This is a genomic window from Streptococcus sp. CCH5-D3, from assembly GCF_001556435.1.
Classification (GTDB): domain Bacteria; phylum Bacillota; class Bacilli; order Lactobacillales; family Streptococcaceae; genus Streptococcus.
In genome coordinates, this window is record NZ_LSIW01000026.1 from 1 (window position 1) to 57,671 (window position 57,671).

Annotated in this window: 52 protein-coding genes, 2 pseudogenes and 1 riboswitch; of the genes and pseudogenes, 47 read left to right on the forward strand and 7 right to left on the reverse strand. The window is 41.5% G+C overall.

Translation table 11 applies throughout. The annotated features are described in order from the left end of the window. Positions 1 to 186 precede the first annotated feature (186 nt). The 7 genes and pseudogenes from AX662_RS00565 to AX662_RS00590 all read left to right on the forward strand — a co-directional run bounded on the left by AX662_RS00565 (position 187) and on the right by AX662_RS00590 (position 7,599). Positions 187 to 453 carry a DUF3173 family protein gene (locus tag AX662_RS00565; RefSeq protein WP_060971291.1) on the forward strand — a complete coding sequence of 89 codons (267 nt, stop codon included), beginning with the start codon at positions 187 to 189 and terminating at the stop codon, positions 451 to 453. Then, a pseudogene (locus AX662_RS00570) lies at positions 443 to 1,668 on the forward strand (tyrosine-type recombinase/integrase). The gene AX662_RS00565 and the pseudogene AX662_RS00570 overlap by 11 nt, the downstream one beginning before the upstream one ends. Positions 1,669 to 1,906: 238 nt before the next feature. Beyond that, entirely contained in the window at positions 1,907 to 2,029 is a 123-nt protein-coding gene (locus AX662_RS11025) for a hypothetical protein (RefSeq protein ID WP_002269975.1), read from the forward strand. A gap of 116 nt (positions 2,030 to 2,145) precedes the next feature. Further along, on the forward strand, positions 2,146 to 3,699 hold the full coding sequence (locus AX662_RS00575; RefSeq protein WP_013990980.1) for a BCCT family transporter: 1,554 nt from the start codon (positions 2,146 to 2,148) through the stop codon (positions 3,697 to 3,699). 9 nt (positions 3,700 to 3,708) lie between these two features. Further along, positions 3,709 to 3,876, forward strand: a pseudogene (locus AX662_RS00580) (LysR family transcriptional regulator); the annotation flags it as partial. 186 nt (positions 3,877 to 4,062) lie between these two features. Next, positions 4,063 to 5,799, forward strand: coding sequence for an ABC transporter ATP-binding protein (locus AX662_RS00585; RefSeq protein WP_060971293.1), 1,737 nt, complete (start codon positions 4,063 to 4,065; stop codon positions 5,797 to 5,799). Positions 5,800 to 5,811: 12 nt separating this feature from the next. Further along, complete coding sequence (locus tag AX662_RS00590) at positions 5,812 to 7,599, forward strand: ABC transporter ATP-binding protein (RefSeq protein WP_060971294.1); 1,788 nt, start codon at positions 5,812 to 5,814, stop codon at positions 7,597 to 7,599. Positions 7,600 to 7,695: 96 nt separating this feature from the next. Here the strand turns inward: AX662_RS00590 and queA are convergent, their stop codons facing one another. Further along, positions 7,696 to 8,739 carry a tRNA preQ1(34) S-adenosylmethionine ribosyltransferase-isomerase QueA gene (gene queA, locus AX662_RS00595; protein WP_060971295.1) on the reverse strand — a complete coding sequence of 348 codons (1,044 nt, stop codon included), beginning with the start codon at positions 8,737 to 8,739 and terminating at the stop codon, positions 7,696 to 7,698. A gap of 150 nt (positions 8,740 to 8,889) precedes the next feature. On the opposite strand from queA, the gene AX662_RS00600 reads away from it, so the two are divergent. The 30 genes from AX662_RS00600 (at position 8,890) to AX662_RS00745 (ending at position 43,031) form a co-directional block, all read left to right on the forward strand. Beyond that, a complete protein-coding gene (locus AX662_RS00600) occupies positions 8,890 to 9,591 on the forward strand; it encodes a glucosamine-6-phosphate deaminase (protein ID WP_060971296.1) in 702 nt (233 codons plus the stop codon). A 189-nt stretch (positions 9,592 to 9,780) separates the two neighbouring features. After that, positions 9,781 to 10,764 carry an oxygen-dependent tRNA uridine(34) hydroxylase TrhO gene (gene trhO, locus AX662_RS00605; RefSeq protein ID WP_037602037.1) on the forward strand — a complete coding sequence of 328 codons (984 nt, stop codon included), beginning with the start codon at positions 9,781 to 9,783 and terminating at the stop codon, positions 10,762 to 10,764. A 178-nt stretch (positions 10,765 to 10,942) separates the two neighbouring features. Next, positions 10,943 to 11,140, forward strand: coding sequence for a helix-turn-helix transcriptional regulator (locus AX662_RS00610; protein ID WP_014621323.1), 198 nt, complete (start codon positions 10,943 to 10,945; stop codon positions 11,138 to 11,140). Positions 11,141 to 11,153: 13 nt separating this feature from the next. Continuing rightward, positions 11,154 to 11,648, forward strand: coding sequence for a DUF6773 family protein (locus AX662_RS00615; RefSeq protein ID WP_060971297.1), 495 nt, complete (start codon positions 11,154 to 11,156; stop codon positions 11,646 to 11,648). 78 nt (positions 11,649 to 11,726) lie between these two features. Next, a complete protein-coding gene (locus AX662_RS00620) occupies positions 11,727 to 12,497 on the forward strand; it encodes a nucleoside phosphorylase (RefSeq protein WP_060971298.1) in 771 nt (256 codons plus the stop codon). A 90-nt stretch (positions 12,498 to 12,587) separates the two neighbouring features. Next, a complete protein-coding gene (locus AX662_RS00625; protein WP_060971299.1) occupies positions 12,588 to 13,271 on the forward strand; it encodes a VIT1/CCC1 transporter family protein in 684 nt (227 codons plus the stop codon). Positions 13,272 to 13,350: 79 nt separating this feature from the next. Next, positions 13,351 to 14,070: a 16S rRNA pseudouridine(516) synthase gene (locus AX662_RS00630; protein ID WP_037599696.1), complete on the forward strand. Its 720-nt coding sequence runs from the start codon at positions 13,351 to 13,353 to the stop codon at positions 14,068 to 14,070. A gap of 247 nt (positions 14,071 to 14,317) precedes the next feature. Continuing rightward, entirely contained in the window at positions 14,318 to 15,463 is a 1,146-nt protein-coding gene (locus tag AX662_RS00635) for an amidohydrolase (protein WP_060971300.1), read from the forward strand. Between the two features lie 463 nt (positions 15,464 to 15,926). Continuing rightward, the gene (gene ald, locus AX662_RS00640; RefSeq protein ID WP_060971301.1) at positions 15,927 to 17,039 is read left to right on the forward strand and encodes an alanine dehydrogenase; all 1,113 of its coding nucleotides are present in this window, start codon (positions 15,927 to 15,929) and stop codon (positions 17,037 to 17,039) included. 221 nt (positions 17,040 to 17,260) lie between these two features. Further along, positions 17,261 to 17,623, forward strand: coding sequence for a hypothetical protein (locus AX662_RS00645; protein ID WP_048676088.1), 363 nt, complete (start codon positions 17,261 to 17,263; stop codon positions 17,621 to 17,623). A 36-nt stretch (positions 17,624 to 17,659) separates the two neighbouring features. Then, positions 17,660 to 18,460 (forward strand): alpha/beta fold hydrolase, encoded by an 801-nt coding sequence (locus tag AX662_RS00650; RefSeq protein WP_048676085.1) that lies wholly within the window; start codon positions 17,660 to 17,662, stop codon positions 18,458 to 18,460. 141 nt (positions 18,461 to 18,601) lie between these two features. Further along, entirely contained in the window at positions 18,602 to 19,918 is a 1,317-nt protein-coding gene (locus AX662_RS00655) for an FAD-containing oxidoreductase (protein WP_060971302.1), read from the forward strand. Between the two features lie 241 nt (positions 19,919 to 20,159). Then, a complete protein-coding gene (mvk, locus tag AX662_RS00660) occupies positions 20,160 to 21,038 on the forward strand; it encodes a mevalonate kinase (RefSeq protein WP_060971303.1) in 879 nt (292 codons plus the stop codon). Beyond that, positions 21,020 to 21,964 (forward strand): diphosphomevalonate decarboxylase, encoded by a 945-nt coding sequence (gene mvaD / locus AX662_RS00665; RefSeq protein WP_060971304.1) that lies wholly within the window; start codon positions 21,020 to 21,022, stop codon positions 21,962 to 21,964. The genes mvk and mvaD overlap by 19 nt, the downstream gene beginning before the upstream one ends. Further along, the gene (locus tag AX662_RS00670) at positions 21,957 to 22,952 is read left to right on the forward strand and encodes a phosphomevalonate kinase (RefSeq protein WP_060971305.1); all 996 of its coding nucleotides are present in this window, start codon (positions 21,957 to 21,959) and stop codon (positions 22,950 to 22,952) included. Before mvaD ends, AX662_RS00670 begins: the two co-directional genes overlap by 8 nt. A gap of 48 nt (positions 22,953 to 23,000) precedes the next feature. After that, complete coding sequence (fni, locus tag AX662_RS00675; RefSeq protein WP_060971306.1) at positions 23,001 to 24,005, forward strand: type 2 isopentenyl-diphosphate Delta-isomerase; 1,005 nt, start codon at positions 23,001 to 23,003, stop codon at positions 24,003 to 24,005. A gap of 147 nt (positions 24,006 to 24,152) precedes the next feature. Beyond that, complete coding sequence (locus AX662_RS00680) at positions 24,153 to 24,992, forward strand: ABC transporter ATP-binding protein (protein WP_060971307.1); 840 nt, start codon at positions 24,153 to 24,155, stop codon at positions 24,990 to 24,992. Continuing rightward, positions 24,985 to 25,704 (forward strand): ABC transporter permease, encoded by a 720-nt coding sequence (locus AX662_RS00685; protein ID WP_060971308.1) that lies wholly within the window; start codon positions 24,985 to 24,987, stop codon positions 25,702 to 25,704. Before AX662_RS00680 ends, AX662_RS00685 begins: the two co-directional genes overlap by 8 nt. 188 nt (positions 25,705 to 25,892) lie before the next feature. Continuing rightward, positions 25,893 to 26,048: riboswitch (M-box (ykoK) riboswitch) on the forward strand. Between the two features lie 224 nt (positions 26,049 to 26,272). Then, positions 26,273 to 28,933: a magnesium-translocating P-type ATPase gene (mgtA, locus tag AX662_RS00690; RefSeq protein ID WP_060971309.1), complete on the forward strand. Its 2,661-nt coding sequence runs from the start codon at positions 26,273 to 26,275 to the stop codon at positions 28,931 to 28,933. 283 nt (positions 28,934 to 29,216) lie between these two features. Further along, complete coding sequence (gene glmU, locus AX662_RS00695) at positions 29,217 to 30,599, forward strand: bifunctional UDP-N-acetylglucosamine diphosphorylase/glucosamine-1-phosphate N-acetyltransferase GlmU (protein WP_060971310.1); 1,383 nt, start codon at positions 29,217 to 29,219, stop codon at positions 30,597 to 30,599. A gap of 75 nt (positions 30,600 to 30,674) precedes the next feature. Further along, complete coding sequence (locus AX662_RS00700; RefSeq protein WP_060971311.1) at positions 30,675 to 31,223, forward strand: NUDIX domain-containing protein; 549 nt, start codon at positions 30,675 to 30,677, stop codon at positions 31,221 to 31,223. A gap of 3 nt (positions 31,224 to 31,226) precedes the next feature. Continuing rightward, positions 31,227 to 31,487, forward strand: coding sequence for a cell wall synthase accessory phosphoprotein MacP (gene macP / locus AX662_RS00705; protein WP_037602071.1), 261 nt, complete (start codon positions 31,227 to 31,229; stop codon positions 31,485 to 31,487). Between the two features lie 66 nt (positions 31,488 to 31,553). Beyond that, complete coding sequence (locus AX662_RS00710; protein WP_002886153.1) at positions 31,554 to 32,246, forward strand: 5'-methylthioadenosine/adenosylhomocysteine nucleosidase; 693 nt, start codon at positions 31,554 to 31,556, stop codon at positions 32,244 to 32,246. A gap of 392 nt (positions 32,247 to 32,638) precedes the next feature. Further along, complete coding sequence (locus tag AX662_RS00715; RefSeq protein ID WP_060971312.1) at positions 32,639 to 35,659, forward strand: Spy0128 family protein; 3,021 nt, start codon at positions 32,639 to 32,641, stop codon at positions 35,657 to 35,659. A 130-nt stretch (positions 35,660 to 35,789) separates the two neighbouring features. Next, positions 35,790 to 36,788, forward strand: a complete 999-nt coding sequence (locus AX662_RS00720) for a glycosyltransferase family 4 protein (RefSeq protein ID WP_060971313.1) — start codon at positions 35,790 to 35,792, stop codon at positions 36,786 to 36,788. After that, complete coding sequence (locus AX662_RS00725; protein WP_060971314.1) at positions 36,789 to 38,111, forward strand: glycosyltransferase family 4 protein; 1,323 nt, start codon at positions 36,789 to 36,791, stop codon at positions 38,109 to 38,111. A 458-nt stretch (positions 38,112 to 38,569) separates the two neighbouring features. Next, positions 38,570 to 38,965, forward strand: coding sequence for a hypothetical protein (locus AX662_RS00730; protein WP_060971315.1), 396 nt, complete (start codon positions 38,570 to 38,572; stop codon positions 38,963 to 38,965). A gap of 44 nt (positions 38,966 to 39,009) precedes the next feature. Next, positions 39,010 to 40,956, forward strand: coding sequence for a threonine--tRNA ligase (thrS, locus tag AX662_RS00735; protein ID WP_060971316.1), 1,947 nt, complete (start codon positions 39,010 to 39,012; stop codon positions 40,954 to 40,956). A gap of 48 nt (positions 40,957 to 41,004) precedes the next feature. Next, positions 41,005 to 41,943: an alpha/beta fold hydrolase gene (locus tag AX662_RS00740; protein WP_060971317.1), complete on the forward strand. Its 939-nt coding sequence runs from the start codon at positions 41,005 to 41,007 to the stop codon at positions 41,941 to 41,943. A 29-nt stretch (positions 41,944 to 41,972) separates the two neighbouring features. Further along, positions 41,973 to 43,031: a DUF3114 domain-containing protein gene (locus AX662_RS00745; RefSeq protein WP_060971318.1), complete on the forward strand. Its 1,059-nt coding sequence runs from the start codon at positions 41,973 to 41,975 to the stop codon at positions 43,029 to 43,031. Between the two features lie 74 nt (positions 43,032 to 43,105). Here AX662_RS00745 and AX662_RS00750 read toward each other — a convergent pair whose 3' ends face one another. The 5 genes from AX662_RS00750 to AX662_RS00770 form a co-directional block, all read right to left on the reverse strand. Next, on the reverse strand, positions 43,106 to 43,297 hold the full coding sequence (locus tag AX662_RS00750; protein ID WP_002886147.1) for a PspC domain-containing protein: 192 nt from the start codon (positions 43,295 to 43,297) through the stop codon (positions 43,106 to 43,108). Positions 43,298 to 43,355: 58 nt separating this feature from the next. Continuing rightward, positions 43,356 to 44,033 (reverse strand): PAQR family membrane homeostasis protein TrhA, encoded by a 678-nt coding sequence (trhA, locus tag AX662_RS00755; RefSeq protein WP_060971319.1) that lies wholly within the window; start codon positions 44,031 to 44,033, stop codon positions 43,356 to 43,358. Next, positions 44,026 to 44,475: a DUF1836 domain-containing protein gene (locus AX662_RS00760; RefSeq protein ID WP_060971320.1), complete on the reverse strand. Its 450-nt coding sequence runs from the start codon at positions 44,473 to 44,475 to the stop codon at positions 44,026 to 44,028. Before AX662_RS00760 ends, trhA begins: the two co-directional genes overlap by 8 nt. A 169-nt stretch (positions 44,476 to 44,644) precedes the next feature. Next, a complete protein-coding gene (locus AX662_RS00765; RefSeq protein ID WP_060971321.1) occupies positions 44,645 to 45,916 on the reverse strand; it encodes a hydroxymethylglutaryl-CoA reductase, degradative in 1,272 nt (423 codons plus the stop codon). A 1-nt stretch (position 45,917) separates the two neighbouring features. Then, on the reverse strand, positions 45,918 to 47,084 hold the full coding sequence (locus tag AX662_RS00770; protein WP_060971322.1) for a hydroxymethylglutaryl-CoA synthase: 1,167 nt from the start codon (positions 47,082 to 47,084) through the stop codon (positions 45,918 to 45,920). 334 nt (positions 47,085 to 47,418) lie between these two features. Between AX662_RS00770 and AX662_RS00775 the strand changes: the two genes are divergently transcribed. The 9 genes from AX662_RS00775 to AX662_RS00810 all read left to right on the forward strand — a co-directional run bounded on the left by AX662_RS00775 (position 47,419) and on the right by AX662_RS00810 (position 54,206). Further along, the gene (locus AX662_RS00775; protein ID WP_060971323.1) at positions 47,419 to 48,279 is read left to right on the forward strand and encodes a thymidylate synthase; all 861 of its coding nucleotides are present in this window, start codon (positions 47,419 to 47,421) and stop codon (positions 48,277 to 48,279) included. Positions 48,280 to 48,387: 108 nt separating this feature from the next. Beyond that, the gene (locus AX662_RS00780) at positions 48,388 to 48,891 is read left to right on the forward strand and encodes a dihydrofolate reductase (protein ID WP_060971324.1); all 504 of its coding nucleotides are present in this window, start codon (positions 48,388 to 48,390) and stop codon (positions 48,889 to 48,891) included. A gap of 4 nt (positions 48,892 to 48,895) precedes the next feature. Next, entirely contained in the window at positions 48,896 to 49,066 is a 171-nt protein-coding gene (locus AX662_RS10530; RefSeq protein ID WP_002886174.1) for a hypothetical protein, read from the forward strand. 17 nt (positions 49,067 to 49,083) lie between these two features. After that, positions 49,084 to 50,310 (forward strand): ATP-dependent Clp protease ATP-binding subunit ClpX, encoded by a 1,227-nt coding sequence (gene clpX, locus AX662_RS00785; RefSeq protein WP_002890340.1) that lies wholly within the window; start codon positions 49,084 to 49,086, stop codon positions 50,308 to 50,310. Positions 50,311 to 50,319: 9 nt separating this feature from the next. Next, the gene (gene yihA, locus AX662_RS00790; RefSeq protein WP_002885996.1) at positions 50,320 to 50,919 is read left to right on the forward strand and encodes a ribosome biogenesis GTP-binding protein YihA/YsxC; all 600 of its coding nucleotides are present in this window, start codon (positions 50,320 to 50,322) and stop codon (positions 50,917 to 50,919) included. A 129-nt stretch (positions 50,920 to 51,048) separates the two neighbouring features. Beyond that, on the forward strand, positions 51,049 to 52,425 hold the full coding sequence (locus tag AX662_RS00795; RefSeq protein WP_060971325.1) for an amino acid permease: 1,377 nt from the start codon (positions 51,049 to 51,051) through the stop codon (positions 52,423 to 52,425). Positions 52,426 to 52,436: 11 nt separating this feature from the next. Further along, positions 52,437 to 53,387, forward strand: a complete 951-nt coding sequence (gene mmuM, locus AX662_RS00800) for a homocysteine S-methyltransferase (protein WP_060971326.1) — start codon at positions 52,437 to 52,439, stop codon at positions 53,385 to 53,387. A gap of 112 nt (positions 53,388 to 53,499) precedes the next feature. Then, complete coding sequence (locus tag AX662_RS00805; protein ID WP_002886199.1) at positions 53,500 to 53,754, forward strand: DUF1912 family protein; 255 nt, start codon at positions 53,500 to 53,502, stop codon at positions 53,752 to 53,754. 74 nt (positions 53,755 to 53,828) lie between these two features. Then, a complete protein-coding gene (locus tag AX662_RS00810; RefSeq protein ID WP_060971327.1) occupies positions 53,829 to 54,206 on the forward strand; it encodes a helix-hairpin-helix domain-containing protein in 378 nt (125 codons plus the stop codon). 116 nt (positions 54,207 to 54,322) lie between these two features. On the opposite strand, the gene plsY is transcribed toward AX662_RS00810, so the two are convergent. Beyond that, positions 54,323 to 54,964 carry a glycerol-3-phosphate 1-O-acyltransferase PlsY gene (gene plsY, locus AX662_RS00815; RefSeq protein ID WP_060971328.1) on the reverse strand — a complete coding sequence of 214 codons (642 nt, stop codon included), beginning with the start codon at positions 54,962 to 54,964 and terminating at the stop codon, positions 54,323 to 54,325. A 137-nt stretch (positions 54,965 to 55,101) separates the two neighbouring features. On the opposite strand from plsY, the gene parE reads away from it, so the two are divergent. Next, a complete protein-coding gene (parE, locus tag AX662_RS00820) occupies positions 55,102 to 57,051 on the forward strand; it encodes a DNA topoisomerase IV subunit B (protein ID WP_060971329.1) in 1,950 nt (649 codons plus the stop codon). Positions 57,052 to 57,671: the final 620 nt, after the last annotated feature.

Here is a 57,671-nt window from a genome sequence, read left to right on the forward strand (position 1 = left end):
TGAACTACAAATAAAACTATTTTTCTTCTATATAATAGGTGAGATAAATAATAAATTAAGTAAAAGAGTCAAGAGAATAATAGGTTTGCTGTTGCAATGAGAGTAAATTAAGTAAAAGAGAAATGAATTGATTTAGAAGATTTAAAATAGAAAAGTTTCTTTTAATAATAAAGTAGGGAGTAACAAATGGAAAAAACTGTTACATATAAAGAATTAATGGAGCTCGGGTTTCCGGAGAAGACAGCTCGTAATATTATTCGTGATGCAAAACTTATCGCGGTGGAGAAGTTTAAAAAAGATAGAATTAATGATTCAAATAGTGTACAATTAATAAGATCGCCCTTTGACAATAAAAGATTAGGTATAGCTCCAAGGGGTATAGTGGAGAAACTTCTTGGAGGGATTTCGCTTTCTGAAAACAAAAAAGAAAGTGAGAAAACAGATGGTATCTAAAACAAAAAAATATCCTTGCGTTTATGTTGATAAAAAAGATAGAATTTATATTAGCATTGAACTTGGAAAAGACCCAATTTCTGGAAAAAGGGTTCAGCACAAAGCGCGTAGAACTAAGGAAGGAAAACCTTTCGAAAGTCAAAAAGAAGCATATGATGAGGTTGTTCGTATTAAATACGAAAATGGAAGAAAGTTAACTCTTGAACATTACAATATATCATTTGCAGACTATATGAAAGATATTTATTTACCTGCCTATAAACAAAAAGTTGACTTTTCTACCTATAAGACGGCGATGGCTCATCATAACCTTTTTGTAGCTTCTTTTGGAAAAAAACAGCTAAAAGCTATTACCCCTCAAGAATGTGAGTTGTTTAGAATTCGTCTTATTAATGATTATTCTAAAAATTATGCAAAGAATTTGTGGTCACGTTTTAAAGCATGTCTTGGTTATGCAGAACGGTTGGGTTATATTTCCAAACATCCATGTTTAGGGTTAGATAATCCGAAAGGTAAACATCCAGTAACTGAGTTTTGGACATTTGAAGAGTTTAAAAAGGTGATGAGAGCTTTTGATCGTTCGGAGTATGAGGATAGACATCGTTACACAACAATTTGGCTGTATTATATGACGGGGGTGCGCGTGAGCGAAGGACTGGCACTGAAATGGAAAGATATTGATTTTGATAAAAAGCTTCTTAATGTCCATGCAACACTTGAAAAAGATGAAAATGGAAATTGGTATGCTAAGCAGCAGACAAAGACGGTTGCTGGATTGCGTAAAATTGATTTAGACGATGTAACTTTAGAAGTATTAACAGATTGGCGTGAAGTTCAAGTGCAAAATGGCGAAGATGATTATGTTTTATCTCGATTTGGTAAGCCCTTATGTAAATCAACTATTTGTCGTATTATTAAGCGACAGGCTGAGATTGTAGATGTTCCAAAGATTACTGGTAAGGGCTTGCGTCATAGTCATGCATCTTATCTTCTTAATGTTCTTAAGATGGATCCACTGTATGTTTCACATAGACTTGGTCATGCTGATAAATCAACGACTTTAAATGTTTACAGTCATTGGTATCATAATGATGTAATCGGGATTTCTGACAAAATCACTCAGAATATTTTACAATCAAAAATTTTTTAGTATCCTGCCAAAAAAACTGCCAAAATGTAAATCAACTAAATAAACTAGATAATATCAGTAGTTAGCATAAACCTGCTTCAGTTACTCTTAAATAATAAGGTAACGACTCAAGTCGCTTAATAAAGAAAACCAGGGCATAAGCTCTGGTTTTTTATTACGATAAGCGATTGATAGAAACTGATAAATTGATTTGGTTTCCTGCCAAAAATCCTGCCAAAAATTCTTTGGCAGTTTTTTGTTTTAATAAACTTTCGGGGGTAGACACTAGATTGTCTACCCTTTTTTTGCGTTTCGGAGGTAATTATGCAAAAGGAAGAACAGTCATCACGTCAAATCGTGAAGAGCCATATCATGACCATCATGGGAGTTGATAATCTAAAAGCAACTCAACTGGTAAATGAAATGGAACAAACAGGTTTAATCTGATTTGATGAATTCGGTTGTTATATGTATAAATTAAACAATTGTGTTACAATGAAACCATATAGAATTTTAAGTTTTCTCAAAAACTTTCTATAACTAAGAACACATAAGGAGGTAAAATGGTGAAGCATTCTAAAATAACAAAAGTTTTTCAGCTTTCGCTCGTCATCATATTTATTTTAGTCTTGTTAGGGCTCTTTGTTCCCCAGCAGTTTCAAAATATTAGTTCTTACTTAAAAAATCTCTTAACAACTAGTGTTGGCTGGTTTTACTTGTTATTGGTTACGGGGATTTTAATTTTTTGTGTCTTTTTAATTGTAAGTCCGATAGGGCAGATTCGCTTGGGTAATCCCACGAGTCGGCCAGAGCATTCGACGACGTCATGGATTGCCATGATGTTTTCTGCTGGAATGGGGATTGGTCTGGTCTTTTATGGGGCAGCAGAGCCTTTGAGTCACTTTGCTATCTCGACGCCCAATGCAGAAATAGGCAGTGCGGATGCTCTCGCAGATGCTTTTCGTTTTACTTTTTTTCACTGGGGATTTCATGCTTGGGCGGTCTATGCCCTGGTGGGATTGTCTTTGGCTTATTTTGGCTTTCGTAAACGGGAGAAATATCAGCTCTCAGTCGTCTTTAAGCCTCTTTTTGGAAAATATGCGGACGGACCAATAGCAACCATTATCGATACCATCACCATTATTGCGACAGTGATTGGGGTAGCGACAACGCTCGGCTTTGGTGCCTCACAAATCAATGGTGGTCTCTCCTATGTCTTTGGTATTCCTAATAATAGTCTTGTGCAAGTCATCATTATCATCATTGCGACAATTCTTTTTCTTATTTCTGCCTTATCAGGTTTAGGAAAGGGTGTTAAAATCCTATCTAATACAAACTTGATTTTAGCTATTGTCTTGCTTGCTGGAGTCATAGTTTTGGGGCCAACGGTTAAGATATTTGACACCATGACAGACTCTATCGGCCTTTATTTTCAAAACTTCTTCCGTATGAGTTTTCGGGCGGCGGCTTTTGATGAGACCAAGCGGGCTTGGATTAACCAATGGACCATTTTTTACTGGGCATGGTGGATTTCCTGGTCACCTTTTGTGGGCGTCTTTATTGCCCGTATCTCAAAAGGTCGGACTATTCGCGAATTTTTGACAGTAGTGCTTTTGGCACCAACAGTCCTTAGTTTTATCTGGTTTTCTGCTTTTGGTACCTTATCTACTTCACTACAAGATTCGGGGGTTAATTTGATACGTTTTGCCACAGAAGAAATTCTTTTTGCCTCTTTTAATGAATATCCTCTGGGAAGTGTCCTTTCACTCCTGGCAATTATTTTAGTTTTAACCTTCTTTGTGACCTCGGCGGATTCTGCCACCTATGTTTTGGCCATGTTGTCTGAAGATGGCAATCTAAATCCAAGTAATCGTAAAAAGGTGATTTGGGGTGTCATGCTGGCCTTGATTGCTATTGCACTCATGTTTTCTGGTGGATTGACAGCTTTACAAAACACGCTCATTATTGTCGCTTTTCCATTTTCCATAGTACTAGTGTTGATGATGTGGTCGCTTATGAAAGAGTTATATCACGAAAAAGAGCAAATGGGACTCGCCATTACACCAGACCGATATCCTGAGAAGAATCAACCGTTTAAATCTTATGAGGAAAATTAGGAGGATGGCATGGAGTTAAGAGTGCTTCGTTATTTTATTACTATTGCTGAGGAGGGGAGTATCTCCAAGGCAGCTGAGAAGCTGATGATTACTCAGCCGACACTCAGTCGTCAGTTAAAAGATTTGGAGCAGGAACTTGGTGAACCTCTTTTTATCCGTGAACATATCAAGTCGCTTAATAAAGAAAACCAGGGCATCAGCTCTGGTTTTTTCTATTGCTTTTAATATTTTCATTTGTTAGAATGTAGGTGATGTGCGTGCTTGTCACGCCCTTTTTTCTGTGTCTTTTACGGCTTTAGTGGTTGTAAATAACTATAAAAATCTTAAAGGCATGGTAAATGCTAAAAAGAAAAGGAGAAATTTATGGCTTATATTTGGTCTTATCTCAGACGTTATCCTAAGTGGCTAGCAATGAATTTTACGGCAGCCATTTTATTTGTTATTGCTAACTTGGGTTTGCCGACGGTTCTTGCCAGAATGATTGATGAGGGAATAAACCGTGGTGATGTTGATAAGCTTTACGCTTATGCTTGGGTCATGTTTGGTGTAGTTTTGACTGGGATTGTTGGTCGTATACTTCTGTCCTATGCGGTTGGAAAGTTGACCACTACTATGGTGCAAGTCATGCGTAATGACATTTATGCTAAGCTTCAGGAGTATTCCCACCACGAGTATGAGCAGATAGGGGTATCCTCTTTGGTGACTCGTATTACATCAGATGCTTTTGTGCTTATGCAGTTTGCGGATCAGGTTCTTAAGCTAGGGGTTATCACTCCTTTGATGATGGTTTCCAGTGTCTTTTTGATTTTGACGACAAGTCCATCTTTGGCTTGGATTGTGGCAATTTCCTTGCCTTTCCTAGCCGTAGTAGTCTGGTATGTGGCGGTAAAAACACGTCCGCTTTCTGAGAAGCAACAGGCAACACTCGACAAGATTAACCAGTACGCTCGTGAAAATCTGACTGGACTTCGTGTCATCCGAGCTTTCGCTAGAGAAGATTTTCAAGAGAAGAAGTTTGCTTCTGAAAATGCTGTCTATGCGGATAATTCAAACAAGCTCTTTAAATTAACTGGTTTGACTGAGCCACTTTTTGTGCAAATCATCATCGCCATGATTGTGGCAATTGTTTGGTTTGCCCTTGAGCCATTAGGTTCTGGGACTTTGGCAATCGGGGATTTGGTTGCCTTTATTGAGTACAGTTTCCATGCGCTATTGTCTTTCCTTTTCCTAGCCAACCTCTTTACCATGTATCCTCGTACGGCGGTGTCTAGTGAACGTCTGCAGGAAATTATGGACATGCCGATTTCTATCAATCCAAATGAAGATGGCGTGACAGAAACCGAGACTAAGGGATATTTGGAATTTGACAATGTGACCTTTGCCTATCCTGGTGAAACTGAAAGTCCTGTCCTACACAACATTTCTTTCAAGGCAAAACCTGGTGAAACCATTGCCGTTATTGGGTCTACGGGTTCAGGAAAATCATCACTTGTACAGTTGATTCCACGCTTTTATGATGTGACACTTGGACGCATTCTTGTTGATGGTGTGGATGTTCGTGACTATAATCTTAAGGCTCTTCGTCGTAAGATTGGCTTTATTCCACAAAAAGCCCTGCTCTTTACAGGAACCATCGGTGAAAATATCCGTTATGGTAAGGAAAATGCCAGTCATGAAGAATTGAATCAAGCTACGGATGTCGCTCAGGCGAAGGAATTCATCGACAGCAAGGAAGAACGCTACGATTCTCACTTGGCTGAGGGTGGTAGCAACCTTTCTGGGGGACAAAAGCAACGTTTGTCAATTGCACGTGCTGTGGTTAAACGTCCTGATCTTTACATCTTTGATGATTCCTTCTCTGCCTTGGACTACAAGACTGATGCGACCTTGCGCCGTCGTCTGAAAGAAGTGACCCAGGATGCGACAGTCTTGATTGTGGCTCAACGTGTAGGGACTATCATGGATGCAGACCAGATTATCGTTCTTGATAAGGGTGAAATCGTGGGTCGTGGCCGCCACGAAGAGCTTATGGAAACCAATGAGATTTACCGTGAAATTGCCAATTCTCAACTAAATCAAAAGAGTCTTACAGAAGACTAGAAGGAGGTCAAAATGAAGAAAAATAAAATGCAAACAAATCATTCCTCAAGTTTTGGCCGCCTTTGGTCCTACTTGCAGGCTTATCGTTTCCCGCTTTACCTAGCCATTTTCCTGAAAATTGTTAGTGTTATCATGAGTGTTCTTGAGCCAGTGGTCATTGGTTTAGCTATTACCGAGTTAACTAAAAATACGCTGGCCATCATCAAAGGTGTGGAAGGTGCTCGTATCAACGTCTCCTATGTTGGTTGGGTTCTAGTTGTTTATCTCTTGCGTGGTCTTATTTATGAGTTGGCCGCCTACTATTCCAACTATTTCATGACCAATGCTGTGCAAGCAACGGTTCAAGATATGCGTAATGAGATGACTGAGAAAATCAATCGTACCTCAGTGTCATACTTTGATAAGCACCAGTTTGGGGACCTCTTGGGCCGCTTTACTAGTGACGTCGAGACAGTATCTAATGCCTTGCAGCAGTCATTCTTGCAGGTTGTTAATGCCGTCTTTACTCTAGCCTTGGTTATTGGAACAGTGCTTTACCTTAATCTTCAATTAGGAACTATAGTTGTCATCACTATTCCGATTACTTTCTTTGGTGCCCGCTTTATCATGAGTAAGTCTCAGCCCTACTTTAAACAGCAGGCTGATGCCCTAGGTACTCTTAATGGTTTTGTTCAGGAAAATCTGACCGGCTTCAATGTGCTTAAGCTATTTGGCCGTGAGGATAGATCCTTGGACGACTTTAAAGAAATCACGGAAGACCTTCAGAAGGTAGGCTTTAAGGCTAATTTCATTTCAGGACTTATGATGCCGGTTCTTAACGGTTTATCTGACTTGACCTATCTAATTGTCGCTGTTCTAGGTGGTTTGCAAGTCTTGGCTGGTCGTCTGACGATTGGTAATATGCAGGCCTTTGTTCAGTACGTTTGGCAGATTAACCAACCTATTCAGAACTTGACTCAGTTGGCTGGGCAATTGCAGAGTGCTAAATCTTCCTTGGACCGTATTTTCCAACTGATGGATGAACCAGACGAGGCTAATGATGCTACTGAAGTGCTTGAAGGAGATTTGACCGGTCAAGTTAGCTTTAAGCATGTAGACTTCCAGTATGTGGCTGATAAACCTTTGATTCGTGACTTTAATCTTGAAGTCAATCCTGGCGAAATGGTCGCTATTGTCGGCCCAACTGGTGCCGGAAAATCAACGATTATCAATCTTCTCATGCGTTTCTATGATGTGACTGCAGGTTCTATCTCGGTTGATGGTCATGATATTCGTAACTTATCACGTCAGGATTATCGTAAACAGTTTGGTATGGTGCTTCAGGATGCTTGGCTCTTTGAAGGAACTATCAAGGAAAATCTTCGTTTTGGTAATCTTGAGGCAACTGATGAAGAAATTGTTGAAGCCGCTAAGGCTGCCAATGTGGACCACTTTATCCGTACGCTACCTGGCGGTTATAACATGGAAATGAACCAGGAATCAAGTAACATTTCACTGGGACAAAAGCAACTTTTGACCATTGCGCGTGCGCTTTTGGCTGATCCTAAAATCTTGATTTTGGACGAGGCAACCTCATCAGTTGATACTCGTCTGGAACTCTTGATTCAAAAGGCTATGAAGACTCTCATGCAGGGTCGAACAAGCTTTGTCATTGCCCACCGCTTATCAACGATTCAAGAAGCAGACAAGATTTTGGTCCTTAAAGATGGTCAAATCATCGAACAAGGGAACCATGAATCCCTCCTTGCAGATAAAGGCTTCTATTACGACTTGTATAATAGCCAGTTTGCAGAGAAATAAATAAAAAATCCATCAGTTCATAGCTGGTGGATTTTTTCTGAATTTGACGAGCAATAAAAGAGACTTCTCCTATAGGGAAAAGTCTCAAAATCAATATTATTTCTCAGCAGGTCGTGTGACGAACATGGCATCTCCGAAACTGAAGAAGCGGTAGCGTTCTTGGACGGCGTGTTTATAGGCATCAAGGACGAATTCACGGCCAGCAAAGGCTGAAACCAACATCACCAAGGTTGATTTTGGAAGGTGGAAGTTGGTTGAAAAGGCATCTACGACTGTGAATTGGTAGCCTGGTTTGATAAAGATATTGGTCCAGCCTGAGTCGGCTTGGAGTTGACCATCGTATTTATTGCCGATTGTTTCTAGTGTTCGAATAGAGGTTGTTCCCACTGCAATGATGCGTCCTCCAGCGGCTTTGACACTATTGAGTGTATCGGCAGCGTCTTGGCTGAGGGTGTAAAATTCTGAGTGCATCTCATGTTCGTCGACATTATCGACAGAAACAGGTCGGAAGGTTCCCAGTCCAACGTGAAGGGTGAGGTAGACCAATTTTACACCTTTAGCTTCAATCTTTTGAAGTAATTCAGGAGTGAAATGGAGGCCAGCTGTAGGAGCAGCGGCAGAGCCATTTTCCTTGGCATAGACCGTTTGGTAACGGTCACGGTCTTCTAATTTTTCATGGATATAAGGTGGCAGTGGCATCTCGCCCAAACTTTCCAAGACCTCAAGGAAGATACCGTCGTAGCTAAATTCTACGATTCGACCACCGTGATCTAGTTCCTCAGTGACAGTGGCAGTCAAGCGGCCATCGCCAAAACTGACTTTAGCACCTACTTTAAGGCGTTTGGCTGGTTTGGCCAATACTTCCCATTTATCCCCTTGGGTATTTTTCAAAAGTAGGAATTCCACATGGCCGTGGGTATCAGGCTTTTCACCATATAGGCGGGCTGGAAGCACACGTGTATTGTTCATGACCAAGGCATCGCCAGGGTTAAGCTGGTCGATGATGTGGTCAAAGTGGGTATCAGTCATTTCCTTGGTTACAGGATCAATGACCAAGAGTTTAGAGGCATCACGTTGTTCCAATGGGGTTTGAGCAATCAGTTCCTCTGGCAGTTCAAAATCAAAATCGTTTGTATTCATTTCTTTCCTCGTTTAAAAATGTTCAGCCTTTTTATTATAGCACGATATAGGGCGACCGTCATTAAAGGAGTTGAGTGAAAGCGCTTGACAAAAAGGTTAAAAAAAGAGATAATAAAGAAAATGGTATATACCAATATTGAGGTGAATAGAATGAAAAAGATTTTAGTTAAGAATCAAGTTGAGGGAGGCCAAGTTGCCTTTGATCTTCTTAAAGAGAGCCTTGCAGCAGGTGCTCAAACATTGGGCTTGGCGACAGGTAGTTCACCTATCGCTCTTTACCAAGAGATGGTTGAAAGCGACGTGGATTTTTCAGAACTTTACAGCGTCAATTTGGATGAATATGTTGGACTAGCACCAGACCATGAGCAGAGCTACCATGCCTTTATGAAGGCTCAACTCTTTGATGCTAAGCCATTTAAGGAGAGCTTCTTGCCTGACGGCATGGCTGAGGACTTGGAGCAGGCGGCTAAGGATTACGATGACGTCTTGGCACAACATGCCATTGACCTGCAAATCCTAGGAATCGGAAGTAATGGGCATATTGGTTTTAATGAGCCAGGTACGCCTTTTGATAGTCAAACTCATGTGGTCGACTTGACTGACAGCACCATTGAAGCCAATAGCCGTTTCTTTGCTAGTCGTGATCAGGTTCCTACTAAGGCTATTTCGATGGGAATTGCTTCTATTATGGCTGCTAAGAAGATTATCTTGTTTGCCTATGGTGACAAGAAGGCAGATGCCATTTTCAAGATGGTCAAGGGTCCTGTGACAGAGGAAGTACCAGCTAGTGTCCTACAAAATCATCCAGATGTGACTCTTATCCTAGATGAGGCAGCCGCTGCGAAATTGTAATGCTATCTTGTGGAAAATCAATCCACGAAACTCAGGTTGAGGCATTTAGCGCTCAGCCTTTTTCTTTTGTGAAAAGTCACTTCCAAGCAAATCAATTGCCTAGCCCTCTTTGATAGCGCTATAATAGTTAAGTTGACTTTGACTATCAAACAACAGATATAGATATTTCATAAAGAAAGAGGACATACAATGGCAAAACCTATTCGAGTATTGCTTTATTATAAATACCTTCCCATCGAAAATGCTGAGCAATTTGCGGCTGACCACTTGGCTTTCTGTAAGTCAATCGGTCTGAAAGGACGCATCTTGGTCGCCGACGAGGGAATTAATGGAACGGTTTCTGGTGACTATGAAACCACTCAAAAATACATGGACTATGTTCACAGCCTTCCAGGGATGGAGGACCTTTGGTTCAAGATTGATGAGGAAGAGGAGCAAGCTTTCAAGAAGATGTTTGTTCGCTACAAGAAGGAAATCGTTCACCTTGGTTTAGAGGATGATAACTTTGACAGCGACATCAATCCGCTTGAAACAACGGGTGCTTACTTGTCACCAAAAGAGTTTAAAGACGCCCTTCTAGATGAGGACACAGTTGTCCTTGACACACGTAATGACTATGAGTATGACCTTGGTCACTTCCGTGGAGCCATTCGTCCAGACATTCGCAACTTCCGTGAATTGCCACAATGGGTCCGTGACCATAAAGAAGAGTTCATGGACAAGCGCGTGGTTGTGTACTGTACTGGTGGTGTACGCTGTGAGAAATTTTCAGGTTGGATGGTCCGTGAAGGCTACAAAGATGTTGGTCAATTGCACGGTGGTATCGCGACTTACGGAAAAGATCCAGAGGTTCAAGGGGAGCTTTGGGATGGTAAGATGTATGTCTTTGACGAGCGTATTGCCGTTGACATCAACCATGTAGATCCTGTCGTTGTCGGTAAGGATTGGTTCGATGGGACGCCTTGCGAACGCTATGTCAACTGCGGTAACCCATTCTGTAACCGTCGTATGCTTGCTTCAGAGGAAAATGAAGACAAGTACCTTCGTGGCTGCTCACATGAATGCCGTGTTCACCCACGCAACCGTTATGTCTCTGAAAATGGTTTGAACCAAGAAGAAGTTGTCGAACGTCTTGCGGCAATTGGTGAAAGCTTGGATGTAACACCTGCTTAAGTTTAAATAGTGAAGAAGCTGAGAGAGTTCTCGGCTCTTTTTTTGCAATTTATTTCTAAAATAATGACATATATATATTGCAAATGAAAATATATAGTGTATAATTAAGATGAAAACAGATGGTGAACCTAGTCAATTTCGACGATAATATCAGATATGATGAAAAAGGAGGGGGCATGTGGCAAAGAATTTACGCTTAAAAGCAGCTCGAGCAGAGCATGATATGACCCAGGGTGACTTGGCAGAAGCGGTAGGTGCAACAAGACAAACCATAGGGTTGATTGAAGCTGGAAAGTACAATCCCAGTCTAGCCCTATGTATTGCCATTTGCAAAACACTGGACAGGACCTTGGATCAACTGTTTTGGGAGATTTAGGAAGGAAGTAAAGATGATGAAATTTAAGCTTGTTAATAATAAAGTTACAGATGAACGCGAAAAAGCTCTAAATAATAAAGTTGGTGCCGAATGTTTTTACATAATGATTGCAGGGACACTTGCATGCTTGGTCTATAGCTCCTTCTTTAACAAGGGGGTCATCACCTCTAATTACTTGACCTTTCCAATGTTGATAGCATGGATTTGGTCTATTTATAGATCTGAACGACTTAGTGTTAACACATTTGGGGGTTCCGGAATGACAGTCTTAGGTTGTTTACTGGTGACTGCGCTTATCACTCTTATGATAATGTCAGCTAACTATCGGTTTAACCACAATGTCTATCATAATAATCCCCTGGATCCTAGATATCTCATGGCTTGGCCACTTACTTATATTTTGTATATTCCCTTTGTCTTTTTTATGAATTGGTCTATCGTTGCATTGGGAAGATATGAGAGAAGACGTCTCGAAAAACAGCTGGACGATTTGGAGAATGAAGAATAAATAGTGATAGAATCAGACTGTTCTGTTTGGTCTGATTTTTTTATGTTATAATGGGTCCTAAAATTAAGGAGGTCACGTATGCTACTAACTGAATTTGATGCGAATAGACAAGCGATTATCAATCCCGAGGACTTGAATGAGCCTCTTGAGGGGTTTCCTAAAATAGCTGTGTCCTGTTTTTCTCGTTCGACCTTTCAACGAATGATTGAGATGTTTCCCCATGAACTTATCTATGAGACGTCCATGGCGAATGTGGCTATTCCGATTTATAAGCTTGTTATTGCAGAGCAGGAGTTGGCTCTTTTTAATGCACCTGTAGGCGCCTCTGCCTGTGTGGCTATTTTAGAGGATATTTTCGCCTTGGGAGCTGATAAACTTGTACTCTTTGGGACTTGTGGTGTTCTTGATGAAGATATTAAAGAGACTTCTATTATTATTCCTAGTCATGCCCTTAGAGATGAAGGGACGAGTTTTCACTATGTGGAAGCCAGCGATGAGATTGCGGTAAATGTGGGTGTTTTAGACCGTTTTCGTTCCTATCTCAATGAACGTCAGATTTCTCATAAGGAAGGCAAAGTTTGGACAACTGATGGCATTTACCGTGAGACGAATGGTAAACTCAAAGCTCGAAAGGCAGCAGGAGCCATTTGTGTGGATATGGAATGTTCAGCAGTTGCAGCTTTAGCAAAGTTTAGAGGTGTTGAGATCTGTCATTTCTTCTATGCTGCAGATCACCTTTCTGAAGGTAATTGGGATGCCCGTAACTTGATGAATCATGCAGATTTGGATGAAAAGGACAAGGTAGCTTTATTAGCATTGGAGTTTGCGTGTGACTGGAGTGAACCTTAAAAATTCTACTTTTTAGTTTTCTTATTTGTAATTATTCTAAATAACTGTTATAATACTATTTAGAATGATTCTAAATAAGGAGCAAATAAATTGGAAGATAAGAATTTTGCAGAGCGTTTAAATATTTTGAGAGCTGGTGTTTTAGGTGCCAATGATGGAATCATTTCCATTGCGGGAGTGGTTATCGGTGTGGCTAGTGCGACATCAAACATCTGGTTTATTTTGATTTCTGCCTTGTCAGCGATTTTTGCCGGTGCCTTTTCGATGGCCGGTGGCGAATATGTCAGTGTCTCAACGCAAAAAGATACCGAAGAAGCTGCCATCGCTAAGGAACAAGCTCTCCTGGATCGCTCACCTGAAGCAGCTAGAGAGAGTTTGTACCAAACCTTCCTCAGTCAGGGGGATTGCGAAACAGCAGCCGAAGTCAAGGTCAATCAAGCCTTCAGTAAAAATCCTATCAAGGTCTTGGTTGAAGAAAAATATGGAGTGGACTTGAATGAAATTACCAATCCATGGCATGCTGCCGTATCTAGTTTCTTGGCATTTTCAGTTGGTTCCTTGCCACCAGCACTAGCTATCATGCTGTTCCCAGAGCCTTACCGTATTCCTGTAACAGTGGTTGTGGTTGCCCTGACTTTGCTCTTGACTGGCTATATTAGTGCCAAGCTCGGAAAAGCACCTATTAAACAAGCTATGTTGCGTAATTTGACAGTGGGACTCTTGACCATGCTTGTGACCTTCTTGGTTGGGCATATCTTCCATGTGAATGTGTAATTGTTAGTAGTATAAGTCTACCTTTTAGGTAGGCTTTTTTAGTCTGCTAGACCAAGCTTATCCGTGGTACAATAGGGTTATGCGTTTAGATAAATTATTAGGACAGGCGGGCTATGGTTCTCGCAATCAAGTCAAGAAGCTTATTCGTAGCCGTCAGGTATATGTGGATGGCATCTTGGCTGAACAAGATAATCTTAATGTGGATGCTAGTCTTCAAACCATCACGGTTTCTGGTAAGGAACTGGAGCATGCGCCAGAAGTCTACTACCTTATGAATAAGCCAGCAGGTGTAGTGTCAGCTCGAAGGGACAAGGAACACCAAACAGTCATTGATTTGATTAAGCCTGAAGATCAGCGAGAGGGGCTTTATCCTGTTGGGCGATTGGATAGAGATACGGAAGGATTGGTGCTGATTACTAACAATGGTCCCTTGGGCTTTGCCCTGCTTCACCCACGTTATCATGTGGCTAAGACTTATTATGTCGAGGTCAATGATGTTCTGGGGCCTGATGCCCCTGCATTTTTTGAGTCTGGTGTTGTCTTTGAAGATGGGACTATTTGTCAATCAGCTCAGCTGGAAGTTTTAAGTTCTGCGAGTGACAAGAGCTGTGCTCGAATTACGATTTCGGAAGGCAAGTTTCATCAAGTGAAAAAGATGTTTTTGGCTTATGGCGTCAAGGTAACCTATCTTAAGCGTATTTCTTTTGGAGAGTTTAAGCTTGATGAAGGGATAGCTGTAGGTTCCTACCGAACGTTGACCGAAGCGGAAAAAGCAATCTTACGTACTTATCTTGGCTAGTCATTTCTTATTATTAAGGTATGATAGGAACTTTCAATCTCCTGATAGGTCTATCCTATCACTAGGCTTAATACTGTAAGGTCCATAACGACGGTCTTTTCTAGGGGTATAAGTGAAACTTATGGCATTCCATAAGTTTTTTTAATTTCTCAATCCTTGTTTCTGGTGGTATGATGGTATCAATTCGATTGAGAACTGAAGTAAGTCAGGAGCAATGACCAAGTCTAATCAGAGAGGGAGGTTCATTATGACAGAAGCATTTTATAATCATTTAGCAAAGACACGTCATCAGATTCACCAACATCCAGAGGTTTCTGAGGAGGAGCACGAGACGACAGTCTTTTTGAAAGGCTATTTGAGAAATCTAGGTATTGAGCCTTTAAATTATCCCTTGAAGACAGGACTTATCGCTGAGGTTGGGTCAGGTCATCCGATTATTGCTTTGCGTGCTGATATTGATGCCCTACCGATTAAGGAAAAGACAGGACTTCCTTATGCTAGCGACAATGGGGCCATGCATGCTTGTGGTCATGATTTTCACCAGACCTCTCTTCTCGGAGCTGCTCAGCTTTTAAAAGAAAGAGAAGCCGAGCTTAAGGGGACTGTTCGCTTGATTTTTCAACCAGCCGAGGAAAATTTCCAAGGGGCCTATCAGGTCATTGAAGCGGGTGGTCTTGACGGTGTGTCAGCTATCATCGGTTATCACAATAATCCTCACTTGAAACCTGGTCAGATTGGTCTTCGTTCGGGAGCTATCATGGCAGGTGTGGAGCAGTTTAGGGTTGATATTAAAGGTGTTTCGTCCCATGCGGCCCGTCCTGATTTGGGTGTGGATACGGTCTTGGTCACTACGATCATCATCAACAATTTACAACAGATTGTTGCTCGTACGGTATCGCCCTTTGAATCAGCAGTATTGTCAGTTACTCATATCGAAGTTGGAAATACCTGGAATGTTCTTCCAGCAGCAGGCTTTTTTGAAGGAACAATTCGTACCTTTGAGCCTAAGGTTCGTGAAGATGTCATTGCTCGCTTTGAAAAGGTTGTTCAGGCGACAGCGGATCAGTTTGGTGCTCAAGTTGACATTACTTGGGGTAATTCACCTTACGTGACCTACAATGACCAGACACTCACACCACTCATCTTTGAAAATTCTAAGGCCTTTGCAGAAGTGATTGAAACGCTGCCATCAACAGGGGGCGAAGACTTTGCGGCCTATCAAAAGGAAATACCAGGAGTCTTTGCCTTTGTTGGCTCAAATGGTGAAGAAAATGCACCAGACTGGCACCATGATGATTTCCTTGTGAAAGATGAGGCCTTGCCAGTAGCTGTGAATTACTATGTGGAAAACGCCCTTTTCCTACTTGACTATTTTAAGGAGAAAGGCAAATGACCATTCCCTTAATCGGTATTACCAGTAATGAAAACCCTGTTAGAGAGTTGAGAGCTTCACTGACGCCCCATTTATAGGTGTTCATTGGCATCCTGAGTTTCTCTTGGGACATAAGCTCTTAAAAGACCAAGGACTCTTTGATTATTTTGTTAAGAGTTTTAAATAAAGCTTAAGGACTTTAAATTGGTACTACTTTTGATATTGAAAAGGAGGACGTGCCTAAGGAAAAATATTCTTTTGATCATTTAGTTTACACTTAAGAACCCAGCCGATTGGTTGGGTTCTTTTGTCGTATTTTAGAAGCAAGATTTCAGGACTTAGAAAGGGAGGGAAGATTTTTCACTTGCTATTTTTGAGTTTTTTAGATAAAATGAAAGCGTTATCATTTCAAAATAATAGATAGGGAGTGGTCAAGTCATCTTTTTGATGGTTGACCTTATAACTTCCGAATAAGGAGAAACGTATGTTAATTGGTATTCCAAAAGAAATCAAAAATAACGAGAACCGTGTGGCTCTAACGCCTGCTGGTGTGCAAAGTCTTGTAGCTAAGGGACATGTCGTGTTAATCGAAACAAATGCAGGCCTTGGCTCTGGTTTTGCGGATGCAGATTATGCCAATCAAGGTGCTAAAATCGTTGCAACTGCTGCAGAAGCATGGGCAGCAGAACTTGTTGTTAAAGTTAAGGAGCCACTTGCTGAAGAATATGGCTTCCTTCGTGAGGATCTTTTACTCTTTACCTACTTGCACATGGCAGCAGCTCCAGAATTGGCAGATGCTATGGTCAATGCTAAGACAACAGGTGTGGCCTATGAAACAGTACGTGGCCAAGAAGGTCACCTACCACTTTTGGTTCCAATGAGTGAAGTTGCAGGACGTATGGCCGTTCAAATCGGTGCTCACTTCTTGACCAAACAAGAGGGTGGCTCTGGCGTTCTCCTAGGTGGGGTACCTGGTGTTCCTAAAGGGAAAGTGACTATTATCGGTGGTGGTGTCGTAGGGACACATGCAGCCCGCATTGCCCTTGGACTTGGAGCTCAAGTGACTATCCTTGATATCAGTGCTAAACGTTTGTCTGTCCTTGAGGAAGTCTTTGGTAGCCAAATTCAAACACTTATGTCAAATCCGCTCAATATTGAAGCGAGTGTTCGTGATGCTGACGTGGTTATCGGTGCTGTTCTTATCCCAGGTGCTAAAGCACCGAAACTTGTTACTAACGATATGGTTAAACAAATGCGTCCAGGTTCTGTTATTGTTGACGTTGCTGTTGACCAAGGTGGGGTTGTTGAAACTGCGGATCGCGTGACCACTCACGATGAGCCCGTTTATGAAACACATGGTGTCCTTCACTATGCCGTTGCCAATATCCCAGGAGCTGTGGCACGTACATCAACCATTGCCCTTACTAATGTCACTTTGCCTTATATCGAAGCCCTTGCAGGAAAAGGATTCAGAAAAGCCATTAACGACGACGAAGGTCTTCGTCAAGGGGTTACAACCTACCAAGGTCATATTACTAGCAAACCGGTTGCAAAGGGCTTAGACAGAGAGTATACATCAATTGATGAATTGGCATAAATAGATTATTTAGCATAAACAAAGAGGAGTCGCACCATGATTTGGTTGGCTCTTTTTTTGTGGTCTGAGACAAGAAGTGAATCATTTTTTTGCTAGTTGAGGGGTGAGTACTTGCAAAGGATGGATTTTTTCTAATTTTGGTCTTATTTTATGCTATAATGAGTAGAAATATTAAGGGGAGTAATGAGTATCTATAATGCTTGCCATTAGGAGGTTTTATCGTGGCCAACCATATTCGCGTTTTCACAGCAATTGTTTTCTCTCAGCTTGTCGTTCTTTATTTTGGTTTTCGTATGGATGTCTCTTTGACTGAACTGCTAACTACAGTAGTTGTGGCATCCCTGGTTGAGATTATTTATCATGTGAGGCTTGTTCGTAAGATAGGAGCCAATATTTCTTTTGAAACTTTTTGGAAAAATTGTGACCAACTTTTTAGAAAAAATGCTGTGCTATTGGCTATTTTAGTTTGTGACCTACTTATTTTTAAAGGTGGGGATTTCATGGCCTTCACTCTTTGGCAAGTTACCTTTGTTGTTTTGGTAAGTATTATCATCATGGCATCAAATAATGCCCCGGACGCATGATACTACTTAAATCTTACAATAGAAAGTGTGTAGATAATGTTTACCATTCAAAGAAATCATTTGTCGGACCCAGGTGTAGATTATGTCACTTTTGGTAAGGGAGACAAAACTCTTATTATCATTACGGGATTAAGTTTGCAACGATTAGGTGATATGTCCAACCTGACTATTTACTCACTATTTTATCGATACGCTAAGGAGTACAAGGTCTATATTTTTGATAGAAAGGACCATATCGAAGAAGGCATTTCAATTGAAAATATGGCTGATGACCTCTACCATTCTTTACAAGAATTGCATATTGCTAATGCCTCTATCATAGGTATATCACAAGGTGGTATGATTGCTCAGCTGTTTGCTATCAAGTATCCTCAAAAGGTGACTAGTCTGGTGTTAGCTCTGACATTCTCTCGAAATAATGCTATTAGTAGAGAAACCATCAGAGGATGGATAGAGATGGCAGAAAATGGTGATATGGACCAGCTAAATATGGATTCCGTGAGTAAATCATTTTCGTCACCTGTTTTAAAGAAATTATATGTGATTAACAGATTATTTTTGAAGTCTGTAAGCAAGGAAAAACGCCATCGATTTGTTGGTTTAGCCAAGTCAATTCTAGCCTTTGATTGCTATAGTTCGCTTGATAAAATCACTTGTCCGACCCTTGTTCTGGGAGCCAAAAACGATTTGGTTCTGGGAGTGGATGGTGCAAGGGAACTTGCAAATAGCATTCCAAATGCTTCCTATCACGAATTTGACAAACTAGGACACGCGACCTTTATTGAAAGTAAGCAATTTAATAAAATGATATTAGAATTTCTGCGAGAAAACACTTAGGTAGTGGACTTATGAAAATCTATTAAAATAGAATGAGAAAGGGGTTACAGTGGAGCTTGTAGCCTCTTTTTATTTTCAGTTCAGATATGTGCAGTCTGAAAAATTAAATGATAGAATGGCAATAGATAGGAGGACACAGAAATGTTAAACTATGATTTGATTGTTATCGGTTTCGGTAAAGCCGGTAAAACTCTGGCTGCTAAGATGAATGCGGCTGGTAAGAAAGTTGCTGTCATCGAGCGCAGTAAAGCCATGTATGGTGGTACTTGCATTAATATTGCGTGTATCCCAACTAAGACCATGATTGTAGCGGCTGAGAAGGGCTGGTCTTTTGAGGACACTATGAAAGAACGTGGTGCGGTGACTGGTCGTCTTAATGCTAAGAATTATAAAATGTTGGCAGACAATGGCGTTGATGTCATTGATGCAGAGGCACATTTTGTGTCAAATAAGGTTATTGAAGTAGTAGCTGGTGATGACCGCCAAGAGCTTACAGCTGAGACTATTGTTATCAATACTGGTGCTGTGTCTAATGTCTTACCTATTCCTGGTTTGACAACAACTGAGCATGTCTACGATTCAACTGGTATTCAAACCCTTAAAGCCTTGCCAAAACGTCTGGGTGTCCTAGGTGGTGGTAATATCGGTCTTGAATTTGCTGGCCTTTATAACCGTTTGGGAAGCCAAGTGACTGTCTTGGATGCTGCGACTAGCTTCTTGCCACGTGTGGAGCCATCTATTGCTAAGTTGGCCAAGGAATACATGGAAGAGGATGGCATTGTCTTTGAGCAAGGTGTTAAAACTTCTGAAGTTAAGAATGACGGTGATGAAGTTGTCGTTGTTACTGACAAAGGCGAGTTCCGTTTTGATGCGCTTCTCTATGCGACAGGACGCAAGCCTAATATTGAACCTCTTCACTTGGAAAATACCGATATTGCTTTGACAGAACGTGGTGGTATTCAGGTTAATAAGCATTTGGAAACTAGTGTTCCAGGTGTCTTTGCAGTGGGTGATGTTAATGGTGGCCTTCAATTCACTTACATTTCATTAGATGATTTCCGTATTGTCTTTAATTACTTGACAGGGGATGGTAGCTATAACCTTGAAACACGTGGAGTTGTTCCAACAGCTATGTTCCTAAACCCACCTTTGGCTCAGGTTGGCCTTACTGAAGACCAAGCCAAGGAACAAGGCTTGCCAGTAGCAGTTAAAGAAATGCCAGTGGCAGGTATGCCTCGTGGTCATGTTAACGGTGATTTGCGCGGTGCTTTCAAAGCTGTGGTAAATCCTGAAACTAAGGGAATTTTGGGAGTGACCCTCTTTGGTCAAGAATCTCATGAAATTATCAATCTAATTACCCTAGCGATGAATCATCACATTCCATATACAGATTTGGCTAAACAAATCTTTACTCACCCAACTATGGCTGAGAACCTAAACGATTTGTTTGCGATTTAAAATGAAAAGAGCTGAGAGGCTCTTTTTTTGAAAACATATCTCTAATACAAAGCGACACTCTAGGTTAGATGTCGCTTTTTTTGCGCTTTGATGATAAGATAGAAGTGCTATAAGAAAATTCTTTATATTGGTGCTCTTTGTCTCTTTGAATGCATGATTGACCTTGAGTCACCACTAGAATCTGTATGAAAAATCTAGAAAGACACTCGCCTGTAAATTCGTCTGTGAGTGTGTGTAATTTATGACTAAGAAAGTAGGAGTGGGCAAGGCTCACAGTAAGATTATTTTGATGGGGGAGCACTCGGTCGTTTATGGTCATCCTGCCCTTGCCCTCCCTCTTAAGGATATTGAGGTTGTCTGTCAGATTCAGGCGGCTGAGACTCCTTTGACGCTCAAGGCTCAAGATCCCTTGACGACGGCGATTTTTTCAGCGCTTAATTATCTGAAAATCAAGAATCAGCCTATCAGCTATGCTATTAAGTCTAGTGTCCCTGAAAAGCGTGGCATGGGGTCGTCTGCGGCTGTAGCCATTGCGGCAATTCGAGCGGTCTTTGATTATTTTAATCAGGAGCTTAGCCAGGAGACCTTGGAAATGCTAGTCCATCAGGCGGAGACCATTGCCCATAGTAAACCTAGTGGTTTAGATGCAAAGACCTGCTTGAGTGACAAAGCCATTAGCTTTACGCGTAATATCGGTTTCAAGGAAATCGAGGTCAATTTAGGTGCCTATCTGGTCATTGCTGATACGGGTATCCATGGAAATACCCGTGAGGCCGTGGAAAAGGTTGAGGCCATTGGTTTAGATGCCTTGTCAGATCTCAACCAACTGGGCGAATTAAGTCAGAAGGCAGAACTAGCTCTCAAAGCCAAGGATCAAAAGCTTCTTGGTCAGATCATGTCTCAAGCCCATAATCACCTTAAATCTTTAGGGGTGTCTTGTGATTTGTCGGATCTTCTAGTAGCAACTGCTCTGGAGCATGGTGCACTGGGAGCCAAGATGTCAGGCGGAGGATTGGGTGGCTGTATTATTGCCCTGACAAGTACTAAAGACCAAGCCCGAACGATTGCTAAAAAACTTCAAGAAAAAGGAGCCGTAAACACGTGGATAGAAAGCCTGTAAGCGTCAAATCGTACGCAAATATTGCTATTGTCAAATACTGGGGTAAGGCGGATGCGGAGCGTATGATTCCTTCAACCAGTAGTATCTCACTGACTTTGGAAAATATGTATACGGAAACCAAGTTATCTTTTCTGCCTGAGGATGCGACTGGTGATGTCATGTATATCGATGATGAGCTCCAAGGAGAAAAAGAAACAACCAAGGCCAGCAAGGTTTTAGATCTCTTCCGTACTAATCCAAACCAACATGTCAAGATTGAAACTTGGAACAACATGCCAACAGCAGCGGGTCTATCCTCAAGTTCCTCAGGACTTTCTGCCCTAGTTAAGGCAGCTAACGAGCTCTTTCAAGTCGGAAAAACGCAGTCTGAATTAGCTCAAATTGCCAAGTTTGCTTCAGGTTCGTCATCACGGTCCTTCTTTGGACCATTGGCAGCCTGGGACAAGGATAGTGGTGAGGTTTACCCGGTTGAAACAGACCTTAAATTGGCCATGATTATGCTGGTTTTGACAGATCAAAAGAAACCCGTATCAAGCCGGGACGGTATGAAATTGTGTACCGAAACATCGACCTCTTTTCCAGAGTGGATTAAACAGTCTGAGCAGGATTACAAGGATATGTTAGACTACCTCAAGGCTAATGATTTCCAAGCAGTCGGTGAGCTCACTGAAGCTAATGCTCTTCGTATGCACCAAACAACAAGTACGGCTAACCCACCATTTTCATATCTAACGGAAGCCTCTTATCAGGCTATGGACAAGGTTAAGGCCCTCCGTGCCTCTGGTGAGCAGTGTTACTTTACTATGGATGCAGGACCAAATGTTAAGGTGCTCTGTCTGGAAGAAGACCTAGACCGCCTAGCAGACCATTTCAGTCAGGACTATCAGGTCATTGTTTCACGCACCAAGGAGTTGCCAGATGCCTAAACAGTCGGTCAATCAGGTCACAGTAAAAACAGGTGGGAAACTCTACATTGCTGGAGAATACTCAGTCTTAACAGCTGGGCAGACAGCCCTAATCCAATTTATTCCTATTTTTATGTCGGCAGAGGTCAAGGAAGCCCAAACTACCCAGTTGACCTCAGATATGTTTGACTATAGTGTGGGCCGTGAGCCAGACGAAAATTACGCCCTCATTCAAGAGGCCTTGAATACTTTTGAAGCCTACTGTGGTGAGGATTTACCCGCTCTGGACCTTTCCATCACTGGAAAATTAGAACGAGATGGGGTTAAATTTGGTATCGGTTCTTCGGGTTCTGTTGTGGTATTGACCCTCAAGGCCTTGGCAGCAGCCCTTCAGAAAGACTTATCCAAAGACATTCTCTTTAAGCTAGCTAGCTACACCCTTCTCAAGCAGGGAGATAATGGTTCTATGGGAGATTTAGCTTGTATCGTATACGAGGATCTGATTTCCTATCGTTCCTTTGACCGTGCAAAAATAGCAGAGCTTATAGACCAAATAACTCTATCAGAGCTTTTGGAAAAAGACTGGGGCTATCGTATCAGTCCTATAGTGCCAGTTCTCAAAGCTCACTTTTTGGTGGGGTGGACCAAGCAAGCTGCTATCTCAAAAGACATGGTTAAAATGGCCAAATCTCGCATATCAAGCACGTATCTAAGTGAAACCGAAGTGGCTGTTCAAGATGCCATCAAGGCTCTGGTAACAGGAGATAAGAACTTGTTTAAGAGCAGCCTTCAGGCTGTCAGTGACCAGTTGGAATCACTTAGTCCAGATATTTATGTGGCCAAGCTGAAAAAACTCAAAGAAGCTAAGCAAGGCCTAGATGCCATTGCTAAGTCCTCTGGAGCAGGAGGTGGCGACTGTGGTATCGCCTTTGCCTTTGACCAAGCAAGCCGAGATACCTTAGTTGAGCGGTGGCAAGAGGAAGGAATAGAGCTCTTGTATGAGGTTTAGGGGTCAGCTAAGTAGACATTATCACGCAAGAAAGTAAAGAAATAACCTATGACAAATCGTAAAGACGATCACATCCGTTATGCCCTTAAGTACCAGTCGCCCTACAATAGTTTTGACGATATGGAACTTATCCACAAGTCTCTACCGACTTATGATTTAGATCAGATTGACTTGTCCACACATTTTGCTGGACGAGATTGGGATTTTCCCTTTTATATCAATGCCATGACAGGTGGTTCTACCAAAGGTGGCGCAGTTAATCGAAAACTAGCTGAGGTGGCCAGCCGAACAGGTATTCTCATGGTGACGGGGTCCTATAGTGCTGCTCTAAAGGGAGAAGCACCAGAATCCTTTGACTATCGCCAAGAGTTTCCAGACTTAGACCTAGCGACTAATATCGGTGTGGATAAGTCTGTGGATCTGGGGATTAAGACGGTGGAAGCGATGAACCCAGTCTTTTTACAGCTCCATGTTAACTTTATGCAGGAGCTTCTCATGCCTGAGGGAGAGCGTATTTTCCACACTTGGAAGGAAAATGTGGCGACTTATGCGCAGAAAATAAAAGTTCCTCTTGTGCTTAAGGAGGTCGGCTTTGGTATGGATTTGGAAACCATTCGTTATGCCATGTCTCAGGGTATCAAGACTGTGGATATCTCAGGTCGTGGTGGGACTAGCTTCGCCTATATTGAAAATAGTCGAGGCGGCAACCGAGATTACCTCAATGACTGGGGACAAAGCACCGTTCAGACCCTTTTGCAAGTCCAAGACCTTCGTGATAATGTGGAAATCCTAGCCTCTGGTGGCGTGCGGAACCCACTTGATATGGTCAAATGTCTGGTTCTAGGAGCAAAAGGTGTAGGCCTCTCACGAACTGTCCTTGAATTGGTGGAACGTTACCCTGTGGATAAGGTTGTGGCTATCGTTAATGGCTGGAAGGACGACCTTCGTCTCATCATGTGTGCCCTTGATTGTCGGACTGTTGATGAGCTCAAATCTGTTGATTACATTCTACACGGTAAGCTACAAGGGACTTATATCAAGCAAAGAAAGTAAGAAAGAGCCAAGTGCTCTTTTTTAATTTTTCTTATTATTTTAAAATACTGTAATGTAAAACATTGTATTTTTCAGTCAACGCATGTTTGTTTTCAAAAACACATGGAATGATAGGTGTTAGGTTAAAGAAATATTAAAGGAGTAACTATGTCTCAGCAGGTTATTAAAGCGGACAATTTAGTCAAAAGCTTTGGGTCTTTTAAGGCCATAAGTTCCCTCACTTTCGAAGTCAACAAGGGAGAAATTTTAGGTTTCCTTGGGCCATCTGGATCTGGTAAAACAACTACAATTAATATTCTCACAGGTCAATTAAAACCAGACCAAGGGCAATCATCGATTCTAGGTAAGTCCTCTACCAATCTGAATGAGGAAGACCTTACCAATATCGGTCTAATTACGGAGAATAGTGGCTATTATGAAAAGTTGAGCCTTTATGACAATCTCCTCTTTTTTTCAAAGTTCTATGATGTTCCACAAGGGAACCTTGATGATTTGATGAAGCGTGTGGGTCTCTATGACAGACGTAAAACGCTGGCTGAAAAGTTATCAACAGGGATGAAACAACGTATGTTACTCGTCCGTGCCATTATTAACAAGCCTCAAGTTCTCTTTTTGGATGAACCGACTTCAGGCTTGGACCCGTCAACTTCCCAGTCTATTCATGAACTTATTAAGGAGTTGCAAGCAGAAGGGACAACCATTTTCCTAACGACCCATGATATGCACGAGGCGACTATCCTCTGTGACAAGATTGTCCTTCTTAATAAGGGACAAATTGTGGAAGCGGGGACTCCAAGTGATCTGATTCAAAAGTACAATACAGCTAAACGTGTCAAAATTACCTATCAATCTGGTGAGGAGAACTACCTATCGTTTTCAGAGTTGGGACAAGTCAGCCAGATTGATGATATTCTAACCATACATTCTTGTGAACCGACCTTGGAAGATGTCTTTATCCAACTAACAGGAGGTAAGCTCAATGCGTAAGCAGTTAAAATCACTCATGTGGCTCAGACGCCGAATTATCTTATCAAATAAAAGTATCTTGATTCAAGTCTTGCTACCATTTGGCTTTACTTATCTATATAAAAAACTCACTGAGATACAAGACGCATTGAATACAGAATCCAAGGTTAGATTGCTTGTAATGTGTTTGTCTATGGCCCTTTTATTTGGGACTGGGAATACAATTAGTACCATTGTGTCTGAGGAAAGGGAGAAGAAGACCCTCCGTACTCTCCTTCTGAGTGGTGTTAAGACGAAAAATTACATAATCTCTACCCTTGTTTTCCCATTCGCCATTAGTCTTGCTTCAGCTCTTTTCATTCCTAAAATTCTAGAGATTGATTTGGGTAAACAGTCAGATACTTATTATCTTATTGTTTTATTAACTGCGGTAGCTGTCATGCTTATCTATCTATTTATTGGTATGGTGTGTAAGACTCAAATTTCTTCACAGATTGTTAGTCTACCAGTAACGATGATTAGCCTTTTTATTCCAACATTTTTAGGCATGAGTGATACCTTTGATACCGTTATAAAATATAGTCACATGGGACTTTTCACAAATGCACTTAGTGATTTGGACCACTTTAAGTGGCAGGATCAAAAAGCTAGTTTAATAGCTCTAATCATCTGGATTCTGGTCTTTGCATTGCTTGACTTCGTGCAGGCTAAGAAAATACGAAAGATTTCTTAATTTTCCTATTGAAGAGATAAGTTTCTATGTTGGCTATGACGTCCGCACTCACTTAAGGAAAGTCTAAAAAAATCCATTTTACAAAAGAATATCTTACAAAAAAGAGCGGAAGCTCTTTTTTTATTACCCACTCAAGCAAAAAGTAACTTTTCCCCTTGACAAGTTACTGCCTTAGGAGTATTATTTTCAGTGAAATACGGTAGGTGAGGCTACCACAAGGATACGGATGACTACCGCAAAGCAGTGGAGACACTACTCGTTGGTCAACAGTCCTGATCGCCAAGGTCAAGACTAAGCTCATTTCATCGCCTTGCGGAGCTAAAGCTTGAACGGTCTATTTTTTGACAGAATCTATTAAAAAATCAACCTCGAGTTTATAGAGTCTTACCTGTATATGGGTAGGACTCTTTTCTTTTGTCTGAGGTCCACCCACTATGTAAAAAAATGAAAGGAGAAACCTATGAGACTAATCGACGATCACCCCGAACCGCACCTAACCAGTCAATCGCTGATTAGTGTCTTAGGGACTCCATAAGTGATTGGCTCCTGATTAAATAAGGAGATTCCAATGTCAACAAATAAAGAAAGACTTATTGCTGCTCTTCAAGAGCCACTTGAAATAACCCTTACTCGCTACAAGACTCATTTGGATGGCTTGAAGGAAGACCAAGTAGAAGAAAACCGTGACCTTTATGGGGAAAATGTCATAACCAAAGGACAAGAGGATTCTATCATTAAAAAGATTTATGAATCTATCATCAATCCCTTTACTGTTATTCTTTTAGTCATTGCTCTGGTTTCCTTTATCACCAATGTCTGGCTTGCTAAACCGGGTGAAGAAGACCCAACGACTTCTATCATCATTGTCACTCTAGTTTTGATATCTGGTGGTATCCGTTTTATTCAAGAACTTCGTAGCGACAAGGCTGCCAGTAATTTGTCTCGCATGATTGTCAATACAGCAACAGTACTTCGAGATGGTAGTGAGCAAGAAATCCCAATTGATGAAATTGTGGTTGGAGATGTGGTCAAACTAAGTGCGGGAGATATGATTCCGGCTGATGTGGTCTTACTAGATTCTCGTGATTTCTTTGTTCAACAGTCTGGCTTGACAGGTGAAAGCGATGCTGTGGAAAAAGCTTGTCTGGCTAAAGCAGATGGTCAAAATCTAGAGAGCCTGCTTGAAAGTGAGAGCCTTGCTTTCATGGGAACTAATGTTATCTCTGGTCGTGCAACAGCCTTGGTTTTAGTTGTTGGTGATGAAACCATGATGGGAGCAATTGAGCAGACCATCAATACTTATGACGAACCAACTTCATTTGAACGTGAGATGAATTCCATTTCTTGGCTCTTGATTCGACTCATGTTGGTTATGGTTCCTGTTGTTTTTGTGATTAACGGTTTAACAGATGGGGACTGGCTTGAAGCCGGCGTCTTTGCCCTTAGTGTGGGAGTCGGTTTGACCCCAGAAATGTTGCCGATGATTATCACAGCCAGTCTTGCCAAGGGTTCTATCATTATGGCCAAGGAAAAGGTGGTCATCAAAAAGCTTAATGCTATTCAAGACCTAGGGGCTATCGATATCCTTTGTACGGATAAGACAGGAACCCTGACTCAGGATGAAATCGTTCTTGAGTACCCTCTTGATATCCATGGTGACCTTGACCTATCAGTACTTCGGAGAGCCTATCTTAATTCTTATTTCCAAACTGGCTTAAAAAATCTTATGGACCGTGCCATTATTAGCCGAACTGAAAGAGAAGCTAAGAAACATGACATCGTTCGTGACCTTGACCAGACCTTCCACAAGATTGATGAGCTACCTTTTGATTTTGAACGTCGTCGCATGAGTGTCATTGTTCAAGACACTGATGGATTTGTTAGCATGGTGACAAAAGGTGCCCTTGAAGAAATGCTCTCTGTTTCTAACTATGTGGAATACAAGGGAGACATTATCCCATTGACTGACGATGTTCGTGAGGAAGTCCTTGCGGAAGTTGCACAGTTGAATGAACAAGGTTTGCGTGTTCTCGGTGTTAGCTACAAATCACAGCTTAATGAAAATGATGTCTTTAGTGTCGAAGATGAAAGTGATATGATTTTGACGGGATATCTTGCCTTCCTTGACCCACCAAAACCATCAGCAGCACCTGCTATCAAGGCTTTGGCGGAATATGGTGTGACCACAAAAATTTTGACTGGAGACAATGATAAGGTGACACAGGCTGTCTGTGAAAAAGTTGGTCTAGATGTGACGCACATTCTACTTGGAAGTGATCTTGATACCATGTCAGATCAAGATTTGGCTAAGGCTGTGGAAACGACAACAGTTTTTGCTAAGTTATCCCCAGACCAAAAGGCACGAATTATCCTAAGCCTTAAGGAAAATGGGCATAAGGTAGGCTATATGGGTGATGGTATCAACGATGCCCCATCCATGAAGGTGTCAGATGTGGGGATTTCTGTGGATACAGCTGTTGATATCGCCAAAGAAACTGCAGATGTTATCTTGCTTGATAAGGATCTAATTGTCTTGGAAAAAGGTTTGGTTGAAGGACGGAAGGTCTATGCTAATATGACCAAATATATCAAGATGACCGTTTCTTCAAATTTCGGGAATATCTTTTCTCTCCTCTTTGCCAGCATTTTCTTACCATTCCTACCAATGGCACCTGTGCATTTGATTGTCCTAAATCTTGTCTATGATATCTCTTGTATCGCCCTTCCATTTGACAATGTGGACAAGGAATTTCTTAAAGAGCCACATATCTGGGAAGCCAAATCAATCATGCGTTTCATGGCTTGGATAGGACCTATTTCGTCCGTATTTGATATTTTGACATATATCTTGCTCTATTTCATCATTGTGCCAATGATTTTGGGGCATGGCTATGTTCATGGTTCACCAGAAGTAGCAGCCTTTATCATTATTTTCCAAACAGGTTGGTTTATCGAATCTATGTGGTCTCAAACCATGGTTATCCACATGTTACGTTCACCAAAACTACCATTTATTCAAAGTCACCCAGCACTATCAGTTGTTGTGACAACCTTATTTGCTGCTTTCTTTGTGACTTCTCTTCCATACAGTCCATTGGCTGGTTTCTTAAAACTCAGCCATCTAAACGGTCTCTATTTCATTCTCTTGTTTATCATCATTACTTTGTATATGCTTAGTGTTACCTTTGTGAAGCATATTTATATTAAGAAATACAAAGAATGGTTATAGGATAACTATACTTAGAAAAAGAGCATAAGCTCTTTTTTCATTACCTTTCATTCTGCCAAAACCTTTTCATTTATGGTATAATAGGGCGATTATAGATAATCAGAGGCCTTTAGAATGACAGTTCTGAGGACATGTTTTCTAAGAAATAAGAGACTGTGTTTCCAAGGCCACTTTCTTTCTTAGGCTATCCCAGTGGGAGGTTGAGGTCCTGAGATTTGGGGCTCAAGGCTAAGACCGTCACGAAAGAAATCATCACAAAAAAATATTAAGAGGGAAAAAGAAAATGAGTAATTACGCTATTATCCTTGCTGCGGGTAAAGGAACTCGCATGAAATCAGATCTTCCAAAAGTATTGCACAAGGTTTCAGGCATCACTATGCTTGAGCATGTTTGCCGTGCAGTTTCAGCTATCGAACCAGCTAAAAATGTTACTGTTATTGGTCATAAGGCTGAGCTTGTTCGTGAGGTTTTGGATGGTCAATCTGCCTTCACTATGCAAACTGAGCAGTTGGGGACTGGTCACGCAGTAATGATGGCTGAAGAAGAGTTGGCTGGACTTGAAGGTCAAACGCTTGTTATTGCTGGTGACACGCCTTTGATTACTGGTGAAAGCCTTAAAAACCTTATTGATTTCCACGTTAATCACAAAAATGTTGCCACTATCTTGACTGCAACTGCGGACAATCCGTTTGGTTATGGTCGTATTATCCGTAACGAAAATGGCGAAGTGACTAAGATTGTTGAGCAAAAAGATGCCAACGAGTTCGAACAACAGGTCAAAGAAATCAATACAGGGACTTACGTTTTTGATAATAAACGCCTCTTCGAAGCACTTAAAAATATCAACACTAACAACGCTCAAGGGGAATACTATTTGACTGATGTTATTTCTATTTTCCGTGAGAATGGTGAAAAAGTAGGTGCCTTCACTCTTCGTGACTTTGAAGAAAGTCTCGGGGTTAACGACCGTGTTGCCTTAGCTACGGCAGAAGATGTTATGCGTCGTCGCATCAACCAAGCTCACATGGTTAATGGTGTTACTTTCCAAAATCCAAACGCCACTTATATCGATGTGGATGTGGAAATTGAGCCAGACGTTGTCATTGAAGCTAATGTGACACTTAAAGGTAAAACTAAGATTGGTGCAGAGTCAGTGCTTACCAATGGGACTTATATTGTTGATTCAACTATCGGTGCCAATACTGTTATCACTAACTCTATGATTGAGCATTCAGTGGTTGAAAAAGGTGTTACCGTTGGTCCATTTGCCCATGTTCGTCCAGATTCAACCCTCAAAAAAGATGTTCATATCGGTAACTTCGTCGAGGTTAAGGGTTCTACTATCGGTGAAAATACCAAGGCTGGTCACTTGACCTACATTGGTAATGCGGAAGTTGGTTCTGACGTTAACTTTGGTGCAGGGACAATCACTGTAAACTATGATGGTCAACATAAATTCAAGACCCAAATTGCTAACAATGTCTTTATCGGAAGCAATTCAACCTTGATTGCACCGCTTGAAATCGGGGACAACGCCCTCACAGCGGCTGGTTCAACCATTACAGAGAATGTGCCAGCTGACAGCGTAGCCATTGGACGTGGCCGTCAGGTCAATAAAGAAGGCTATGCCATTAAGAAACCTCACCACCCAAGCCAACAAAAATAGGCTTAAGCCTATCTAAGTCTTACTTCTATTGGAGAGATGATTTAGATTGGGGTCATAGATTAAAGGAGTCAAGTCATGGAGTTTGAAGAAAAAACACTCAAACGTGAGTCAAAATTTAAGGGACATATTTTTGAAGTTGCAGTAGACGAGGTCCTCTTGCCAGACGGTAAGACGGCTGGTCGTGAGCTCATCTTCCACAAGGGAGCAGTAGCTGTTTTAGCGGTTACCCCAGAAGGAAAAATCATTATCGTCAAACAATACCGCAAGGCTATTGAGGCGGTTTCTTACGAGATTCCTGCGGGTAAACTGGAAGTCGGTGAAGCTGGCGATGAAATGGCTGCAGCAGCGCGTGAACTTGAAGAGGAGACTCAGTATAAGGGTGATCTCGAATTGATTTATGAGTTTTACACAGCCATTGGTTTCTGTAATGAAAAAATCAAGCTCTATGTGGCTACAAACCTAAAGCCTGTTGAAAATCCACGCCCACTTGACGAAGATGAGTTTCTTGAAATCTATGAGTTGACTTATGAGGAGTGTATGGAACTTGTAGCTTCGGGGGCTATTCAAGATGCTAAAACCATCATCGCTCTCCAATACTATGCACTTCATTTTGGAGGAAAATAAGTTATGAGTAAGCCACTTTTGACTGACGATGTCATTGAGCAGGCTAAGCGTGGGGAAATCGATTTAGAGGAACATCCTTATTATGAGGACTATGATCAAGAGTTCTATGATGAGGACTATGAAGCTAATTATCAGCCCTCTGCTTACAAGAGCCGTCGGATTGAGAATGCTAAACGCAATCAATTTCAACACAAACTTAATCGCATCCTCTTTTGGGTTGTCGTCCTCTTGATTATTCTCTTCATTGCTGTCTTTTATTTCTAATAAGTCTATGAGTCAGATAGCTCTGTCTACTGATTCAGACAAGATTACAAGCTGAAAAGGAACTATATGAAAATTGGAATTATCGCTGCCATGGAGCAGGAGTTAGTGCTTCTAGTGGAGCAATTGGAAAATAAGGTTGAAGAAACTGTTCTTGGCAATACCTACTACACAGGACGCTTGGGAAAACACGACGTCGTTTTGGTGCAATCAGGTGTTGGTAAGGTTATGTCAGCCATGTCTGTGGCTGTTTTGGCAGACCACTTTGGCGTTGATGCCCTCATTAACACTGGTTCTGCAGGAGCAGTAGCACCTGGACTTAAAATTGGAGATGTCGTTGTGGCATCAAAATTGGCCTATCACGATGTTGACTTGACAGCATTTGGCTATGACTATGGGCAAATGTCTATGCAACCACTCTACTTTGAAAGTGACTCTACCTTTGTAGAGACTTTTGAAAAGGTTTTGGCTCAAGCCTCTATCGACTCTAAAATTGGTCTTATTGCGACTGGTGATAGCTTTATTGCAGGTCAGGATAAGATTGATGCTATTAAAGGGCACTTTCCAGAAGTCTTAGCCGTGGAAATGGAAGGAGCAGCCATTGCTCAAGCTGCACACAGTGTCAAGAAACCTTTCATCGTTGTTCGTGCTATGAGTGATACAGCAGCCCATGACGCTAATATTACTTTTGACGAATTCATTATTCAGGCGGGAAAACAATCAGCTGCTATCTTAGTGGAGTTTCTCAAAGAGCTTGCCTAAAATACTTTAAATGAGTGTTTATGCTCAATTTCTTAATAAATTTAAAGACGACTGTTATTCCTTTAAGAATGGCAGTTTTTTTCTTCCTTTAGACAAGATAATCTTCTCATTTTTCAAAGAGAAAATCTGAATTTTAGTATTTTTTAGACAAAATTTGAATTAAAATTATGGCAATAAAATGAGAAAGGAAAACAATATTAAAAGAGAGACTCCGAAAGAAAGCTTATAATATAAGGGTTTAAAAATTTCACTATCTATTGATATCTTAGAAATCTTTACAAAACCTCCAAAGGGGTAAATAATTATCTTGCAAAGTTCTGAAAATAGTGTATAATTCAGAATGAAAAGGGTTACAAAAATGTTAAGATTTGTAATAATGGGAGGATAGAATCATGAATAACCGATTCGGTGATTCGAGGCAGCGTTTCTCCATCCGTAAGTTTACGGTGGGTATTGCTTCGATCTTACTTTCGTCTGCAGTTTTTGGTGTAAGTACCGCTAATGCAGAACAAGCTGAAGAGCCTAAAGGCCAACTAGCGACGAGTGTACTTGAGGAAGCTAGCGAGTCTGATGGTGGGGGCCAAAGGACAAGCGCTAGCGTCTCAAGTAAAGAAGTGACAGCTGAACCTACCGTACAGGCAGAAAGTACAAGTGCTATCTCAGTAACTGCTATTTCTAGTGAAGTTGTGCTTCAAGAGCAAACGGTTGCAAGCTCTGAACAAACGAGTTCATCACAAGATAAGACTAATGAAGCTCTTAGTGAGAAACCTGTAACTGGTAGTGAAACACGAGAAGCTAGTGCTAGCGAACTTGCAGCGGCAAGTAATAGTAGTTCTACTTCATCTGGTAATTTTGGACTTAAGATTACCAATCTAAGCCGTCCAATTCCAGCGGATGTTAAGGTGACTAAGACAGGAACTGAAATTCATGTTCAAAACCCTAACGTTGAGCTTCAATTTCCAGACGGAAATAGTATTTACTCAAGAAGTAAGGTTGTTTATCATGATATTTCATTCCCTAACGATATAGCTATTAATTCAGGTGACAAAGTTATCTTCACTCTTCCAAGTGAATTGCAATTTAAGACAAGCTATAGTGTTAATGTTTACAACCCTAATAACGAAGTTGTTGGTATTGCTCAGGTAGATCCTAAGAATAACAGTGTTGTAACCACATTTAATCATTATTTCGAAGATCACCCTATTGGGAAATATATGAATTTAGAGTTAGATACGCTTTATTCTGAAGCTCTCAAAGGTGGCGAAAAATTGCACCTCAATTTCAATGGTCATGTCGTTAATGTGACAGTTGGTTCTGCAAATCCTATTCCTAGTGACGAAGTCATTGCTAAATGGGGTAGTCAGGACAAGAATGATCCAACCCTAATTAACTGGGGAATGCGTCTTAATTACGCAAGACGTGTCTTGAATAATCTTCAATTGATCGATACTTGGTCTGATAATCAAAGATTTGTTGATAATTCTTTAGAGTTACGTTACATTGATTCTGCTGAGCCATGGGTTGATAAGGGTTCAGCTATGGAATTGATTAAGAGTTTCTCTCATGACGATACTAAATTTGAGTTAAATCTTGGTCGTTTGGACCGTATGGTTTATGTTTGGTATCAGACACGATTGACCAACCCAGCATCAGATTCTAATAATCCTACGAATAAAGTTGACCTTCATGCAGATGTTGAGTCAAAAACATATACTTCTGAAGTACGTTTAGTTGGAGGTCGTGGAAATGCAGGTGGTGAACAAGAGGTACATTTCAATCTTGAATTAGCCAAAGAGTTGGCAGGTAGAGCCTTGAAAGATAAGGAATTTACCTTCAAATTGGTTGATATGACAGATAATAAGATGGTTGATCTTGGTGAAACAACCAATGATGCCTCTGGTAAAATTGTCTTCTCAAATCTTGTACTTAACCAACCAGGTACTTACCACTATCGTGTGACAGAAGTTCCTGGTAATGATAGTGACGTCGTTTATGATAAGCTCCAAGCTGATGTGACTGTCCAAGTAGCTAGAGAAACCACAGATGGCCGAGAAAAATTAGTGGCCAAAGTGGTTTATCCAGATGACGTTATCTTTAACAATAAATTGGTAACACCAGCTAAGGCCAAAATTGCATTTGGTAAGGAATTAACCAAGGCAGGTGTTAAGCAAGATCTAAAAGCAGATCAATTCCAATTTGTCCTTAAAGACCGTTTTGGAAAAGTCCTTGAGACTGTTGGAAATACAGCTGACGGTCAGGTTGCCTTTAGTGAGTTGACCTTTAACAAGGTTGGTACCTACAACTACACTGTTGAAGAACTTGCAGGTAAGGATGATGCAATTGTCTATGATACGATGAAAGCTGCTGTTTCTATCACGGTAACACGTGATGGTGATGCTCTTGTTTCAACCGTAGTTAATCCAAAAGACACCATCTTTAACAACAAGTTTGTGACTCCAGCTAAAGCTGCTATTCAGTTCAGTAAGGAATTGACTAAGGCAGGTGTTAACCAAACTTTGACTGCTAATGAGTTCCAATTTGTCCTCAAAGATAGTGCAGGCCATATTGTCGAAACTGTTGGAAATACAGCTGATGGTCGTGTTGCATTTAGTGAACTTCACTTTGATAAGGCAGGAACTTACACTTATACTGTTGAAGAAGTTAAGGGAACGAACGAAGATATCGTCTATGATGGTATGAAAGCGACTGTCTGGATTACAGTGACCCGAGATGGCGATGCTTTGGTATCAACGGTCGCTAATCCAAAAGACACTGTCTTTAATAACTATGTTAAAGAAGTGCAACCAGCCAAGGCCAAATTCGAATTGACCAAGGTTCTTACGGGCCGTAACCTCAAAGATGGTGAATTTAGCTTCGTTCTTAAGGACGACAAGGGTAATGTTATCCAAACAGTGACCAATAATGCACAAGGAAACATTAGTTTTGAAAACATTGTCTATGACAAACCAGGTGTTTACTACTACACTGTTGAAGAAGTCAAGGGCAATGAAGCCGATGTGGTTTATGATAACATGGTAGCTAAATTCCAGGTGACTGTTACCAAGACTGTGGGTGAAAAGGAAAATCTGCTTGTAGCAGCAGTTCTCCTTCCTTTGGATACAGAATTTAACAATAGTTACATTCCTCCAAAACCTCCTACGCCGCCAACACCACCGACACCACCAAGTGTCCCACCTAAACCACCAGTGGTTCCGCCGACACCACCAACACCGCCTACTCCACCAGTGACGCCAAAACCAGCTAAGCCAGTTCAATCCTCTGAGAAATCAGGACCTCAACTTCCAGAGACTGGTCAAGCTAACGATACTGCCTTGCTTGCCCTCGGTGTGGCAGCAGAAATGGCAGCAGTCATGGGTGTAGCATATAGCCATCGTCGCCGTAAAGACGTTTAAGATGATGACCTAAAAGATCGAGAATGCTCGATCTTTTTTAGTGTTGGAATGCCTATCTCATTAAATGAGAAATCAAGATAAAGCCAACTGCAGGATGAAATTTCTACTAAATTAAGCTATAATGAGGAGTATGAAGGTTCTACTTTATCTTGAAGGAAAATCGGTTCTTGAAAAATCAGGAATCGGACGGGCTCTCCACCATCAGATGCATGCCTTGGACTTGGCGGGGATTCCCTATACGACGGACATCTTGGGTGATTACGATGTCGTTCATATTAATACTTATGGTCCACGTAGCTTGATGTTGTTGCATGCTGCAAAACGCCGTGGCAAGAAGGTCATCATGCATGGTCATTCGACACGTGAAGACTTTGAGAATTCATTCATCGGTTCTAACCTTTTGGCCCCACTTTTTGGGAAATATTTGGCCCACATGTATCAAAAGGCTGATTACGTGATTACACCATCTGAGTATTCCAAAAAATTGATTCAGTCTTACGGAGTTACCACACCGATTATTGCTGTTTCAAATGGGATTGATTTGAAAAAATACGGTAAGGATCCACGTAAGGAAGAAGTTTTCCGAGAATACTTTGGTATTAAGGAAGGACAGCCAGTGGTGATTTGTGCGGGTCTTTATTTCCAACGCAAGGGAATTGAAGATTTCGTCAAGGTTGCCGAAAAGATGCCCCATGTTCGTTTCATTTGGTTAGGTAGTATCAGCAAATGGCTGATTCCTAAGAAAATTCGAGACATTGTCAATGGTAAGCATCCTGATAATGTCAGCTTCCCAGGTTACTTCAAGGGAGCTGTCTTCCAGGGAGCTATGAGTGGTTCTAATGCCTTTTTTTTCCCGTCCTATGAGGAAACCGAAGGAATCGTAGTGCTAGAGGCCTTTGCCAGTCACCAACATGTGGTTTTGCGTGATATTCCTGTTTATGAGGGCTGGGTTGATGACAAATCTGCTTCATTCGGGCATAACGTGGATGAATTTGTAGTAGCCTTACAAGATATTATCGATGGTAAAGTGGACAAACGTGAAGAAGGTTACAAGGTTGCGGAAAGTCGCTCGATTGATGATGTGGCTCAGAAACTTGTTGAAGCCTACAAAGAAGTATTGGAGATTTAAATGCGTATCGGATTGTTTACAGATACCTATTTTCCACAGGTATCAGGTGTTGCGACCAGTATTCGCACACTGAAAACGCAGTTGGAAAAAATGGGGCATACAGTCTTTATCTTTACCACGACTGATAGAGATGTTGACCGCTATGAAGACTGGCAGATTGTCCGTATTCCCAGTGTGCCTTTCTTTGCTTTTAAGGATCGCCGAGTGGCTTATCGTGGCTTTTCTAAGGCTCTAGAGATTGCAAAACAGTACAAGCTTGATATTATTCACACGCAGACAGAGTTCTCCTTGGGGCTTCTAGGAATTGCCATTGCGCGTGAACTTAGGATTCCTGTTGTGCACACCTATCATACCCAGTATGAAGACTATGTCCGCTATATTGCCAAAGGTATGGTCATCCGTCCAAGTATGGTTAAGTACATTGTTCGTGGCTTTATGAGCGATCTGGATGGGGTTATCTGTCCGAGCGAGATTGTTTATGACCTTTTACTCAAGTACAAGATTGCTGCTGAAAAACGGGTCATTCCAACAGGCATTGAACTTGAAAAATTCCAGCGTCCAGAGATTACCGAAGAAGATGTGGCGGACTTGAGAGCCAAGCTTTGTATTGCTTCGGATGAAACCATGTTGTTGAGCTTGTCTCGTGTCTCTTATGAGAAAAATATCCAAGCAGTTCTGGCGGCTCTACCTTCGGTTTTAGAGGAAGACGATAAGGTTCGGTTAGTTGTTGCTGGCGATGGCCCTTACCTACCAGACCTGAAGTCCCAAGCCAAGAAACTTGGTATTCTGGATAAGGTGGTTTTCACAGGTATGATTGCACCTGGCGAAACAGCTCTTTACTATAAGGCTGCTGATTTCTTCATCTCGGCATCAACCAGTGAGACTCAGGGCTTGACCTATCTGGAATCCTTGGCTAGCGGTACTCCGATTATTGCTCATGGAAATCCTTATTTGGATAATGTGATTACGGACCAGATGTTTGGAATACTTTATTATCATGATAATGATTTAGCTGGGGCCATTTTGGAAGCAGCCATTGCAACGCCAGAAAAAGACGAGACTAAGTGGGCCGACAAGCTCTATGAAATTTCTGCCGAAAACTTTGGAAAACGTGTCTATGAGTATTACTTGGACCTCACGATTTCTAAGGATTTCCACAATGATTTGAATGGTGAAGATAGTACCATGAAGCGCTTGACGCGTATGGTGACTTACTTGCCAACCAAGGCCATTGCCTTGCCTGTTAACGGCTCTGTTCGTATCATCAAAGGCTCTGCTAAACAGGTCAAGAAAATCAAAAATATCACGAAACTTTTGGATTAGGAAAGCTATCAGATTTTCCTAGTCAGATAAAATCTTAGAATTGATTAATAAAAGAGATAATTAGCTTGAAAAATTACAGTTTCATGCTATAATAACGCATAGAGACATATCAGTCATGGGAAATCTTTTAGAGAGCGTGTGTCGCTGGGAATCACGCAGAGGACATGATTGGGACTACTCGATTAACTTTTTATGCAAACATAAAACGGTGGCCACGTTAGAGCCAATCAGAGGTGTAGGACAGACGCATTTTTTGTCGTACACGAACTAAGGTGGAACCACGTTGCGACGTCCTTTTGAGGATGTCGCTTTTTATGTTGTTCGGGATACTTTGAAATTTTTAGAATGTCTAGTATAGATAGAAAAGCTTTTCTTTGGGACTAAATATTCTCTCTATTGATTACAAAAAGGACTGTTTAGAATGAAGTGGCACTATCTTTTTAGTTGAAGGAGAATTTATGGGGTTCAAATATGAAGCTATCAAGGCCTACTTGATTGACCACGGTGTGGATGCTAGTCTTGCTGAGACTATGCACGCTATCTATGCTACCCAAAGACTTGGTGGAACAGCCAATGCCTATTTCCTAATTGTTTTTACAGAAACAGAGATTTTCATTATTTCTATTACACCTTTAGGAAAATTAGGGGAGATTATCGCTACACTGCCTGAAGAGATGATTAAGTCATATCAGTTTAAGAAACGTTTGTTTATTGGTTACAAACTTTGCTTCATTCTAACTGATGGTAGGGAGTTAGAATTTAATATCAACAAGATGATGATTGGTGCTGGTTGGCATAAGACAGAATTGCAAAGCATCCTAGAAACAAATTATTACAACAAAAACATTAAATAGAAAGGACGAAAGGGCTCATCCTTTAGGGCTCTGACATCTTAATTATGATTAACATTACTTTCCCAGATGGCGCTGTTCGTGAATTCGAATCTGGCGTTACAACTTTTGAAATTGCACAATCTATCAGCAACTCTTTGGCTAAGAAAGCTCTTGCTGGTAAATTCAACGGTAAATTGATTGATACTACACGTGCTATCACTGAAGATGGAAGCATCGAAATCGTGACACCTGATCACGAAGATGCCCTTCCAATTTTGCGTCACTCAGCGGCTCACTTGTTTGCACAAGCAGCTCGTCGCCTCTTCCCAGACATCCACTTAGGTGTTGGTCCAGCTATCGAAGATGGTTTCTACTACGATACAGACAACCAAGCTGGTCAAATTTCTAACGAAGATCTTCCTCGTATCGAAGAAGAAATGAAGAAAATCGTTAAAGAAAACTTCCCATCAATCCGTGAAGAAGTGACAAAAGACGAGGCGCGTGAAATCTTCAAAAATGACCCATATAAATTGGAATTGATTGAAGAACACTCAGAAGACGAAGGTGGTTTGACTATCTACCGTCAAGGTGAATACGTTGACCTTTGCCGTGGCCCACACGTGCCATCAACTGGTCGTATCCAAGTTTTCCACCTTTTGAATGTTGCAGGTGCCTACTGGCGTGGAAATAGCGATAATGCTATGATGCAACGTATTTATGGTACAGCTTGGTTCGATAAAAAAGATCTCAAGGCTTACCTTAAACGCCTTGAAGAAGCTAAAGAACGTGACCACCGTAAACTTGGTAAAGAACTTGATTTGTTCATGATTTCTCAAGAGGTTGGTCAAGGTCTTCCATTCTGGTTGCCAAACGGTGCGACAATTCGTCGTGTCTTGGAACGCTACATCGTGGACAAGGAAGTAGCAGCAGGCTACCAACACGTCTACACTCCACCAATTGCCTCAGTTGAACTTTATAAAACTTCAGGTCACTGGGATCATTACCGTGAAGATATGTTCCCAACAATGGATATGGGAGATGGTGAAGCCTTTGTCCTTCGTCCAATGAACTGTCCTCACCACATCGAAGTTTACAAACACCATGTGCACTCTTACCGTGAATTGCCTATCCGTATCGCTGAAATTGGTATGATGCACCGTTATGAAAAATCTGGTGCCCTTACAGGACTTCAACGTGTACGTGAAATGTCACTTAATGATGGTCATACTTTCGTAACACCTGAACAAATCAAAGATGAGTTCCAACGTACGCTTCAATTGATTATCGATGTTTACGAAGATTTCAACTTGACTGACTATCGTTTCCGTTTGTCATACCGTGACCCTAAAGATACTCACAAATACTTTGACAATGACGAAATGTGGGAAAATGCTCAAAGCATGTTGAAATCAGCCATGGATGACATGGAACTTGACTACTTTGAAGCAGAAGGTGAAGCTGCCTTCTACGGTCCAAAACTTGATATCCAAGTGAAGACTGCCCTTGGTAATGAAGAAACACTGTCTACAATCCAATTGGACTTCTTGCTTCCAGAACGTTTTGACCTTAAATACATCGGAGCTGATGGAGAAGAACACCGTCCAGTTATGATTCACCGTGGGGTTATCTCAACAATGGAACGCTTTACAGCTATTCTTATTGAAAACTATAAAGGAGCCTTCCCAACTTGGTTGGCACCTCAACAAGTAACTGTTATCCCAGTTTCAAATGAAGCCCACACAGATTATGCTTGGGAAGTTGCTAAACAACTTCGTGACCGTGGTATCCGTGTTGAAGTGGATGAACGTAACGAGAAAATGCAATACAAGATTCGTGCGTCTCAAACACAAAAAATCCCTTATCAATTGATTGTTGGTGATAAGGAAATGGAAGACGGAACTGTTAACGTTCGTCGTTATGGACAAAAACAAACACATACAGAAGCTGTGTCAGAATTTGTAGAAAATATCCTTGCTGATATCGCTCGCAAATCACGCCCAGATGCCGAATAAAAAAAGGGTCGGTTAGCTAAGCTAACTGACTTTTTAGTAGGATAAACCATGCATGTTTTTATGAAAAGACTTTTATTTCTGATGGGAGCAGTTCTAGTCTTGTTACTGGCTAGCTTTATCTATCATAGATTAGCCTTGCAAAGAGAAAAGGCCTCTCTCAACCCTATGGGGCAAATGGTGTCTGTTAATGGCCATGACATGAGCGTCTTTGTGAAGGGAAATGGTCCACAAACCTTAGTTTTTCTATCTGGTGCTGGAACGGCCTCTCCCATTCTAGATTTTAAAGACTTGTATGATGGGCTTTCTAAGCAGTATAAGATAGTCGTTGTAGAGAGAGCTGGCTATGGTTATAGTGAGGACACCTCTAAGTCCAGAGATGTGTCTGAGGTTCTTTCTGAGACACGTCAAGCCTTAGCCAAGGCTCATGTATCAGGTCCTTATATTATCCTTTCTCATTCGATGGCCTCCTTAGAAACGCTTTTGTGGCAAGAAAAATATCCAAGTGAAATACAGGCAATCATCGGCTTAGATTGGGCTCTACCAGAGAGTTATTCGCAATTGAGAATGCATTCCCAGATTTTACGTATGGCTCGTTTGGGAAGTCAATTAGGTCTTTTAAGGTATATACCGAGTCGCTTATATGTGCCTAATGAAAATCTAAGTAGTAGTGATCGGCGCCTCTATCAACGAATAGCTTATCGTCAAATACTGTCACAAGCTATGTTAAATGAGAGCCTATCTGTTAAGGGAAATGCTAAAAAGGTTGATGCTAAGATAAATTCACAAATCTCTACCTTACTTTTGGTTTCTAATGGAGAAGGCACGAGTTTTAGCAAGGAGGAGTGGCGAAATTATGCGACCAGATTTGCAAAGGACCAGAAAAATATCGAACTGACTTTTTATGATGCCCCACATTATCTTTATCACTATCGCACCAAAGAGGTAGTTGCTAAGATAGAGGACTTCATAAAGGGGACCACTGATTAAACTAACTTATGTTATTGAGGAGAGATGAGATGCTTATAGGCTCAAAAGCCTTTTCTAGCTTATGGAAGGAATGGAAAAAGGAATACCAGCCACTGCAGGTGCTGAAGTTATTGCTTGCTTATATAGAGATGCCAGAGGATCTATCTGGGGAGATAGAGGAAACTCAGCGTTTATTATCCTATTTTGACCCTGACTTGGCGCCTCATGATGCTTTCTGGAAGGATGTTGCCAGGTTGGTAGATTTGGCTTTTCCTGGTGATAGCTTGTCTCAGGAAGGCCTTGTAGAGCGCCAAATTCATCAGCTACGTTACCTGATTTCGAGTCAACAGGCCCAGTATGTGAGGACACATTATAAAAAAACAGGGATGACAGACAAAGAAGCTTTAGCTGTCTATCTCAGATGGAAACCTTTCACCATGTTTGATCAGGGGCGCCTGCACCAAAAGATTTCTTTCTGTGATGGCAAGGGGATTTATCCAGATGGGATTCCTAGTGTTAATCTCAAGATTCTCCTATATAATCGTGTAGAGTTTATTCTAGATAGTCAGGGAAATTTTCTCAATGAGGTCGATGCGGAGCAGGTGACTGAGAGTGGAGTGGTTAATGGTGCTAGTTTCAACTATGGCAATTTCAAACGCCACTGGCAACTGGATGTGGAGCCGGTTCAACCACATGATCCTGCCTTTCGTAATCGGATGACCAAGGGCTTTCGATCACCAAACAAATTGAGGAAGAAGTGGGGCCGAAAAGAGCCTGAGCATTTTGACAAGTCTTTTTACAATCCAAATGATATCTATGCCCAGTCACACAGATCTTTGGCTAATGATGTCAAACGTCAAGCCAGACTTTTTCTCGCCATGGTTTATGGCTTTAAACCAGTTCAGAAAAAGCAAACAAAGGAGCTTCATATGTCTAAACAACCACAAAACAATAAAGGGACAGCGGTTCTAGGATCACTAGTATTTATGGCCTTATACGCCCTAGGTATTTGGCACAATGCTGTCCGAGGAAATATTCCTTTCCTTATTCTTTGGAGTGTTTTACTCCTAGTTAACGTCAGCTATTTGATTTTCCGCTTGAGAAAATAAAAAAAGAAAGTGATATGGACCTAAATGGTAAGAAATTTAGGTCTGTATCACTTTTTTGTATATTCAATTATAGCTTACCACTTGCTTTCTTCTGGGATAATAATCCAGCAAATGATGTAGAAAAGAAAACCTGTTCCAAATAAGAAGATCGCTGCAGCCCAAATAAGGCGAATAATGACAGGGTCAATGTCAAGATATTTAGCGATACCAGAACAAACACCGGCAATAATTTTGTTGTTTGGATCTCTTCTGAGTTCTTTTTTCATATGATTTACCTCCGTACTTCCTTATTATACCATAACACCTTGATGTCTAGTATTGGCTTTAAGGAAGCATAAAGTAGACAATACCCATATATTGGAGAGCTGAAGCCAGCATGATGAAGAGGTGCCAAATCATGTGGAAGTATGGTTTTTTCTTAGCGTAGAAAGCTGCACCAACCGTGTATGACAATCCTCCAGCAAGCATGAGTCCCCAAAAGGCAGGTCCTGTCTTAGTGACGATAGCTGGAATAATGAAGATAACCAACCATCCCATCATCAGATAGAGGAAGAGGGAGAATTTTTCATTGATTTTTTTAGCAAAGATTTTGTAGAGAATACCAAAAATTGTTGTTCCCCATTGGAGGAGGATGATGCTGTAGCCTAGCCATCCGCCAACCAGTGAGAGGGCAACAGGGGTGTAGCTTCCAGCAATGGCGATATAAATCATGCTGTGGTCAATAATTCTTAGAACCATCTTGTGGGGTGAGTTATAATCCATAGCATGATAGATGGCTGAACTCAAAAACATGAGGAAGAGACTGATGACAAAAACGGACATCCCGACGGCAGCAATCATGCCGTAGCCGTTGTTGGCATGAACAGCAGTAATTGGCAATAAGACCAGCATGGCCATAGCTCCGACGGCGTGAGTCACGCTGTTAGCCACTTCCTCACCAAAGCTAAGTTTTTTACTGAGTTTGAGGTTGGGAGAAGTATTAAAAGTAGCAGTATTAGACATTGTTTTCTCCTTCAAGGTCGTTCAAAAGTTGATGTGTAGCTCGGTAGCATTGAAGCGTCTGACAGGCTGAGAGTATGACTTGCGGAGCCTCTTGGGGAAACTGACCATTCATACAGGCTACAAAGTCATTGTAGTAACTCTTTTGACTATCAGCATCTGTACGTAGGATTTCCAAGGTTTTAGCAATCTCAGAAATCTCAAAGACGGTCTTCAGACTAGTGATGACAATAAGTCTAGCTACCTGAGCAGCATTATATTTTTTCTTGATGGGTTTTGCGACATGGCCATGTTTGACATAATTATTGACCATAGAGGCGGTTAGCCCCTTGTCGTTTGGTCCTAAAGTACTTTGGGTGACCTGATTGACATAGAGCAAAACCTGATCCAAATAGAGTTCAATCTCTGGTAATTCTTCCCAGAGAGGGTATTGTTGTGTTGTCAAATTATAAAAACCTCTTTATCTAGTTTTCATAACTAGATTATAACATTATAGAAATTCAAGTCAAGTCAGAACTTACGAGAAATGAAAAAGATGTTGAGATAATATTTCCAACATCTTTATTTTTTATGTGATAAGGCAGAGTGATTTTTTTATGCTTTTGAATCACTTCTTATGGGGTTCTAAGTTTCTCCAAAATTGCTTGTGCAGTTTCTTGATTCATATGTTTGGCCTTGAGAAGTTCAGCCAAAACGTGAGGCATCTCTTCAGGGCTAGCACCGGCTAGTAGGGCTAGAGATTTGGCCTGAAGTTTCATATGTCCTGCTTGGATACCTGTTGAAGTCAGAGCTTTGAGAGCAGCCAGATTTTGTGCCAAACCAAGAGAAACGATGATACTAGCTAGGGTTTTGGCATCTGGATGGTTAAGTAAGTCATGGGCGATAGAAACACTAGGGTTAAGTCCGATAGAACCTCCACGGGTTGCAATTGGCATGGGGAGGGTTAATTCTCCCACCAATTCTTTAGCCTTCTGGTCATAAGTCCATGTGGACAGGCCACGGTAGCTACCATCCTTGCTAGCATAGGCATGGCTACCAGCCTCAACTGCTCGCCAATCATTGCCAGTCGCAATAACTAGGGCATCGATACCATTCAAAATTCCCTTGTTATGGGTAGCTGCTCGGTAAGGGTCCACCTGGGCCAACTGGCTAGCCATCTCCATTTTCTTAGCAAAATCATGAGCGTCTTCCTTGTTACGACTGAGGAAGCGTGTGCTAAGACGACAAGTTGCTGTCACTAGACTCTCGGTGGCAAGATTTGAGAGAATGGCCATGAGACTTTGACCTTCTGAGAGATTTTCCAGTTCTGGCACCAGTGCTTCCATCATGGTGTTGACCATATTGGCTCCCATGGCTTCTTGGGTATCAACGGCTAGATAGACAATGAGGAAGTCTCCCTTAGCCTCAGTCCAGAGCCTGCGAGGGCCACCCCCACGCTTAACAATAGAAGGATGAGCCTCTTTGGCAATCTCTATGAGGTCCTGATTGGCTGCTTGAATTTTACTTGAAGCAGTGGCTTTATCAGGAACGTCAAAAAGGGCAACTTGGCCAATCATTTGACGATTATGAATCGTAGTCGTGAAACCGCCAGAGCGTTTAATGAGCTTGCTAGCATAGGAAGCAGCGGCGACAACAGAAGGCTCCTCAGTAACCATAGGAACCTGGTAGGTTATACCGTCTACCAATACATCTGGGCAAACGGCAAAGGGAAGTGTAAATCGACCAATAACATTTTCAGCCATTTGATTGGCTGTTTCAAGGGTAAGTTGTTGGTCCTTATCCAGAAGATTTTGATTTTCCTGAGACAAAAGAGCATTCTTTTTCAAATGCTCTTTACGTTCTTGCGGTGTCTTCTTGGAAAAACCAGTCCAAGAGAGTTTAGTCATATTAATTTCCTTTATAGATACGTTGGTGTTCAGAGATTTCAGTTAAACGGAAAGCTCCGGTTTGGTAATCAGTGAATTGAGTAGAGCCAGTGTCATCCAACTGCGCCTCTTCGTAGAAAAGTTTTTCATAATCAGCAACGCTCAAGGGGTGACGTTTGGCAAAGGTATCTAGACGGTCTGAACGAAGCAGGTCTTTGTAGCCCTCAACCAGACGTCCTGAGAAAATTTCGGAGACAGCTCCAGAACCATAAGAGAAGAAGCCAATCTTATCTCCTGCTTTAAGGTCTTGCGACTGTTCAAGCAAAGAAAGGAGCCCAAGGTAGAGTGACCCTGTATAGATATTTCCAATTTGACGGCTATAGGTAATTGAAGCATCAAAGTTGTTTGTTAAACGCTCTTTATTCTCGGGATTCAAATCTTTTGGAATGATTTTATTAAGTCCCTTAAGAGCTAACTTAGGATAAGGAAGGTGGAGACAAAAAGCTGCAAAATCAGCAAAGTCAGCCTGATGACGCTCTTGGTAAGCTGCCCAAGTTGTCTTCAAACTGTCCAGGTACTGCTTGGTTGAATAGATGCCTTGAACATAAGGCGTTGAACTGTAGTTTGGACGCCAGAAGTCCATGACATCACGAGTTTGTGCCACGTTGTCATCTGTAAGCTCCAAAATACGTGGATTCTGACTGACTAGCATAGCTACAGCACCAGCTCCCTGGGTTGACTCACCAGAAGATTCGACACCATAGCGGGCAATATCACTAGCGATAACTAGAACTTTGCTCTCTGGGTGGGCTGCCACGTGCAATTTAGCATAGTTAAGTCCAGCAGTTGCAGCATAGCAAGCTTCCTTCATTTCAAAAGAACGGGCAAAAGGTTGAATCCCCAAAAGACTGTGAACATAGACAGCCGCAGCCTTGGACTGGTCGATGGAAGACTCAGTAGCCACGATGACCATATCGATAGCTTGCTTGTCATCGTCATTTAAAATATCAGCCGCCGCATCAGAGGCAAGTGTCACAATATCTTCTGTAATCGGCGTAATACTGGTTGCATCAAGCATCAGACCTTTGCTGAATTTTTCAGGCTCCGCCCCACGGGCAAGAGCGAGATCAGCCATGTTTAGAACATATTGACTGGTCGCAAAACCAATCTTATCAATTCCAATAGACATATGATGTTTCCTTTTTTTTCTTCATTGTAGAGTATCCAGAGAATACTAATCTATAGTGATTTTACCATAAAAGAGCGCTTTCGCCTTGAAAAAACTTTGATAGTTAGTTATATCTTCTGTTTCGATAGGAACTAGAGGATTTCACAAGACTTACTTTTGGTATTGCCGTAGCTTTTAGTTCTCATTTGCACTAGAATAAGGTAAAATTGAAATGATAATTGGATTTTTGAGACTTTGGACTCAAAAATTTGTCTTGGAACTTCGCAGACGTCCGCAATCATTTAAGGAAAGTCTCAAAAAATACTTTGTTTTCAATTGAATAAAGAGGAAAATCATGACAAAAGCAGACACTATATTTAAAGAAAATATCACTAAAATCATGGAAGAGGGTGTTTGGTCGGAGCAAGCACGTCCTAAATACAAGGATGGCACAACAGCCAATTCCAAATACATCACCGGGTCTTTTGCAGAATATGATTTGAGCAAGGGAGAGTTTCCTATTACCACTCTTCGTCCTATTGCTATCAAATCTGCTATCAAAGAAGTGCTTTGGATTTACCAAGACCAGTCAAATAGCCTAGATGTCCTTGAAGACAAGTATAATGTGCATTATTGGAATGACTGGGAAGTTGAAGGCGTACCTGCCAATAATGGGGACAAGCGTTCGATTGGTCAGCGTTATGGGGCAGTCGTTAAGAAGCACGATATTATTAACCGTTTGTTGGCTCAGTTGGAGGCTAATCCGTGGAATCGCCGTAATGTCATCTCCCTTTGGGATTACGAGGCCTTCGAGGAGACAGCAGGACTTCAGCCTTGTGCCTTCCAAACCATGTTTGATGTTCGTCGTGTGGGTGAGGACATTTATTTGGATGCTACTTTGACGCAACGCTCTAACGATATGTTGGTGGCTCATCATATTAATGCCATGCAGTATGTGGCCCTTCAGATGATGATTGCCAAGCACTTTGGTTGGAAAGTTGGTAAATTCTTTTATTTTATCAACAACCTCCATATTTATGACAATCAATTTGAGCAAGCCGAAGAACTGCTCAAACGTCAGCCCTCTGATTGCCAACCACGCTTGGTCCTCAATGTTCCTGATGGAACGAATTTCTTTGATATCAAACCAGAAGATTTTGAATTGGTTGACTATGAGCCTGTTAAACCTCAACTCAAATTTGACTTAGCAATTTAATAAATGCTTATGATTTAAGCCCATAAAGAGCTGGCAAAGTTTTTTCCAAGCTCTTTTTCTCTTTTTTTGTTAGAATGGATTGTAAACTTAAAAAGAAAAGGAAATACTGTGTCTAAACAACTCATTGCTATTTGGGCGGAAGCTCATAACCATGTTATTGGGAAGAATCACACCATGCCTTGGCACTTGCCTGCTGAACTGGCACATTTCAAGAAAACGACCATGGGCTCAGCAATTCTCATGGGACGTGTGACCTTTGATGGCATGAACCGTCGTTGCCTACCAGGACGTGAAACCTTGATTTTGACAAGAGACAAGGAATTCAACTGTGAGGATGTGACGACTGTTACGAGTGTTGAGGAAGCTCTGGCTTGGTTCGAACAGCAAGATAAGGACCTCTATATTGCTGGTGGTGCTGGTGTCTACAAGGCTTTTGATGGACATTATGATGCACTCATCAAGACAACTATTGAGGCTGATTTAGAGGGAGACACGTATTTTCCACAACTAGATATGACGGCATTTAAAGAGGTATCACGTGACCGCGTGGTCAAGGATGATAAAAATGCCTACGACTTTAGCATAAGTCGCTATGAAAAAGAAGGAGACTAGGTTCATGCAACGTAGTGTTTTTGGGTTATTTACTGCATTATTGGGGGTGCTTTGTGTACTCTCTGCCATTCCTGCCTTTCGCAAGAAACGTTATGGGTTAGCAGTTTTTCTCTTTTTAAATGCTTTTACTAACCTTGTCAATACTATTCACGCCTTCTATGGCACCCTATTTTAGAAAAGAGTGAGGAATAAATGGCTGGAAATCGTAATGAAGAAATGGTTTATTGTTCATTTTGTGGCAAAAACCAAGAAGAAGTAAAGAAAATTATCGCTGGGAATGGCGTCTTTATCTGTAACGAATGTGTGGCCTTGTCACAAGAAATCATTCGTGAGGAAATGGCAGAAGAAGTTTTGGCTGACTTGGCTGAAACTCCGAAGCCAAAAGAACTTTTAGATATTTTGAACAACTATGTCGTGGGGCAGGACCGTGCCAAACGTGCCTTGGCGGTAGCTGTTTACAATCACTATAAACGTATCAATTTCACAGAAAGTCGTGAAGACAATGATGTGGATTTGCAAAAATCAAATATTCTCATGATTGGACCAACTGGTTCAGGGAAGACTTTCTTGGCTCAGACCTTGGCTCGTAGCTTGAATGTTCCATTTGCGATTGCGGATGCAACATCATTGACAGAGGCAGGTTATGTGGGTGAGGACGTGGAAAATATCCTCCTCAAACTGATCCAAGCGGCAGACTTCAATATCGAACGTGCGGAACGTGGTATCATCTATGTTGACGAGATTGATAAGATTGCTAAAAAGGGTGAAAATGTATCAATCACTCGTGATGTTTCTGGTGAAGGGGTTCAACAAGCTCTCTTGAAGATTATCGAAGGAACAGTAGCCAGCGTTCCCCCTCAAGGTGGTCGTAAACACCCTAACCAAGAGATGATTCAAATTGATACTAAGAATATTCTCTTTATCGTTGGTGGTGCTTTTGATGGTATCGAAGATATCGTTAAGCAACGTCTTGGTGAGAAAATCATTGGTTTTGGTCAAAATAATAAGGCAATTGATGATGACTCATCATACATGCAAGAAATTGTGGCTGAAGATATTCAAAAATTCGGTCTTATCCCTGAGTTTATCGGACGTTTGCCAGTCCTTGCGGCCCTTGAACAGTTAACGGTTGACGACTTGGTTCGTATCTTGACAGAGCCTAGAAATGCCTTGGTGAAACAGTACCAAACCCTCTTGTCTTATGATGGGGTTGAACTGGAGTTTGACCAGGATGCTCTTGAGGCTATTGCAAGTAAGGCGATTGAACGTAAGACTGGTGCGCGTGGGCTTCGCTCTATCATTGAAGAAGTCATGATGGATGTCATGTTTGAAATTCCGAGTCAGGAAGATGTCACTAAGGTTCGTATTACCAAAGAAGCTGTTGACGGTACAGCTGCTCCAGTTTTGGAAACAGCGTAAGGAGGACCTATGGCTGAAGAACAAGTCCTAAATACGCACAACGCTGAGATTTTGCTCAGTGCGGCAAATAAGAGCCACTATCCACAAGATGACCTCCCTGAGGTTGCTCTAGCAGGACGCTCGAATGTTGGTAAATCAAGCTTTATCAATACACTTCTTGGTCGTAAAAACCTAGCACGTACTTCTGGGAAACCAGGAAAAACCCAGTTGCTCAATTTCTACAATATTGACGATAAGCTACGCTTTGTGGATGTACCAGGTTACGGTTATGCCCGTGTGTCCAAAAAAGAACGTGCCAAATGGGGGAAAATGATTGAGGAGTATCTCGTGACTCGAGACAATCTTCGTGTGGTTGTTAGCTTGGTTGACCTCCGACATGAACCAACTCAAGACGATATTCAAATGTATGAATTTCTTAAGTATTATGAAATTCCAGTTATCGTTGTGGCGACTAAGGCTGACAAGATTCCTCGCGGAAAATGGAACAAGCACGAATCTATCATTAAGAAAAAACTCAATTTTGATAAAAATGACCATTTCATCGTCTTTTCATCTGTCACACGTGACGGTTATGATGAAGCATGGGATACGATTTTGGCAGAATTGTAAAAAGAGCTCGGAGAAATCCGAGTTTTTTTCTTGCGATAGTTTTTGTCTATCTCTTTGATAGATTCCACCTATTATCCAAGGGGATGATATTGTGATAAGCTTGTTTTATTACATCTATTGGAGGAATCTATGGAAAACCATAATTATGAAAATGAAGGTCAGTTTCAACGGAAGATGACCTCACGCCACCTCTTTATGCTCTCGCTAGGTGGTGTCATTGGTACCGGTCTCTTTCTTAGCTCAGGCTATACGATTGCACAAGCAGGCCCTCTTGGTGCGATACTATCTTATCTTGTGGGGGCTATCGTTGTTTACTTAGTCATGCTTTCATTAGGTGAGCTAGCTGTTGCTATGCCAGTAACGGGATCCTTTCACACCTATGCCACTAAATTTATCAGTCCGGGAACCGGCTTTACGGTAGCCTGGCTTTATTGGATTTGTTGGACGGTAGCCTTGGGAACAGAATTTCTGGGTGCGGCCATGTTGATGCAACGTTGGTTTCCATCAGTTCCGGCTTGGATGTTTGCGGCATTCTTTGCCTTGGTGATTTTTGGAATTAATGCTCTGAGCGTAAGGTCTTTTGCGGAAGCGGAATCTTTCTTCTCGTCAATAAAAGTCATTGCTATCCTGGTTTTTATCATCCTAGGTCTGGGGGCTATGTTTGGTTTGGTCAGCTTTGATGGTCACCGTGAGGCTATTATGTTTAAGCATTTGACGGCTAATGGTCTCTTTCCAAATGGTGGTCTTGCCATTGTGTCAGTCATGTTGGCGGTTAACTACGCCTTTTCGGGAACAGAGTTAATCGGTATCGCAGCTGGTGAGACAGACAATCCTAAGGAAGCTGTTCCACGTGCTATTAAAACAACTATTGGACGTTTGGTTATCTTCTTTGTCTTGACCATTGTGGTCTTGGCTTCACTTCTTCCCATGAAAGAAGCAGGGGTATCTTCAGCACCTTTCGTTGATGTTTTTGACAAGATGGGGATTCCATTTGCGGCAGATATCATGAACTTTGTTATCCTGACAGCTATTCTTTCTGCTGGGAATTCGGGACTCTACGCTTCAAGCCGTATGCTTTGGTCTTTGGCCAATGAGGGAATGCTCAATAAAAAGCTAGTGAAAATTAATAAACATGGAGTTCCAATGACAGCCCTTTTGATTTCCATGGCAGGAGCAGTTTTATCGCTCTTTTCAAGTATCTATGCTGCAGATACGGTTTATCTAGCTCTGGTATCAATCGCTGGTTTTGCAGTTGTTGTTGTCTGGCTCTCCATTCCTTTGGCACAAATCAACTTCCGTAAACAGTGGAATTTAGAACATTCTGATGATGAGTTGGATTACAAGACACCATTTAACCCAATTCTACCTTATATCACAATCGTTCTCTTGGCCATTTCTGTGCTTGGGATTGCTTGGGACAGTTCACAACGTGCAGGACTCTACTTCGGTATTCCTTTCATGATTTTCTGTTACCTTTATCACTACCTTCGCTTTAAAAAATGGTAAGGAGGTCTTTTATGGCAACATTTAAAGATTATTTGGAAAATAAATCTCCTCTCATTCTTCATGGAGCTCTAGGAACAGAGATAGAAGCCTTGGGGTATGATATTTCAGGTAAGCTCTGGTCAGCTAAGTACCTTCTTGAAAAGCCAGAAGTTATTCAAAAAATCCACGAAACCTATGTAGCCGCTGGGGCTGACTTGATTACCACATCGTCTTATCAGGCGACCTTGCCAGGCTTGATGGAGGCTGGTCTTACTGAGAAAGAAGCGGAGCAGATTATTGTCTTGACAGTTCAGTTGGCAAAGGTTGCACGTGATAAGGTATGGGGAGCCTTGGATGAGACTGAGAAAGCAAAACGACCATATCCTTTGATTTCTGGAGATGTCGGTCCGTACGCTGCTTATTTGGCTAATGGTTCTGAGTATAGTGGTGATTATGGCCAAATTACTATCGAGGAGCTTAAGGATTTTCATCGCCCTAGGATTCAAATTCTCCTAGATCAAGGTGTAGATTTGTTGGCCTTGGAAACCATTCCAAATCGTTTGGAAGCACAAGCCTTGATTGAACTTCTAGAGGAAGAGTTTCCAGAAGCAGAAGCTTATATTAGTTTTACAGTCCAGATTCCCGATGCCATCAGTGATGGGACTTCTCTAGCAGAAATTGCCAAGCTTGTTTCTCAGTCAAATCAAATCTTGGCCCTAGGAATCAACTGTAGTTCACCTCTTCTTTATAACCAGGCTCTAGCTATTCTTAAGAATGCTGGCAAGGCGCTCATTACTTATCCCAATTCAGGTGAAGTTTATGATGGCAACAGTCAGACTTGGAAACCCAAAGATAAGGATGCTCTAACCCTAGTTGAACATAGTAAAGATTGGCATGCTCAGTTTGGAGTTAAGATTTTAGGTGGCTGCTGCCGCACACGTCCAAATGACATTAAAGCCTTATATAAAGAGTTTAGAACCTAGTCAAATTTCTAATTATTTGTTATAATAGGAGACTGTAAGGCTATGAGCTCTACACATTATTAGTAGAAAATGAAGCCAGCGTTAAGCTGGTTTTTAAAATGAAGAGGAAAATATGACCTACGAACAAGAATTTCTAAAAGACTTCGAAGCCTGGGTTGTTACCCAAGTTAAAGTAAACGAAACGGCCTTGGCCGCTAGCAAGAAAATCTGGGAAGAAGACGGCGATGAACGTGCACGTGATGCAAGTTACCGCTATGAAGCTAAATTGGATGCTTACAATTTCCTAATTGGTAAGTTTGCCAACTATCGTGCTGGCAAAGGTTTCCATGATATGCCAGATGGCTTGTTCGGGGAACGTCACTATTAATAAAGGATGAAAAAGAAAATGGCGATACTACTTTATAGAAAGGTATCGTCTATCAAAATAGGAGAAAACTAAACATGGCTAAAGTAAAAAATAAAAAGAAAGCTTTTAAACACCGTTTGAAAAAACAAGGACTTTTCAATAATGTTAAAGCCCCTGTTCCACCCGTTGCGCCTGTTCCACCAGTTCCACCAGTAGCACCACAACCTGTTGCTGAAACTAAGACAGTTGCCAAGGAAGAAGTAGCAGCCAAAGACCTTAGTCTTGAAGCTTTCGCCCAACTTCCAGAAGTTGAAGGCCTTCGTTCAAACCTTGTAGAAACTCTTTATAATGAAGGTTTGACTTCAGTAGAGGCTTTTGCTACTGTGACTGAAGAAGAAGTTCTTGCCCTCAAGGGGGTCGGACCTGCGACAGTTAAAAAATTGAAAGAGAATGGTGTTAGCTTCAAAGCTTAAGCCTAAATAAGATCCGAGGTGTAGCCTTCGGATTTTTTATTGTTTTAGAAAGCATTGCTTGATTAGAAATACAAGAAAACCACTAGTCAATCTAGTGGTTAGTAGGTCTGGATTGTTTATTTCTTTGGATTTTGTTTGGTTAAATTAAGTCCAAAAGGTACCAAGTTTTCTTGATGCCTGCGGATGCGTCCCATATTTTCAGTGTGGCGGAAGATGATAAGCAAAGCCATGATGGTAAGAACCCCAGTGAAAATAAGGTCATAGCCATCTAGTAAGAAATGGATGGCTGGAAACACAGCTAAGGTAATAAGTCCAACAATTGCTGCAGTGACACTTGAAAATGAAATCATGCTGGTTAGATAGAGTGTTAGGACAAAGACCAAGAGTAGGAATACACAGTAGAGTGGGGCAAAGCCAAGAAGCACCCCTGCACTTGTCGCTACAGCCTTCCCGCCTTTAAATCCAGCAAAGATTGGAAAAACATGTCCGATAATAGCAAAGAAACCAATGATTAGAGGTGAAACCTCTGTAACACCAAGCCAGATAGGTAGAAGAACAGCCAAGGTCCCCTTGAACATATCAACTAAAAATGTGATGGTACCAGCAGTCTTACCTAGAACACGAAAGGTATTGGTTGTTCCAGTATTTCCAGAGCCATGCTCACGAAGATTGGTATGGAAGAAAAGTTTCCCAATCCAGAGGCCGGTCTGAATGGAACCTAACAAGTAGGCGATTAGGATTAACAATAAGATTTTCATGAGATAATTATAGCATACAGCCTAGTAATTGACAAAGTCAGTCAGCCTTAAGATATCTTTTGGACTTTCTTGATTTCTTTTGCAAATTCTTCTGAAAACTTATAAAATAATAAGGATGAAAATTTTGGAGGTCACTCTTGGCTAAAAAAGAAATAAATGTAAATAATTATAATGATGATGCCATTCAGGTACTAGAAGGGTTGGATGCGGTTCGCAAGCGCCCAGGAATGTACATTGGCTCAACAGATGGAACAGGGCTTCACCACCTAGTTTGGGAGATTGTCGACAATGCGGTCGATGAAGCCCTTTCTGGTTTTGGTGATGTCATCGCTGTCACCCTAAATAAGGATGGTTCCGTTTCTGTTTCTGACTCTGGACGTGGGATGCCGACAGGTATGCATGCCATGGGTAAACCAACAGTTGAAGTTATTTTCACTGTTCTCCACGCGGGTGGTAAATTTGGACAGGGTGGTTATAAAACTTCTGGAGGTCTTCACGGTGTGGGTTCTTCAGTTGTTAATGCGCTGTCTAGCTGGCTTGAGGTAGAAATTACCCGTGACGGTAGTGTTTATCGCCAACGTTTTGAAAATGGTGGTCACCCTGTAACAGGGCTTGAAAAGATTGGTAAGGCGCCTAAGTCTAAGACAGGTACAAAAGTTACCTTTATGCCTGATGCGAGCATCTTTTCAACGACTGACTTCAAATTTAACACCATTTCAGAACGTCTCAAAGAATCAGCCTTCCTTCTTAAGAATGTCACTATGACATTGACAGACTTGCGTGGCGAAGAAGAAGTTCGTGAAGAATTCCACTATGAAAATGGGGTTCAAGACTTTGTATCTTACTTGAATGAGGACAAGGAAACGCTGACACCAGTCATCTATATTGATGGAGACCAGCAGGAATTTCACCTAGAATTAGCCCTTCAGTACAACGATGGTTACTCTGATAATATCCTTTCCTTTGTCAATAATGTCCGTACTAAGGACGGAGGCACCCACGAAACAGGCTTCAAGTCCGCCATTACCAAGGCCTTTAACGATTATGCACGTAAGACTGGCTTACTTAAAGAAAAGGATAAGAACCTCGAAGGGTCAGATTATCGTGAGGGCTTGTCAGCAGTTATCTCGCTCTTGGTTCCTGAGGAACACCTTCAGTTTGAAGGACAAACCAAGGACAAACTTGGATCTCCTTTAGCTCGACCTATTGTTGATAGTATCGTTTCAGAGCATTTGACTTACTTCCTTATGGAAAATGGGGATTTGGCTTCTAACTTGGTGCGTAAGGCTATTAAGGCTCGTGATGCCCGTGAAGCTGCCAGAAAAGCTCGTGATGCCAGTCGAAATGGCAAGAAAAATAAAAAAGACAAGGGGCTCTTGTCAGGAAAATTGACGCCAGCCCAGTCTAAAAATGCTAAGAAAAATGAGCTTTATCTGGTCGAAGGGGATTCTGCCGGCGGTTCAGCCAAACAAGGCCGTGATCGTAAATTCCAGGCCATTCTTCCTCTTCGAGGGAAGGTGCTCAACACTGAGAAAGCCAAAATGGCAGACATTCTCAAAAACGAAGAAATCAATACCATGATTTATACTATCGGTGCTGGAGTTGGAGCTGACTTTAACCTTGACGATATTAACTACGACAAGATTATCATCATGACCGATGCCGATACCGATGGAGCTCACATCCAGACCTTGCTTCTTACTTTCTTCTATCGTTATATGCGTCCACTAGTGGAAGCAGGACACGTTTATATCGCTCTGCCTCCTCTTTACAAGATGTCCAAAGGTAAAGGCAAGAAGGAAGTTGTCGAATATGCTTGGACAGATGGGGAACTTGAAGAACTTCGTCAAAAATTTGGTCGTGGAGCTATTCTCCAACGTTACAAGGGGCTTGGTGAGATGAATGCTGACCAGCTTTGGGAAACAACCATGGATCCAGAGACCAGAACTCTTATCCGAGTGACTATTGACGACCTAGCGCGTGCCGAACGTCGTGTCTCAGTCCTTATGGGAGATAAGGCAGCACCACGCCGTCAATGGATTGAAGATAACGTTAAATTTACCTTGGAAGAAAGTGGCGCATTTTAGGTTGCAAGCCAGAAGGGAAAATTATAAGATAGAGTTAGGGAGAGCGCTTACTATCAATAGATACCTGGGCTTATAAAGAAACAAGTTAATTATTTTTTACATAGTTTATTAACTATTGGCAGAGTCATTGACTAGAAATCAATGGAGGTAGAACTATGTTCTCTAAGGTATTAAGTTTTTTACTTTACTATCCTCAAGTGGTGTTTCCTGTATGTGCGGGAGCAATAGCTTATTTAAGCGTTTATAAAAAGAGACCACTAAAAACACGCTTTTTGATCTTGCCTATACTAGTAGTGATAACCTTCCTTCTATCTTTGATAGATAATCCCTTCTCACAGAGGACCTACACGGGGTTGTTATTGGCTTTCTACTATGTCTATGTTTTTTCTCCCCTAAGTGTTGTTTGTAGTATCACATCTCTTTTAAAAAGTATCTATCATTATAAGCTATTCCGTATGCCATTAGCTCTAGTTCTCGTGATTAATGGCTCCATAATGACCGGTCTAACAATTTTAAACCTTATTTTATTCTTTGGGGAACTTTCTACTTCATTGACACTATCTTGTGTATCTTTCATTTTAATTGCGATAAGCACAGTGGTTCAATTTGTGATTGGTGAA

What these genes read in the sequence shown, in the direction of transcription:
- AX662_RS00565 (WP_060971291.1), top strand. Translation starts at nt 187, where the DNA reads ATGGAAAAAACTGTTACATATAAAGAATTAATGGAGCTCGGGTTTCCG.
- AX662_RS11025 (WP_002269975.1), top strand. Translation starts at nt 1,907, where the DNA reads ATGCAAAAGGAAGAACAGTCATCACGTCAAATCGTGAAGAGCCATATC.
- AX662_RS00575 (WP_013990980.1), top strand. Translation starts at nt 2,146, where the DNA reads ATGGTGAAGCATTCTAAAATAACAAAAGTTTTTCAGCTTTCGCTCGTC.
- AX662_RS00585 (WP_060971293.1), top strand. Translation starts at nt 4,063, where the DNA reads ATGGCTTATATTTGGTCTTATCTCAGACGTTATCCTAAGTGGCTAGCA.
- AX662_RS00590 (WP_060971294.1), top strand. Translation starts at nt 5,812, where the DNA reads ATGAAGAAAAATAAAATGCAAACAAATCATTCCTCAAGTTTTGGCCGC.
- queA (WP_060971295.1), bottom strand. Translation starts at nt 8,739, where the DNA reads ATGAATACAAACGATTTTGATTTTGAACTGCCAGAGGAACTGATTGCT.
- AX662_RS00600 (WP_060971296.1), top strand. Translation starts at nt 8,890, where the DNA reads ATGAAAAAGATTTTAGTTAAGAATCAAGTTGAGGGAGGCCAAGTTGCC.
- trhO (WP_037602037.1), top strand. Translation starts at nt 9,781, where the DNA reads ATGGCAAAACCTATTCGAGTATTGCTTTATTATAAATACCTTCCCATC.
- AX662_RS00615 (WP_060971297.1), top strand. Translation starts at nt 11,154, where the DNA reads ATGATGAAATTTAAGCTTGTTAATAATAAAGTTACAGATGAACGCGAA.
- AX662_RS00620 (WP_060971298.1), top strand. Translation starts at nt 11,727, where the DNA reads ATGCTACTAACTGAATTTGATGCGAATAGACAAGCGATTATCAATCCC.
- AX662_RS00630 (WP_037599696.1), top strand. Translation starts at nt 13,351, where the DNA reads ATGCGTTTAGATAAATTATTAGGACAGGCGGGCTATGGTTCTCGCAAT.
- AX662_RS00635 (WP_060971300.1), top strand. Translation starts at nt 14,318, where the DNA reads ATGACAGAAGCATTTTATAATCATTTAGCAAAGACACGTCATCAGATT.
- ald (WP_060971301.1), top strand. Translation starts at nt 15,927, where the DNA reads ATGTTAATTGGTATTCCAAAAGAAATCAAAAATAACGAGAACCGTGTG.
- AX662_RS00650 (WP_048676085.1), top strand. Translation starts at nt 17,660, where the DNA reads ATGTTTACCATTCAAAGAAATCATTTGTCGGACCCAGGTGTAGATTAT.
- AX662_RS00655 (WP_060971302.1), top strand. Translation starts at nt 18,602, where the DNA reads ATGTTAAACTATGATTTGATTGTTATCGGTTTCGGTAAAGCCGGTAAA.
- mvk (WP_060971303.1), top strand. Translation starts at nt 20,160, where the DNA reads ATGACTAAGAAAGTAGGAGTGGGCAAGGCTCACAGTAAGATTATTTTG.
- AX662_RS00670 (WP_060971305.1), top strand. Translation starts at nt 21,957, where the DNA reads ATGCCTAAACAGTCGGTCAATCAGGTCACAGTAAAAACAGGTGGGAAA.
- fni (WP_060971306.1), top strand. Translation starts at nt 23,001, where the DNA reads ATGACAAATCGTAAAGACGATCACATCCGTTATGCCCTTAAGTACCAG.
- AX662_RS00680 (WP_060971307.1), top strand. Translation starts at nt 24,153, where the DNA reads ATGTCTCAGCAGGTTATTAAAGCGGACAATTTAGTCAAAAGCTTTGGG.
- AX662_RS00685 (WP_060971308.1), top strand. Translation starts at nt 24,985, where the DNA reads ATGCGTAAGCAGTTAAAATCACTCATGTGGCTCAGACGCCGAATTATC.
- mgtA (WP_060971309.1), top strand. Translation starts at nt 26,273, where the DNA reads ATGTCAACAAATAAAGAAAGACTTATTGCTGCTCTTCAAGAGCCACTT.
- glmU (WP_060971310.1), top strand. Translation starts at nt 29,217, where the DNA reads ATGAGTAATTACGCTATTATCCTTGCTGCGGGTAAAGGAACTCGCATG.
- AX662_RS00700 (WP_060971311.1), top strand. Translation starts at nt 30,675, where the DNA reads ATGGAGTTTGAAGAAAAAACACTCAAACGTGAGTCAAAATTTAAGGGA.
- macP (WP_037602071.1), top strand. Translation starts at nt 31,227, where the DNA reads ATGAGTAAGCCACTTTTGACTGACGATGTCATTGAGCAGGCTAAGCGT.
- AX662_RS00710 (WP_002886153.1), top strand. Translation starts at nt 31,554, where the DNA reads ATGAAAATTGGAATTATCGCTGCCATGGAGCAGGAGTTAGTGCTTCTA.
- AX662_RS00715 (WP_060971312.1), top strand. Translation starts at nt 32,639, where the DNA reads ATGAATAACCGATTCGGTGATTCGAGGCAGCGTTTCTCCATCCGTAAG.
- AX662_RS00720 (WP_060971313.1), top strand. Translation starts at nt 35,790, where the DNA reads ATGAAGGTTCTACTTTATCTTGAAGGAAAATCGGTTCTTGAAAAATCA.
- AX662_RS00725 (WP_060971314.1), top strand. Translation starts at nt 36,789, where the DNA reads ATGCGTATCGGATTGTTTACAGATACCTATTTTCCACAGGTATCAGGT.
- AX662_RS00730 (WP_060971315.1), top strand. Translation starts at nt 38,570, where the DNA reads ATGGGGTTCAAATATGAAGCTATCAAGGCCTACTTGATTGACCACGGT.
- thrS (WP_060971316.1), top strand. Translation starts at nt 39,010, where the DNA reads ATGATTAACATTACTTTCCCAGATGGCGCTGTTCGTGAATTCGAATCT.
- AX662_RS00740 (WP_060971317.1), top strand. Translation starts at nt 41,005, where the DNA reads ATGCATGTTTTTATGAAAAGACTTTTATTTCTGATGGGAGCAGTTCTA.
- AX662_RS00745 (WP_060971318.1), top strand. Translation starts at nt 41,973, where the DNA reads ATGCTTATAGGCTCAAAAGCCTTTTCTAGCTTATGGAAGGAATGGAAA.
- AX662_RS00750 (WP_002886147.1), bottom strand. Translation starts at nt 43,297, where the DNA reads ATGAAAAAAGAACTCAGAAGAGATCCAAACAACAAAATTATTGCCGGT.
- trhA (WP_060971319.1), bottom strand. Translation starts at nt 44,033, where the DNA reads ATGTCTAATACTGCTACTTTTAATACTTCTCCCAACCTCAAACTCAGT.
- AX662_RS00765 (WP_060971321.1), bottom strand. Translation starts at nt 45,916, where the DNA reads ATGACTAAACTCTCTTGGACTGGTTTTTCCAAGAAGACACCGCAAGAA.
- AX662_RS00770 (WP_060971322.1), bottom strand. Translation starts at nt 47,084, where the DNA reads ATGTCTATTGGAATTGATAAGATTGGTTTTGCGACCAGTCAATATGTT.
- AX662_RS00775 (WP_060971323.1), top strand. Translation starts at nt 47,419, where the DNA reads ATGACAAAAGCAGACACTATATTTAAAGAAAATATCACTAAAATCATG.
- AX662_RS10530 (WP_002886174.1), top strand. Translation starts at nt 48,896, where the DNA reads ATGCAACGTAGTGTTTTTGGGTTATTTACTGCATTATTGGGGGTGCTT.
- clpX (WP_002890340.1), top strand. Translation starts at nt 49,084, where the DNA reads ATGGCTGGAAATCGTAATGAAGAAATGGTTTATTGTTCATTTTGTGGC.
- yihA (WP_002885996.1), top strand. Translation starts at nt 50,320, where the DNA reads ATGGCTGAAGAACAAGTCCTAAATACGCACAACGCTGAGATTTTGCTC.
- AX662_RS00795 (WP_060971325.1), top strand. Translation starts at nt 51,049, where the DNA reads ATGGAAAACCATAATTATGAAAATGAAGGTCAGTTTCAACGGAAGATG.
- mmuM (WP_060971326.1), top strand. Translation starts at nt 52,437, where the DNA reads ATGGCAACATTTAAAGATTATTTGGAAAATAAATCTCCTCTCATTCTT.
- AX662_RS00805 (WP_002886199.1), top strand. Translation starts at nt 53,500, where the DNA reads ATGACCTACGAACAAGAATTTCTAAAAGACTTCGAAGCCTGGGTTGTT.
- AX662_RS00810 (WP_060971327.1), top strand. Translation starts at nt 53,829, where the DNA reads ATGGCTAAAGTAAAAAATAAAAAGAAAGCTTTTAAACACCGTTTGAAA.
- plsY (WP_060971328.1), bottom strand. Translation starts at nt 54,964, where the DNA reads ATGAAAATCTTATTGTTAATCCTAATCGCCTACTTGTTAGGTTCCATT.